This window comes from Lysobacter sp. CA196, assembly GCF_052078695.1.
Taxonomy (GTDB): Bacteria; Pseudomonadota; Gammaproteobacteria; order Xanthomonadales; family Xanthomonadaceae; genus Lysobacter.
In genome coordinates this window covers 1-57,671 of the sequence record NZ_JBQJIN010000033.1, presented here as the reverse complement: position 1 = coordinate 57,671, position 57,671 = coordinate 1, and the positions used below count along the sequence as shown (strand labels likewise).

The 57,671-nt window shown below is 65.5% G+C and carries 38 protein-coding genes and 2 pseudogenes (1 of these 40 running past the window's edge); 23 read left to right on the top strand and 17 right to left on the bottom strand.

Annotation, left to right across the window (positions count from 1 at the left end; translation table 11 throughout):
- Nucleotides 1-962 carry the 5' portion of an NAD-dependent epimerase/dehydratase family protein gene (locus ACTOWK_RS20840; RefSeq protein WP_441332000.1) on the bottom strand. The gene continues 55 nt to the left of window position 1, outside the view, so the window shows 962 of its 1,017 coding nt (coding positions 1-962); it begins with the start codon at nt 960-962; its stop codon lies off the left edge, out of view.
- A gap of 439 nt (nt 963-1,401) precedes the next feature.
- Here ACTOWK_RS20840 and ACTOWK_RS20835 point away from each other — a divergent pair, with 439 nt between their 5' ends.
- From ACTOWK_RS20835 to ACTOWK_RS20790, 10 genes are all read left to right on the top strand, one after another.
- Nucleotides 1,402-2,070, top strand: coding sequence for a phosphatase PAP2 family protein (locus ACTOWK_RS20835; protein WP_441331999.1), 669 nt, complete (start codon nt 1,402-1,404; stop codon nt 2,068-2,070).
- 41 nt (nt 2,071-2,111) lie between these two features.
- Complete coding sequence (locus tag ACTOWK_RS20830) at nt 2,112-2,345, top strand: hypothetical protein (RefSeq protein ID WP_441331998.1); 234 nt, start codon at nt 2,112-2,114, stop codon at nt 2,343-2,345.
- Between the two features lie 239 nt (nt 2,346-2,584).
- Complete coding sequence (locus ACTOWK_RS20825) at nt 2,585-3,571, top strand: PhoH family protein (RefSeq protein WP_441331997.1); 987 nt, start codon at nt 2,585-2,587, stop codon at nt 3,569-3,571.
- A 136-nt stretch (nt 3,572-3,707) separates the two neighbouring features.
- Nucleotides 3,708-4,190: an rRNA maturation RNase YbeY gene (gene ybeY / locus ACTOWK_RS20820; RefSeq protein ID WP_408952982.1), complete on the top strand. Its 483-nt coding sequence runs from the start codon at nt 3,708-3,710 to the stop codon at nt 4,188-4,190.
- 302 nt (nt 4,191-4,492) lie between these two features.
- Nucleotides 4,493-5,026, top strand: coding sequence for a GspH/FimT family pseudopilin (locus tag ACTOWK_RS20815; RefSeq protein ID WP_441331996.1), 534 nt, complete (start codon nt 4,493-4,495; stop codon nt 5,024-5,026).
- 218 nt (nt 5,027-5,244) lie between these two features.
- Nucleotides 5,245-6,114 carry an HlyC/CorC family transporter gene (locus ACTOWK_RS20810; protein WP_441331995.1) on the top strand — a complete coding sequence of 290 codons (870 nt, stop codon included), beginning with the start codon at nt 5,245-5,247 and terminating at the stop codon, nt 6,112-6,114.
- A gap of 230 nt (nt 6,115-6,344) precedes the next feature.
- On the top strand, nt 6,345-7,646 hold the full coding sequence (locus ACTOWK_RS20805) for a lipoprotein N-acyltransferase Lnb domain-containing protein (RefSeq protein WP_441331994.1): 1,302 nt from the start codon (nt 6,345-6,347) through the stop codon (nt 7,644-7,646).
- Nucleotides 7,647-7,686: 40 nt separating this feature from the next.
- Nucleotides 7,687-8,679 carry a magnesium/cobalt transporter CorA gene (gene corA, locus ACTOWK_RS20800; RefSeq protein ID WP_441331993.1) on the top strand — a complete coding sequence of 331 codons (993 nt, stop codon included), beginning with the start codon at nt 7,687-7,689 and terminating at the stop codon, nt 8,677-8,679.
- Between the two features lie 534 nt (nt 8,680-9,213).
- Entirely contained in the window at nt 9,214-11,286 is a 2,073-nt protein-coding gene (locus tag ACTOWK_RS20795) for a carbon starvation CstA family protein (RefSeq protein ID WP_441331992.1), read from the top strand.
- On the top strand, nt 11,286-11,507 hold the full coding sequence (locus ACTOWK_RS20790; RefSeq protein WP_031374011.1) for a YbdD/YjiX family protein: 222 nt from the start codon (nt 11,286-11,288) through the stop codon (nt 11,505-11,507). The genes ACTOWK_RS20795 and ACTOWK_RS20790 overlap by 1 nt, the downstream gene beginning before the upstream one ends.
- A 1,028-nt stretch (nt 11,508-12,535) precedes the next feature.
- Here the strand turns inward: ACTOWK_RS20790 and ACTOWK_RS20785 are convergent.
- From ACTOWK_RS20785 to ACTOWK_RS20775, 3 genes are all read right to left on the bottom strand, one after another.
- On the bottom strand, nt 12,536-13,795 hold the full coding sequence (locus tag ACTOWK_RS20785) for a DUF819 family protein (protein WP_441331991.1): 1,260 nt from the start codon (nt 13,793-13,795) through the stop codon (nt 12,536-12,538).
- 497 nt (nt 13,796-14,292) lie between these two features.
- The gene (locus ACTOWK_RS20780; protein ID WP_441331990.1) at nt 14,293-16,380 is read right to left on the bottom strand and encodes a prolyl oligopeptidase family serine peptidase; all 2,088 of its coding nucleotides are present in this window, start codon (nt 16,378-16,380) and stop codon (nt 14,293-14,295) included.
- A 116-nt stretch (nt 16,381-16,496) separates the two neighbouring features.
- A complete protein-coding gene (locus tag ACTOWK_RS20775) occupies nt 16,497-18,437 on the bottom strand; it encodes an OPT family oligopeptide transporter (protein ID WP_441331989.1) in 1,941 nt (646 codons plus the stop codon).
- 538 nt (nt 18,438-18,975) lie between these two features.
- Here ACTOWK_RS20775 and ACTOWK_RS20770 point away from each other — a divergent pair.
- The gene (locus ACTOWK_RS20770) at nt 18,976-20,751 is read left to right on the top strand and encodes a peptide MFS transporter (protein WP_441331988.1); all 1,776 of its coding nucleotides are present in this window, start codon (nt 18,976-18,978) and stop codon (nt 20,749-20,751) included.
- A gap of 105 nt (nt 20,752-20,856) precedes the next feature.
- Here the strand turns inward: ACTOWK_RS20770 and ACTOWK_RS20765 are convergent, their stop codons facing one another.
- The 5 genes from ACTOWK_RS20765 to rfbB all read right to left on the bottom strand — a co-directional run bounded on the left by ACTOWK_RS20765 (nt 20,857) and on the right by rfbB (nt 26,594).
- Complete coding sequence (locus ACTOWK_RS20765; protein ID WP_441331987.1) at nt 20,857-22,881, bottom strand: alpha/beta hydrolase family protein; 2,025 nt, start codon at nt 22,879-22,881, stop codon at nt 20,857-20,859.
- A 289-nt stretch (nt 22,882-23,170) separates the two neighbouring features.
- Complete coding sequence (gene rfbD / locus ACTOWK_RS20760; RefSeq protein WP_441331986.1) at nt 23,171-24,067, bottom strand: dTDP-4-dehydrorhamnose reductase; 897 nt, start codon at nt 24,065-24,067, stop codon at nt 23,171-23,173.
- Nucleotides 24,064-24,621 (bottom strand): dTDP-4-dehydrorhamnose 3,5-epimerase, encoded by a 558-nt coding sequence (gene rfbC, locus ACTOWK_RS20755; RefSeq protein ID WP_441331985.1) that lies wholly within the window; start codon nt 24,619-24,621, stop codon nt 24,064-24,066. Before rfbC ends, rfbD begins: the two co-directional genes overlap by 4 nt.
- 11 nt (nt 24,622-24,632) lie before the next feature.
- On the bottom strand, nt 24,633-25,517 hold the full coding sequence (rfbA, locus tag ACTOWK_RS20750; RefSeq protein ID WP_441331984.1) for a glucose-1-phosphate thymidylyltransferase RfbA: 885 nt from the start codon (nt 25,515-25,517) through the stop codon (nt 24,633-24,635).
- A gap of 24 nt (nt 25,518-25,541) precedes the next feature.
- Nucleotides 25,542-26,594: a dTDP-glucose 4,6-dehydratase gene (rfbB, locus tag ACTOWK_RS20745; protein ID WP_441331983.1), complete on the bottom strand. Its 1,053-nt coding sequence runs from the start codon at nt 26,592-26,594 to the stop codon at nt 25,542-25,544.
- 900 nt (nt 26,595-27,494) lie between these two features.
- Here rfbB and ACTOWK_RS20740 point away from each other — a divergent pair.
- The 5 genes from ACTOWK_RS20740 (at nt 27,495) to cpaB (ending at nt 36,259) form a co-directional block, all read left to right on the top strand.
- Nucleotides 27,495-27,959 carry a hypothetical protein gene (locus ACTOWK_RS20740; protein ID WP_441331982.1) on the top strand — a complete coding sequence of 155 codons (465 nt, stop codon included), beginning with the start codon at nt 27,495-27,497 and terminating at the stop codon, nt 27,957-27,959.
- A gap of 326 nt (nt 27,960-28,285) precedes the next feature.
- Nucleotides 28,286-31,504 (top strand): TonB-dependent receptor, encoded by a 3,219-nt coding sequence (locus tag ACTOWK_RS20735; RefSeq protein WP_441331981.1) that lies wholly within the window; start codon nt 28,286-28,288, stop codon nt 31,502-31,504.
- A gap of 141 nt (nt 31,505-31,645) precedes the next feature.
- Nucleotides 31,646-33,433, top strand: coding sequence for a metalloendopeptidase CpaA (cpaA, locus tag ACTOWK_RS20730; RefSeq protein ID WP_441331980.1), 1,788 nt, complete (start codon nt 31,646-31,648; stop codon nt 33,431-33,433).
- 266 nt (nt 33,434-33,699) lie between these two features.
- On the top strand, nt 33,700-35,487 hold the full coding sequence (gene cpaA, locus ACTOWK_RS20725) for a metalloendopeptidase CpaA (protein WP_441331979.1): 1,788 nt from the start codon (nt 33,700-33,702) through the stop codon (nt 35,485-35,487).
- On the top strand, nt 35,453-36,259 hold the full coding sequence (gene cpaB, locus ACTOWK_RS20720) for a metalloprotease secretion chaperone CpaB (RefSeq protein WP_441331978.1): 807 nt from the start codon (nt 35,453-35,455) through the stop codon (nt 36,257-36,259). Before cpaA (ACTOWK_RS20725) ends, cpaB begins: the two co-directional genes overlap by 35 nt.
- 100 nt (nt 36,260-36,359) lie before the next feature.
- Here the strand turns inward: cpaB and ACTOWK_RS20715 are convergent, their stop codons facing one another.
- From ACTOWK_RS20715 to galE, 4 genes are all read right to left on the bottom strand, one after another.
- Nucleotides 36,360-37,199 (bottom strand): N-acyl homoserine lactonase family protein, encoded by an 840-nt coding sequence (locus ACTOWK_RS20715; protein ID WP_441331977.1) that lies wholly within the window; start codon nt 37,197-37,199, stop codon nt 36,360-36,362.
- 58 nt (nt 37,200-37,257) lie between these two features.
- Nucleotides 37,258-37,857: a TetR/AcrR family transcriptional regulator gene (locus tag ACTOWK_RS20710; RefSeq protein ID WP_441331976.1), complete on the bottom strand. Its 600-nt coding sequence runs from the start codon at nt 37,855-37,857 to the stop codon at nt 37,258-37,260.
- 105 nt (nt 37,858-37,962) lie between these two features.
- The gene (locus ACTOWK_RS20705; RefSeq protein ID WP_441331975.1) at nt 37,963-39,354 is read right to left on the bottom strand and encodes a GlcNAc-transferase family protein; all 1,392 of its coding nucleotides are present in this window, start codon (nt 39,352-39,354) and stop codon (nt 37,963-37,965) included.
- Nucleotides 39,355-39,455: 101 nt separating this feature from the next.
- The gene (gene galE, locus ACTOWK_RS20700) at nt 39,456-40,520 is read right to left on the bottom strand and encodes a UDP-glucose 4-epimerase GalE (RefSeq protein WP_441332005.1); all 1,065 of its coding nucleotides are present in this window, start codon (nt 40,518-40,520) and stop codon (nt 39,456-39,458) included.
- Between the two features lie 557 nt (nt 40,521-41,077).
- Here galE and ACTOWK_RS20695 point away from each other — a divergent pair.
- A complete protein-coding gene (locus tag ACTOWK_RS20695; RefSeq protein ID WP_441331974.1) occupies nt 41,078-41,731 on the top strand; it encodes a hypothetical protein in 654 nt (217 codons plus the stop codon).
- Nucleotides 41,732-41,858: 127 nt separating this feature from the next.
- Here the strand turns inward: ACTOWK_RS20695 and ACTOWK_RS20690 are convergent, their stop codons facing one another.
- Nucleotides 41,859-44,810 carry a TonB-dependent receptor domain-containing protein gene (locus ACTOWK_RS20690; RefSeq protein ID WP_441332004.1) on the bottom strand — a complete coding sequence of 984 codons (2,952 nt, stop codon included), beginning with the start codon at nt 44,808-44,810 and terminating at the stop codon, nt 41,859-41,861.
- 313 nt (nt 44,811-45,123) lie between these two features.
- Nucleotides 45,124-48,423, bottom strand: a complete 3,300-nt coding sequence (locus ACTOWK_RS20685) for a TIM-barrel domain-containing protein (RefSeq protein ID WP_441332003.1) — start codon at nt 48,421-48,423, stop codon at nt 45,124-45,126.
- 373 nt (nt 48,424-48,796) lie between these two features.
- On the opposite strand from ACTOWK_RS20685, the gene ACTOWK_RS20680 reads away from it, so the two are divergent.
- From ACTOWK_RS20680 to nagA, 5 genes are all read left to right on the top strand, one after another.
- Nucleotides 48,797-49,951 (top strand): SIS domain-containing protein, encoded by a 1,155-nt coding sequence (locus tag ACTOWK_RS20680; RefSeq protein ID WP_441331973.1) that lies wholly within the window; start codon nt 48,797-48,799, stop codon nt 49,949-49,951.
- Nucleotides 49,944-50,885: an ROK family protein gene (locus ACTOWK_RS20675; RefSeq protein ID WP_441331972.1), complete on the top strand. Its 942-nt coding sequence runs from the start codon at nt 49,944-49,946 to the stop codon at nt 50,883-50,885. The genes ACTOWK_RS20680 and ACTOWK_RS20675 overlap by 8 nt, the downstream gene beginning before the upstream one ends.
- A gap of 70 nt (nt 50,886-50,955) precedes the next feature.
- Entirely contained in the window at nt 50,956-52,281 is a 1,326-nt protein-coding gene (locus tag ACTOWK_RS20670) for a D-tagatose-bisphosphate aldolase, class II, non-catalytic subunit (protein WP_441331971.1), read from the top strand.
- A gap of 33 nt (nt 52,282-52,314) precedes the next feature.
- Nucleotides 52,315-53,091 carry a DeoR family transcriptional regulator gene (locus tag ACTOWK_RS20665; RefSeq protein WP_441332002.1) on the top strand — a complete coding sequence of 259 codons (777 nt, stop codon included), beginning with the start codon at nt 52,315-52,317 and terminating at the stop codon, nt 53,089-53,091.
- Nucleotides 53,088-54,203, top strand: a complete 1,116-nt coding sequence (gene nagA, locus ACTOWK_RS20660; RefSeq protein ID WP_441331970.1) for an N-acetylglucosamine-6-phosphate deacetylase — start codon at nt 53,088-53,090, stop codon at nt 54,201-54,203. The genes ACTOWK_RS20665 and nagA overlap by 4 nt, the downstream gene beginning before the upstream one ends.
- Before the next feature lie 39 nt (nt 54,204-54,242).
- Here nagA and ACTOWK_RS20655 read toward each other — a convergent pair.
- A pseudogene (locus tag ACTOWK_RS20655) lies at nt 54,243-54,464 on the bottom strand (isocitrate/isopropylmalate family dehydrogenase); the annotation flags it as partial.
- Between the two features lie 117 nt (nt 54,465-54,581).
- A complete protein-coding gene (locus ACTOWK_RS20650) occupies nt 54,582-56,378 on the bottom strand; it encodes an Ig-like domain-containing protein (RefSeq protein WP_441331969.1) in 1,797 nt (598 codons plus the stop codon).
- A gap of 320 nt (nt 56,379-56,698) precedes the next feature.
- On the opposite strand from ACTOWK_RS20650, the pseudogene ACTOWK_RS20645 reads away from it, so the two are divergent.
- Nucleotides 56,699-57,182: pseudogene (locus ACTOWK_RS20645) on the top strand (N-acetylglucosamine-6-phosphate deacetylase); the annotation flags it as partial.
- Between the last annotated feature and the right edge of the window lie 489 nt (nt 57,183-57,671).

The window sequence follows — 57,671 nt, the reverse complement described above, 5'->3', positions numbered from 1 at the left end:
TCCATCGCCACGCGCGGGCGATAGTCGAGTTCGCTGCGGGCGCGGCCGATGTCGAGGGTCATGTCGACGCTGAGCAATTCGACGCCGTAACGCAGCAGCGGCGGCTCGCGACCAGGGCTGAAACGGCGATACCAGGCCTCGACGCCGCTCGCCAAGGCCAGCGCCAGCGGCTGGGACATGCGCCGGGTGGGCCGCGGCAACGACAAGGCATCGGCCAGTCGATCGATGACGCCCCAGATCGCGACCGGTTCGCCGTTGCTGATGTTGTAGACGCGGCCGCTCAATCGCCATGAAGCGTCGATCGCCAACACGATCGCGTCGACGACGTTGTCGATATAGGTCAGGTCGACTTGGCAATCCTCGCGGCCGATCCGGCGCAGCCGGCCGCTGCGCAGCGCCTGCGCCAGGCGCGGCAGGATCGCGCTGTCGCCATGGCCGAAGATCGCCCGCGGCCGCAGCGCCAGGGCGGACACGCCGCCGGCCGCGCAGCGCTCGAATACGCGCCGCTCGGCGACCAGCTTGGTCGCGACGTAGTCGTTGACCGAACGCACCGGCAGGGGATGGTCTTCGCGGATGCCCAGATGCGGGCGGCCGTCGTGATAGATGCCGGGCGTGGAGATATGCACCAGCCGCCGCACCTGGCGCGCGATGCAGGCAGAGACGACGTGATCGGTGGCGTCGATGTTGGCGGCGACGAAATCGGCGCGCTGCCCCCACGGGCTCGACAAGGCCGCCGAGTGCACGACGATGTCGGCGCCGCGCAAGGCGCGATGCACCGCGGCCTCGTCGGTCAGGTCGACGGCGACGAATTCGATGCCCTGCGCCTGCAGCGCGCGGCCGCGTGCGGGGTCGCGGCCGAGGCCGACGACCTGGGTCCAGGGACGCGTCGCGGCCAGATGGCGCGCAAGTGCGCCACCGACGAAACCGGTCGCGCCGGTGACCACGATGCGTTGTGTCGTCATGCGTCCCTGCCCTTGCGGACCGTCCGCGAGCACGGCGCCTTCGTCATGGCATCCGAACGTGTCGTCGCCATGAACCGACACCGCGTCGACGGACCGACAGCGCAGCGCCCGGCGATGCTTGCGCGCCGATGGAGGCCGGGGCCCGGCCGGTGCCTGAGTTTCGCGAGGGCGGCGCTGCCCGCCGCAAGGGCCGCGATGTCCTTCGATTCGGTATCCATGGTTCGCGATCAGTATGGGCCCTGAGGCCGGTTTTGCCGATACGGCGGACCGGCCGCAGCACGGCGCCGACCCGGCCCTGGCCTCGACCACTGGCCAGGCCGGCCCGGTATCGACGATCCTGCACATCGCAGCCGCATGGACGGATGGCCGCCCTGCCCCGCCCCGCACCGCGACGCACCGACGACTCCAGCCGAGACTCCACACCGATGACTCCGTCCGCATGACCGCCGCCTCCACCGACACGACCGCCGCGACGTCGACCGAAGTGCCCCTGCCGCGGCGCATCGCCATGGTCCTGGCGACCATGACCATCGCGACCGTGTTCTATCTCGCGATCAACACCTATCCGTTGCGCGAGCCGCGGTTGTTGCCGCTGACCTTCGTCGACGACTGGGTCGGTTGGCAGGCGTGGACGATCTGGCCGTACTGGCTGTTGCTGTTCACCGGCCCGGCGCTGCTGCTGTCGATCCGCGAGCGCAGGCTGTTGCATGCGACCCTGCGCGCCTACGCCATCGCGATGTCGCTGAATGCCGCGATCTGGCTGACCTGGCCGACACGCATGCTGCGCGCGGGCCTGCCGGACGGCATGGACCCGCTCACCGCATTCGCCTGGCGCTGCCTGCACACGCTCGACGACGTCAACAACTGTTTCCCGTCCGGGCACATCACCATCCCGGCGGTGGTCGCGGTCGGCGCCGGCCTGCAATACCCGCGCGCGCAACCGTGGATCTGGCTGGCGCTGATCGCGCTCGCGCCGAGCGTGATCAGCACCGGCCAGCATTACGCCTGGGACATCGCCGGCGGCCTCGCCACCGCGACCATCGGTCTCTTGCTCGCCGGCGTGCCCTTGTGGCGTCCTGATGCGGCGCCGCAGCTGCAGCCGCTGTAAAACCCGGACCCGCTTCACTTCCGCACCACCGAGGACACGCCATGCCCGATCCCCACCCCAAACCCGGCCTGATCTCGCGCGGCGCGGTCGGATTCTGGTTCCTCGGCCTCGGCGTGCTCGGCCTGGTGCGCTCGCTGATGCGCGCCTACCGCGGCGGCGTGTTCGACGCCGATGCGATCACCTTGCTGTGGTTGATCGGCTCGATCCTGTTGACCGTGATGGGCGCGATGCGCGTCTGGCGGGCCTGGCGCGAAGGCAGCCTGCCTCGCGACTGAACCGACACCGCCGATCCGCCGCGACTGAGTGCGCATCGCCGCCGAGCCGGCACGAGCGACCCCAAGCGAAGCCAGCGCCCACGGGTCTAGCGGTTCCATGCAAGGCCGCCGGAGCGCCCCCCAGTATTCATCCGCGCGATCCTTCGAACCACTCCCGCGGCTTTGCGAAAACGCCCCGACAGGCGCAAGCTGTAAGGCCCCGACGCGTCATCATCACGCGAACTGCCTACGCTTCCTTTATGTCCGCACGCACCGTTTCCGAATTCACCCTCGACCCCGTCGACAGCGAACGCCTGGCGAACCTGAGCGGGCCCTTCAACGGCCATCTGCGCATGATCGAACTGCGCCTGGGCGTCGAGATCGCCAACCGCGGCAACGTGTTCCGCATCGACGGCCCGTCCGCCGCGGTCGGCCAGACCGAACGCCTGTTGCGCACTCTGTGGAAAGACTCCGCCGAGGAAACCCTGGACGAAGCCGCGATTCACCTGGCCCTGACCGAAACCGGCGCCGAGCAGACCATCGCCGGCGACATCGAGCCGCAGGAAGTCGCGATCCGGGTCAAGCGCGGCACCATCCGCGGCCGCGGCGCCAACCAGGCCAAGTACCTGCACGCGATCGCGACCCACGACATCAATTTCGGCATCGGTCCGGCCGGCACCGGCAAGACCTTCCTCGCCGTCGCCAGCGCGGTCGAAGCGCTCAACGAAACCCGTGTGCAGCGCCTGATCCTGGTGCGCCCGGCGGTCGAGGCCGGCGAAAAGCTCGGCTTCCTGCCCGGCGATCTCACCCAGAAGGTCGATCCGTATCTGCGCCCGCTGTACGACGCGCTGTACGAAATGCTCGGCGTCGAAAAAGTGGTCAAGTTGCTCGAACGCAACGTGATCGAGATCGCGCCGCTGGCCTATATGCGCGGCCGCACGCTCAACGACGCCTATGTGATCCTCGACGAAGCCCAGAACACCACCATCGAACAGATGAAGATGTTTCTGACCCGCATCGGCTACGGCAGCACCGCGGTGGTCACCGGCGACCTGACCCAGATCGATCTGCCCAAGCACCAGAAGTCGGGCCTGCGCGACGCGCTCGACGTGTTGCGCAACGTCAACGGCATCAGCTTCACCTTCTTCGAGGCCAAGGACGTGGTCCGGCACCCGCTGGTCGCGCGTATCGTCAGCGCTTACGACGCGCGCGACGCCAAGGACGTGGAGACCGGGCCGGGCGTCTGACCCAGCGCGGCCGCGGCCGGGCCCACGCGATCGGAGGATCGCGCTATCGCAGGACGGCGCTTCGGCCTGCGGTATCGACCAGCCACCACGAAGCGCAGGCCGCAAACCACGAACCGCCGAACAGTGAACCGCCGCGATGACCAAAGGTCCGATCCGTCTCGATGTCTCGATCAACTACGGCGTGCCGCGCAAGGGCCTGCCGGCGGCGAACAGCTTCCGCAAATGGGTCGCCGCGGCGCTGGAAGGGCGCATCCGCGAGGCCGACCTGGCGATCCGGGTCGTCGACAACAAGGAAGGCCGCTCGCTCAACCGCCATTACCGCGGCCGCGACTACGCCACGAATGTGCTCAGTTTCCCGGCCGACATGCCCGAGGGCCTGCCTGAAGGCGTGCGCCTGCCGCTGCTCGGCGACCTGGTGATCTGCGCGCCGGTGGTCGCACGCGAAGCCCGCGAACAGAAGAAGGCACTCAACGATCACTACGCCCACCTGACCGTGCACGGCACCTTGCACCTGCTGGGTTGGGACCACGAGGACGAACGCGAAGCCGAGTGCATGGAGCAGCTCGAACGCGAGATCCTCGCCAGCCTCGGCATCGCCGACCCGTACACCGAAGACTGACGCGGCCAGCGCGCAACGCAGACGCGGCCATCCAGGATCGGACTGGTACTTCACCAGTGTCGGCATAATCCCCGGACCGCTGTCGGTCGATTCCGACACTGCGCCGGCGACACTCGCATTGCTGCAAAGAAACGCCGTGAAACCGCACTGGTTTCCACCGATTCGCCCTGACGCGGGGCTGCCTGGCCCGATCCCGTCTTAACTTCCTCAGCGACGAATCCCCACTCCAGCGCGGGCGCATTTCCTATGCGCCGGCCTCGCGCCCCGGCCCAGACTGCGCCCATCGCAGGAAGGAGCCTGGTATGCCTCGGATGAAGGGAATCTCGTTGCTGGAAGTGGTGGCCGCCTTGGCCATCGTGTTCTTGTTGATCGGCGTGGCGATGCCGGCCTTGCTCAACGCGGTCGCGCGAGTGCGCATCGGCCACACCCGCATGGCCCTGGTCGACAGTTTCCTCATCGCCAATCGCCTCGCGGTGGCGGCCGGAAGCGCGACCGTGATGTGTCCCGCACCGGCGCAGGGCGGTTGCAGCGGCCGCCCCGATTGGAGCCGCGGCTGGCTGGTGTTCGCCGATGTCGATGGCGACCGCAAATTCACCGCCCGCGACACCCTGATCCAGCGTCGGCCGGCGCTCGGCGGCGATATCCGCCTGCACAGCAGCCTGGGCCGCACCCGCATCGTGTTCCAGCCCGACGGCGACATGGCCGGCACCAATCTGACTTTCACCCTGTGTTCGGAACATGCCGACCCGGCCGGTACGGTCGTGCTGTCGAATGCCGGCCGCTTCCACCTGGGCCAGGCGTCCACCGCCCAGATCCGCGGTTGCCGGGACGGCTGAACGCAGCGCCGGATCCACGCTGCGCCGGGTTTCGGCCTCGAACGGCGACCATCGTGGGTGGGTTCGCGGCGGCGATCGGGCCTGTTGCAGGATGGCTGCAAAGCGCGACCGGCAGCCCGCTCCCAGGGGCCGAACGGTGTCTTGACCGCCCCATGCCGACCTTCCGGGTTAGACTTGCGCCACAGCCCTCCCCCCGAGGGCCACAGTTCAAGAGTCGAATGTCCGAGGACGACAGTAGTAGCATCCACGCGCCGGAAATCCCCGAGAAACGGCGTTCCTGGCTCGACCGCATCAGTTCCGCGCTGTCGGGCGAACCCAGCTCCCGCGAAGATCTGGTCGAGTTGCTGCGCGATGCGCAATCCGACGGCCTGATCGCCGCCGACACCCTGCACATGATGGAAGGCGCCATCGCGGTCTCCGACCTCACCGTCGGCGACGTGATGATCCCGCGCTCGCAGATGATCGCGCTGCCGGCCGAGGCGAAGTTCCTCGACCTGATGAAGATGGTGGTCGAGTCCGGCCATTCGCGCTTCCCGGTGCACGGCGAAGACAAGGACGAGATCCTCGGCATCCTGCTGGCGAAAGACTTGTTGCGCGGCGTGGTCGCCGACAACGGCCCCGGCACCATCCACGAGCTGTTGCGTCCGGCGGTGTTGATTCCGGAATCCAAGCGCCTGGACGTGCTGCTGCGCGAGTTCCGCCAGTCGCGCAACCACATGGCCATCGTGATCGACGAGCACGGCGGCGTCGCCGGCCTGTTGACCATCGAGGACGTGCTGGAACAGATCGTCGGCGAGATCGACGACGAGCACGACGATGCCGAAGACCCGAACGCGCTGATCGCGGCCCAGGCCGACGGCCAGTACGTGGTCGACGCGCTGACCCCGATCGACGATTTCAACGAACGCTTCGGCGCCGATTTCGACGACGACGAATACGACACCATCGGCGGCCTGGTGACCGCGGCGATCGGGCACCTGCCCGAGGCCGGCGAAGAACTCACCCTCGACCGCTTCGTGTTCCGCGTGGCCAGCGCCGATGCACGGCGCGTGCACGCCTTCCACGTCGGCGTGCTCGGCAGCCTGTGATCGCCTGAGCGGCGCACGGCAAGCCCGTGCGGCGACGCCCATCCCGCGAAGAGGCGGCCTGTCCGGGCCGCCACGGCCTCTGAGCCGCCATGCCATCGGCACCGTTCCAGGCGCGGGCACGACCGGCGGGGCGTTCCAGCCATCCGCGGCCCGGCACCGATCAGCGCCCGCGGCCGCGACTTGGCCGCGGTGCGGCCCGCCCGTGAAAACTCGGCGAGAACCCCGCGGCCATGGCTGTTTACAATGGCGGCCATTCGCCTCGCCGGACCCTGTCGCCTGTGACCTCCACTCCCCGATTCGTCCGGTCGTTCGCTCTAGCCTGCCTGCTCCTGCTTCACAGCATCGCCTTCGCCGCTCCGAGCGGCACGCCGGTCGAAGCGGCGAAGCCCGCCGACGCGCCCGCGACCAGCACTGCGACGCCGCGGGTCGGCATGGTCACGATGCAGCCCGGCGAAGAGTTCTGGTCGCGTTTCGGCCACGACGCCCTGGTCGTGCTCGACCCCGCCAGCGGCCGCGCGATCTCATACAACTTCGGTTACTTCGATCCGAGCGAATCGGATTTCGTCCCGCGCTTCATCCGCAACGACATGCGCTATCGCCTGTTGGCCCTGCCGTTCGACGACGACATGGCGCAGTACGCGCAGGAAGGCCGCGGCGTGTCGGTGCAATGGCTGAACCTCACCCCGAAACAGGCGCGTGAGCTGGCCGAGGCGCTGCGCGTCAACGCCCTGCCCGAAAACGCCTACTACCGTTACCAGTACTTCGACGACAACTGCGCCACGCGCGTGCGCGACGCCATCGACAAGGTGCTCGGCGGCGAACTGCGCCGCCAGACCGAAGGCCGCTCGCACGGCAGCAGCTTCCGCAGCGAAGCGCTGCGCCTGTCGGCGCCGGAACCGTGGATGTGGCTGGTGCTCGACGTGATGATGGGCCCGGAAACCGACAAGCCGGTGCCGGTGTGGGCCGAGTCCTACGTCCCGAGCCGGCTCGCGGCGGCCTTGCGCGAGGTCAAGAACCTGCAGGGCGAACCCCTGGTCCAGGAAGAACGCCCGCTGCTGCCGCACAAGATCTCGCCCGAGCCCAAGGAGCGGCCGCTGCCGTGGTGGCCCTGGGCCCTGGCCGGCCTGGCGATCGCCGCGGCGCTGGCCTGGATCGGCGACCGCAGCCCGCGCGTGCTCGCGGTCGCGGCGCTGCCGCTGTGGGCGGTGCTCGGCCTGGTCGGCGCGGTCCTGCTCTACGCCTGGGTCGACACCGGCCACAACTACATCTGGGCCAACCGCAACCTGTTGCTGTTCAACCCGCTGTGCCTGCTGCTGTGGTTCGGCGGCTGGCGTGCGCTGCGCGGCCGCGAGACCGGCCCGGTGTTCGTCTGGTTGACCGGCCTGGTGGCGCTGTGCGCGCTGGCGGCCTTGTTCCTGTACTGGCTGCCGGTCTATCCGCAGCGCAATGCGCACTGGATCGCGCTGTGGCTGCCGATCCAGGTCGGGCTGTGGGCCGGATTCCGCAAAGCCGCCCGATTGCGCCTGGCGTGACGGCTTGCCGCAGCCGCCGCACGCGGGCAGGATTCGGGCCATGAGCGATTCCACCCTGCCCCAATGCGTCATCAACTGCGCGGCCTACAGCCGCGACGGCACCCGTCGCGACATCGGCCTGGATGCGATCAGCGACGTCCTGGCCGTCGACGACGGCAGCTTCGTCTGGGTCGGCCTGTACGAACCCGACGAAGGCATCCTCGACAAACTGCAGGAAGAGTTCTGCCTGCACGACCTCGCCGTCGAGGACGCCCACAACGCGCATCAACGGCCGAAGATCGAGTCCTACGGCAACTCGCTGTTCATCGCCATCCACACCGCGCAGAAGATCGACAACCGCATCCGCTTCGGCGAGACGCACATGTTCGTCGGCCCGCGTTATCTGGTGACGGTACGCCACGGCGCCTCGATCAGCTACAAGAGCGCACGCGCGCGCATCGAACGCGAGCCGGACTTGCTCGAACACGGGCCCGGCGCGGCGTTGTACGCGGTGTTCGACAGCGTGGTCGACAACTTCATGCCGATCGTCGAAGGCTTCACGCAGGAGCTCAACGAGCTCGAGAAGGACATTTTCGCCGAGGATTTCCGCAAGGAAACCGTGCAGGAGCTGTACGACCTCAAGCGCGAACTGACCCGCCTGCGCATGGCGGTGTCGCCCTTGCAGGACATCCTCGGCCAGCTCGCGCGCGCGCGCGGCGGCCTGGTCGACGAAGAAATCCAGTTGTACTTCCGCGACGTGCTCGACCACGCGGTACGCATCAACGAGACCACCGACACCTTGCGCGAAATGCTGACCGCCGCGGTCAGCGTCAACCTGTCGCTGGTGACCGTGCGTCAGGGCGAAGTGGTCAAGCGCCTCGGCGCCTGGGCCGCCCTGCTCGCCGCGCCGACCTTGATCGCGAGCTGGTACGGCATGAACTTCGTGCACATGCCCGAGTTGCCGGGGCAATGGAGCTATGCGGTCTTGATCGGCTCGGTGATCGCGATCTGCCTGGTGCTCTACATCGGCTTCAAGCGCGCTAAGTGGTTGTAGGGGCGTCCAGAGCAAATCCCCCCTGCCCCCCTTTGTCAAAGGGGGGAACAGCGATGACGAGGACAGCTGCGACAACGACGCTAATCGCGGAGTTGATCGCAGCGCTTAGAGAGCCCTGCATTGGTAGCGACGAGCGTATCGGCAGTTGTGCCTGTAGTCGCCTCGTCCGCGGCACCTGCATCTGCAACCTGCACCGCACCGCACCGCACCGCACCGCACCGCACCGACGATGCTGCGCTAACCAGATCACCGCGTCGCCCATCGACAACTCGCCCCCTTTGAAAAAGGGGGCTGGCGCCTGCGCCGCTCGGAAATCCGGTCGGATCGGCTGCGCCGGGGGATTTGCTCCACGCCGCACAGAGGATCGCCGAACTCGCGCCTCCACACCGGCGCTAAGCCAAACGCCCCGAACCGCTTCCCGGCACCCCGATCCTCGGCCCTAAGACCAAAGTATCAGCCGCTATTGCGGCACTGCGCATTGACCCGCGCGGACCCAGGGGCGACGCTGGCTGAGTTCAATCTGGGAGGGTCGTCATGAAAGGTGGTCTAGGCAAACTGGGCTGGGCGGCCCTCGCAGTCCTCGGGGCGTTCTGCCTCGGCACGATCGCGCTGCGGCGCGGCGAACATATCAACGCGTTGTGGATCGTGGTCGCGGCGGTATCGATCTATCTCGTCGCTTATCGCTACTACTCCCTGTTCATCGCCGAGAAGGTGATGCGGCTCGACCCGACCCGGGCCACGCCGGCGATCATCAACAACGACGGGCTCGACTACGTCCCGACCAACAAACACGTCCTGTTCGGCCACCACTTCGCCGCCATCGCCGGCGCCGGACCGCTGGTCGGCCCGGTGCTCGCCGCGCAGATGGGCTATTTGCCCGGGTTGCTGTGGCTGATCGTCGGCGTGGTGCTGGCCGGCGCGGTGCAGGACTTCATGGTCCTGTTCGTCTCCAGCCGCCGCAACGGCCGTTCGCTCGGCGACCTGGTACGCGAGGAGATGGGCCGCATCCCCGGCACCATCGCCCTGTTCGGCGCCTTCCTGATCATGATCATCATCCTCGCGGTGCTGGCGATGATCGTGGTCAAGGCGCTCGCGGAAAGCCCCTGGGGCATGTTCACGGTGATGGCGACCCTGCCGATCGCGGTGATGATGGGCGTATACATGCGCTACATCCGCCCCGGCAAGATCGGCGAAATCTCCGTCGTTGGCTTGATCCTGCTGCTTGCGGCGATCTGGTACGGCGGCAAGGTCGCCGCCGACCCGGTGTGGGGCCCGGCCTTCACCTTCAGCGGCACCCAGATCACCTGGATGCTGATCGGCTACGGCTTCGTCGCCGCGGTGCTGCCGGTGTGGCTGGTGCTGGCGCCGCGCGATTACCTGTCTACCTTCCTCAAGATCGGCACCATCATCGCGCTGGCGATCGGCATCGTCATCGTCATGCCCGACCTGCGCATGCCGGCGCTGACCCAATTCACCGACGGCACCGGCCCGGTCTGGAAAGGCGGCCTGTTCCCGTTCCTGTTCATCACCATCGCCTGCGGCGCGGTGTCGGGCTTCCACGCGCTGATCTCCTCGGGCACCACGCCCAAGCTGCTCGCCAACGAATCGCATATGCGCTACATCGGCTACGGCGGCATGCTGATGGAATCCTTCGTCGCGATCATGGCCCTGGTCGCCGCCTCGGTGATCGAGCCGGGCGTGTACTTCGCCATGAACAGCCCCGCGGCCCTGGTCGGCAGCGACGTGCACGCGGTGTCGGCGACGATCTCGAGCTGGGGCTTCGCCGTCACCCCGGAAATGCTGCAGGCCACCGCCAAGGACATCGGCGAGAACAGCATCCTCGCCCGCGCCGGCGGCGCGCCGACACTCGCGGTCGGCATCGCCCAGATCCTGCACAACGTGTTGCCGGGCGAGAACACGATGGCGTTCTGGTATCACTTCGCGATCCTGTTCGAGGCCTTGTTCATTCTCACCGCGGTCGATGCCGGCACCCGCGCCGGGCGCTTCATGCTGCAGGACCTGCTCGGCAGCTTCGTGCCGGCACTGCGCCGCACCGAAGCCTGGGGCCCTAACCTGCTCGCGACCGGCGGCTGCGTCGCCTTGTGGGGCTACTTCCTCTACCAGGGCGTGGTCGACCCGCTCGGCGGCATCAACACCTTGTGGCCGCTGTTCGGCATCGCCAACCAGATGCTCGCCGGCATCGCGCTGATGCTGTGCACGGTGGTCTTGTTCAAGATGAAACGCGACCGCTACGCCTGGGTGACGATCGTGCCGACGATCTGGCTGTTGATCTGCACCAGCGCGGCCGGTCTGATCAAGATCTTCGACGACAACCCCGCGGTCGGTTTCCTTGCGCAGGCGCACAAGTACCAGGCCGCGATCGCCAAGGGCGAAGTGGTCGCACCGGCGAAGAGCATCGAGCAGATGCAACAGATCATGCTCAACAGCTACGTCAACACGGTGCTGACCGGCTTGTTCCTGTTCGTGGTGTTCAGCGTGCTGGTGTACTCGGTGCGCGCGATCGCCAAGGCGCGTGCCAATCCCGAGCGCAGCGATCGCGAATCCCCGTACGTGGCCTTGAAGCCGCACGAAATGGCGAACGTGTGATGGGCACCGCGCTCGTTCCCGCCAGCCAGTACCAGCTTTACAAACGCACCTGGCATCGCCTGGTGCAGACCGCGCGGCTGTGCTGCGGGGTGCCGGACTACGACAACTATGTACGGCACCTGATGGAGAAACATCCCGAGCGGCCGATTCCGGACTACGCGACGTTCTTCCGCGAGCGCCAGCAGGCGCGCTACGGGGGCGGTCGGTTCGGGTGTTGTTGATCGGGTTCCATTACAACGAGAGGCCGCCTCCGGGCGGCCTTTTTGTTCGGGGTGTCCTCGTATCGCAAGCGGCGCTTTGCGGCCAGGAGTATGAGCAGCGTCGCGCAGGGATTTACTTGGGGTCGCAAGCTACGACCGCGAATCCTGCCAATGCAGATCTTTCGCTGTCTTCGCCAATTTCATGCGCTTCAGCTTCAGCTTTGGCCTTGGCTGTGTTGCTGTTGCTGTTGCTGTTGCTGTTGCTGTGATTTTGATCTGCTTTGTCGCTTTGCCGGTCAATTGAAGACCCGTAGGGCGGCCCGTATGGATGCGGGCCGTGCGCAAGCAGGCCATGGATGGCCTGTCTGGAGCATCCCTGCGTCGGCATCGATCGTGCGGGCCTGTGCCCTTGCAAGGAAGGCCTTTCTTTGGTTAGCTTTGACCGAAGGAACTCCCTGTGGGACTTTTGGGCCAGCAAAAGAAAGTAACCCGGCCGCGTCAGCGGGCGGAAGCTCTGCTCTTGCTTGAAGGATACGCCGGAGGCCGACAGGACGTGGTCGCGACTCGCGTCGCTCCTACCCTAAGAGCCGCGACCGCGTCGCATCAATCTCGCGTCGGCGCGAGCCGCAGCCCGCCAGGGTAGGAGCGACGCAAGTCGCGACCGCGCTGCCGCGGTCTTGCGGCGCATCCTTCGAGAAGGATCTAGATCAAACGCCAAAAGCTTCCGCCACTAAAGCGGCGGGTTACTTTCTTTTGTCTAAAGCAACAAAGTCCCACAGGGAGTTCCTTCGGTCAAAGGTAACCAAAGAAGTTGCTTTGTTTTGAATCACAGGCCCGCACGAGCGAAGCCGACGCAGGGCTCTACATACGGGACATCCCTGTCCCGATGAAAAACGGCCCGCATCCCTGCGGGCCGCCCTCCGGGTCTTCTTTCGCCTTCGCTAGTGCTCGGCTACGCACGGCCACAGCCACAGCCACAGCAAAATCTTCACGGCAACGGCAACGGCAACGGCAACGGTGAATGTTGCCGGCGTTGCAGCCGCCTCGCCTCAGACCGGCGCTGCGCCCGCCAGCGAACGCAGGGTGATGCCGACGATATAGGCCAGCCCCGTACCCGTCGCGTAGCCCAACGTGCCGAGTAAAGCGCCGACCGGCGCCAGCGAAGGATGGAAGGCCGAGGCGACGACCGGTGCCGAGGCCGGGCCGCCGATATTGCTTTGCGAGCCGATCGCGAAATAGAAGAACGGCACCCGCAGCAGGCGCCCTACCATCCACAACAAGGCGATGTGGATCGAGATCCAGATCAGGCCCAGTGCGAACAGCCAGGGCCGGTCGAGCAGCGCCAGGATGTCCATCTGCAGGCCGATGCAGGCGATCAGGAAATACAGCAGCAGGCTACCGATTTTCGAGGCGCCGGCACCTTCGAGCGTGCGCGCGCGGGTGAAGCTCAATGCCAGGCCGGCGAAGGTCGAAATCGCCACGACCCAGAAGAAAGGTTCGTGCAGGCTGACCGTCTTGGCCCAGGACACGTTGGCCGCGAACCAGCCCGACAGCGGCGTCGCGATGGCGTGCGCGAGACCGACCACGCCGAAGGCGATGCCGATGATCATCGCCAGGTCGCTCAGGCTGGTCACGCGTTGGTGCTGGGCCTGGAATTGTTCGATGCGTTGCTTGAGCTCCTCGATGCCGCGGGTGTCGGCGCCGCTGCGCGCATCGATGGCCTGGGCGCGGCTGGCAAGGAAGATCAACACCGCCATCCAGACATAGCCCACGCCGACATCGACCACCGCGAACTGGCCGAAGGTGGTCGCATCGACCTGGAAGATCTCCTTCATCGCCAGCATGTTGGCGCCGCCTCCGATCCAACTGCCGGCCAGCGCGGCCATGCCGCCCCAGGTATCGCCGGCCACGGTTTCCGGATGCACTGCGCCCATCAACATGAAGGCCGCGATCGCGCCGGCCATCACGCTGAGCGACGAGACCGCGTACATCACCAGCAGTTTCGGCCCGAGCTTCAATACGCCCTTGAGGTCGATGGTAAGAGTGAGCAGCACCAGCGCCGCCGGCAATAGCACGCGGCTGGCGACCGGGTTGTACAGCTTGGTGTTCGCACCATCGACCAGACCGATGGTGTTGTAGATGCCGGGGATGAAGTAGCACAGCAGCAAGGCCGGCACGTAGGTGTAGAACTTCTTCCACAACCCGGTCTCGCGCGAGGACGTCCAGAACACCAGCCCGAGCGTTGCCGCGATCAGGCCGAGGACGACGATGTCGTTGCTGATGAGCGCCGTACGGGCGGTTTCTGGCATGCCGGTGTTCCCCAGGAGATAAGCGAGCGCTGATGCGTCCACGTTTTTACTTCGGATGCACGGGGCGGACAAGGGCCGGTAGTGCGGAGCCCGGATTCAGATGGCTGCGTCTGTGGTCCGCTTGTTGCGGTGGGGATACGTAATGAAGCGCTTTTGCGGAGGGGCTACGCGTCGGGAACTGCTTGGCCTGTTGGAAAGGCAAATCCCCCCTGCCCCCCTTTTCCAAAGGGGGGAACAGCACGGGCGGAAGGCAGTTGTTCGTCGCTGGTTACCGAGCCGATACCGGCAGACCTCGGCTGATCGGCGCACAGAACAACGCCCCCTTTGAAAAAGGGGGCTGCGCGCTGCGTTGTTCGAAGTCTGCCGCTGGATTGGCGCGCGGGGGATTTGCTTTACCTGCGAGAAAGGTAACAGCGCCGCCTTCTTCAAAAAGGGGGAACCGATCCACAGGCACTCGGAGCGCGCGGCGATCTTCAAGACCGCCGCGCTGGCGGCTCTCACTCGCCGATGTGCTGCTTCAGCCAGCCGTTGACCGTGTCGTGCCACTGCACGCTGTTCTGCGGCTTGAGCACCCAATGGTTCTCGTTCGGGAAGTACAGGAACTTCGACTCGATGCCCTGGCGCTGCAGCGCGGTGAATACGCCGATGCCCTGCTCCACCGGAATGCGGTAGTCGAGCTGGCCGTGGATCACCAGCATCGGCACCTTCCAGCCCTTGACGTGGTTGACCGGGTTGAACTTCTCGTAGTTCTTCGGCACATCAAAGGGCGTACCGCCCTGCTCCCACTCGGTGAACCACAGCTCTTCGGTGGCGTAACCCATCATGCGCTGGTCGAACACGCCGTCGTGGCTGACCAGGCACTTCCACGGCTGCTGCCAGTTGCCGGCGATCCAGTTGACCATGAAGCCCCCGTACGAGGCGCCGAGCGCGCAAGCCTTGTCGCCGTTGAGGAAGCCGTACTTCTTCTGCGCCGCCGCCCAACCCTTCTGCAGGTCTTCGAGCGGGCGGTCGCCCCAATGCTCGCTGATCGCATCGGTGAAGGCCTGGCCATAACCGGTGGAGCCGTGGAAATCGATCATCACCACCGCATAGCCCTGGCCCGCATAGGTCTGCGGGTTCCAGCGATAGCTCCAGCCGTCGCCGAAGCTGCCCTGCGGGCCGCCGTGGATCAGGAACGCGACCGGGTATTTCTGGCCTTCCTGATAGTTCCACGGCTTGACCACGTAGCCATGCACGGTGTCGCCGTTCCAGCCCTTGAAGTCGAACTGTTCGTATTCACCGAAACGCACGCCCGGAAGGCGTTCGCTGGCGCTCGGGGTGATCGCGCGCTCAGGCGCACCGTCGAGGCCGCCGACGAAGATCTGGTCGCCGCTCTTGAGGCTGTTGCGGGTGAAGGCGAAGGTCTTGCCCGCGAGCTGCGGCGAACCGAGGCTGCCGTCGCCGATCAAACGGGTCGGCTTGCCGCTGGCGATGTCGACACCGAACAAGGGCATCTGGCCGAGGTCCTGGGCCAGGGTGTAGAGGGTCTTGCCGTCGGCCGATAGCACGATGTTCTCGGCCGAGCGGTCCCAGTCCGGCGCGATCTCGCGCGCCTTGCCGCTGGCCAGCTCGAGCGCGAACAGGCCGAAGCGGTCGGCTTCGAAGCCCGGGCGCTTCATCGCCCGGTAGTACAAGGTCTTGCCGTCGGCGGCGAACACCGCGCCGGTGTCCCAGGCTGGGTTGGACGCGGTCAGGTTCTTGGCCGCGCCGCTGCCGTCGGCGGCGACGAGATAAAGATCGAAATTGGTCGACCACGGTTCCTTGGCGTCGGCCTTGCGTGCGCTGAACACCAGCGACTGGCCGTCGGGCGACCAGGTGTATTCGCTGCTATCGCCGAACGGACGCGAAGGCACGTCGCCGATCACGTCGGCGCCGACCAGCTTGGCGGTGGCGACGGTCTTGCCGGCGGCCGGCAGTTCGGTCACGAACAGACGGTTGAGACGGCCGTCGTTCCAGGTGTCCCAGTGGCGGATGAACATGCGGTCGAAGACCATGCCGCTGGCCTTGTTCTTCTCGGCCGCGTCGAGCTTCTTCTTGGTGCAGGCCAGGTCGGCCGCGCACTCGGCATAGGTTTCGGCGTTGAAGGCCACGCGCTTGCCGTCGGGCGAGATCTGGTAACCGCCGACGTCGCCATCGAACGCGGTCACTTGCTTCGGCGCGCCGCGCCCGGCCCAGTCGATCGAATACAGCTGGTTGCTGCCGCTCTTGGCGCTGAGGAAATACACCAGCTTGCCGTCCGGCGAGAACGACGGCGAGTTGACGTTCCAGCCTTCCGGTGTGAGCCGCTTCGGCGGCGCCGCATCGCGCGCGAACAGGTCTTCGATCCACAACGAGGTCGAGGACTTGTTGGCGGCGAAATCGACGCTGCGCTGGGCGAACACCAACACACGTCCGTCGGCCGACAGGGTCGGCGAGGACACCCGGTCCATCGTCGCCAGGTCGCGGACTTCCAGGCCGCGCGGCAGCGGCGGCGTAAGCGAGAAAGCCGGCGCGGATGCGCAGGCCAGCAGCAGGGCCATCGGCAGAAGTGCGTAGCGTGGCGTCATGGCGGAACCTCTAGCGTGGTCGGAGCGGCCGTTCGAGCGCAGGCGCATCGATCGGCACGGGATGGGAGCGGGGATGGAGTGGAACGGCCCGGCGCGACGCCGGGCCGTGGTGCGGATCAGGCTTGCGGTACCGGCGCGTTGCGGCTGCTGCGATAGAACAGCCACACCACCACCGCCAGCACCAGCAGGCCGATGCCGGCGCCGAAATGGAAACTCTCCGGCAAGGCCAGCACGTCGGCGCGCTTGCTGATCACGATCGGGAACGCGATCGCGATACCCATCAGCGCTTCGCCGGTGATCAGGCCGGCGGCGAACAAGGTGCCGGGACGGTGCACGCGATCGACCTCGGCTTCGTCGCTGTTCGCGGTCAAACCGCGGCGACGGCCGACGATGTGCGAGAGCAGACCGCCCAGGAAGATCGGCACCATCAGCTCCAGCGGCAGGTAGATGCCGATCGCGGCAGCGAGCACCGGCACGCGGAACTTGAACTTGCGCGACTTCAGCCATTCGTCGAAAGCGATGATGACCGCGCCGATGCCCATGCCGATGAAGATCATCGTCCACGGCAGTTCGCCGCCGAACATGCCCTTGGCGACCGAAGCCATCAAGGTCGCCTGCGGCGCCGCCAGCGAGTTGGGATGCTCCGCGGTCGGCGCACCGATACCGTAGGCGGCGGCGAGCAGGTTCAGTACCGGCGCCATGATCAACGCGCACGAAAACGTACCGATACCGAGCATCAACTGCTGCTTCCACGGCGTCGCGCCGACGATGTAGCCGGCCTTGAGGTCCTGCAGGTTGTCGCCGCCGACCGCCGCGGCGCAGCACACCACCGCGCCGATCATGATTGCGGCGACGGCGCCGATCGGCGAATCGCGGCCGAGCATGAGCACCAGCACCGCCGAGGCGAACAGGATGGTCGAGATGGTGATGCCCGAGACCGGGTTGTTGGACGAGCCGATCAAGCCGGCCAGGTAGGCCGACACCGACACGAACAAAAATCCGGCGACGATCATGATGATGGTCATCGGCACGCTGACGAACCAGTTGCCGACGATGGCCTGGTACAGCAGCAGCAGCGGCATCACGAACGCGACCAGGGCGATCAGCATCCACTTCATCGGCAGGTCGCGGTCGGTCTCGGCGACCACGCCGCCGCTGCCCTTGCGTGCCGCGGCCAGGCCGCTCTTGATGCCCGAGAGCAGCGACTTGCGCAGCGAGAACAAGGTCCACACGCCGCCGATCAGCATGGTGCCGACGCCGAGGTAGCGCACCTTGGCCGACCAGATGGCGCGGCCGATCTGCTCGGCGCTGCCGTCGGCGATGCGCGCGGCCAGTTCCGGGTCGGAGCCCAGGAAGAACATGTGGTAGATCGGAATCGCGAACTGCCACGACAGGATGCTGCCGGAGACCACCACGATGCCGACGTTGAGGCCGACGATATAGCCCACGCCGAGCAGCGCCGGCGACAGGTTGGTGCCCATGAAGCCCAGGTACTTGCCCATCCAGCCGGAGACGATGGCGTTGTCCGGGATCAGGCGCATGCCGCTTTCGGCGGCGACCTTGACCAGCGCGCCGACGCCGCCGGCCAGGGCCAGGATCTTCAGGCCCGGGCCCGGGTTCTCGCCGGCCTTGAGCACTTCGGCCGCGGCCTTGCCTTCCGGGAACGGCAGCGGGTCTTCGACGATCATCGAACGGCGCAGCGGCACCGAGAACAGCACGCCGAGCAGGCCGCCGAGGCCGGCGATCGCCAGCACCCAGGAGTAACGGAAGTCCTGCCAGTAACCCAGGATCACCAGCGCGGGGATCGTGAAGATCACGCCCGCGGCGATCGAGGAACCGGCCGAGGCGCCGGTCTGGACGATGTTGTTTTCCAGGATCGTGCCGCCGCCGAGCAGGCGCAGCACGCCCATCGAGATGACCGCGGCCGGGATCGCGGTGGCGATGGTGAGGCCAGCGAACAGGCCCAGGTAGGCATTGGCTGCAGCCAGGATCACCGCCAGGAAGACGGATAGCAGGACGGCTCGGAAGGTCAATTGGGGCGTAGCGGACGAGGCCATCGGCGTCTCCATCGCGGGTGATCGTTCAAGTGCGGCAGCGTATGTGCGGAGCCGGCCGGCAAGGACCGGGCGCCACGCAATCCGCCGATGATCGCATCCGCCGCCGGCCGCTGTAAAAGTGCAGTGCGGCAAAAAGCGGGATTGGGCAAAAGCGGTGGCTGGCGCGCTGGCGGCGGGATTTTCCCGGGTTCCGCGGGGAAAGCTTCGTACGGGGCCGGGACGACGGAGGTCTGTCGCGGACCGTGGGCCCCTCACCCCAGCCCTCTCCCGCAAGCGGGAGAGGGAGTACAGAGGGAGAGTTCCGGCCGGACGACGAATCGCAACGTCAGTATCCGCCCTCCACATGTTGCGAGGGCAAACCCCTTCTCCCGTTCACGGGAGAAGGTGGCCCGCAGGGCCGGATGAGGGCAGCGGCCCGTATCCAGTCTCTTACCCTCGCCGCCTCCCCCTTCACATGCCCAGCCCCGGGGCCTCGGCGGGCCGCCCCGTCCTATACTCCCGCCTCCCGGCCCGCTCCTGGACCGTAGGGAATCCGCTCGTGTCCGCAAGCAGCATTTCGAACCCGGCGCCGGTCGCACCGCGCAACGACGACTTCCTCGGCCATCCCAAGGGCCTGTACGTCTGCTTCTTCACCGAAATGTGGGAGCGCTTCTCGTTCTACGGAATGAAGGCGCTGCTGTTGCTGTATCTGCTGAAGTACCACTTGTTCAGCGACGACGCCGGCTACGACCTGATCGGCGCCTACGGCGGCCTGGTGTACGCGGTGCCGGTGATCGGCGGCCTGCTCGCCGATCGCTACCTCGGCATGCGCAAGGCGGTGGTGCTCGGCGGCGTATTGCTGGTGCTCGGCCACCTCGGCATGGCCTACGAAGGCCACGCCGCCAGGATGGTGAACGGCGTGGCGGTGCGCGACGAAACCGCCTTGCAGGTGTTCTATCTGTCGTTGGCCCTGATCATCAGCGGCGTCGGTTTTCTCAAGCCGAACATCTCGACCATCGTCGGCAAACTCTACGAACAGAACGACCCGCGCCGCGATTCCGGCTTCACCCTGTTCTATGCCGGCATCAACGTCGGCGCGCTGTTTTCGGCGCTGATCTGCGCCTTTCTCGGCGAGACCTACGGCTGGAAATACGGCTTCGGCGCCGCCGGCGTCGGCATGGTCGCCGGCTTGTTGATGTTCCTGTGGGGCCAGCGCTATCTGCGCGGTCATGCCGAACCCAGCGACCCCTCGCGCCTGCGCGAACGGGTCGGGATGTTCTCGCGCGAAGTGTGGATCTACCTCGGCACCGCACTCGGCGTGCTGGTGATGTGGGGCACGATCCAGGTCGCCTCCAAGATTACCGTGACCCTCGGCAGCCTCAGCTTCACCGCCGCGCTGGCGATCATGCTGGCGACCTTGCTGGTGTTCCTGATCTGGTTCTTCGGCTTCATCGCCCGCCAGTGCAGCGCGGTCGAACGCCAGCAGATGCTGGCCTTGGTGGTGCTGATCTTCGCGGTGCTGATCTTCTTCACCCTGTACGAGCAGACCTACGGCTCCTGGGTGACCTTCAACGACCGCCTGATGACCAAGGACATGTTCGGCCTCGCCGTCGGCGGCTATGCGCCGACTTTGCCGTGGTCGGCGTTCTCGATGGCGCTGAGCCCGCCGCTGATGGTCGCCGCGCTGGTCGCCAGCGACCGCGGCCGCGACGGACTGGCCAAGCTCCTGGTCGCGCTGCTCGCGCTCGGCCTGGCGCTGGCGACCGCGCACGACGTGGTGCTGGTGCCGCAGACCGCCGGCTCGCTGACTTATCTGGGCGCCTTCTTCATCGTGGTGCTGGCGCCGCTGTTCTCCTGGCTGTGGCCGTGGCTGGCGCGGCGCGGACGCCACCCGAGCAAGCCGGTGACGATGGCGCTCGGCCTGGTCTTCGCCGGCCTCTCGTTCCTGCCGCTGATGGCCGCGGCCAAGGTGTCGGGCAGCGGTCAAATGGCCAGCGTGTGGTATCTGGTCGCGGCGTATTTCATCCTCGAAGTCGGCGAGATGTGTCTGTCGCCGATCGGTCTGTCGGCGGTGACCCAGCTCTCGGTCGCGCGCGTGGTCGGGCTGATGATGGGCGCGTTCTGGCTCGCCACCGCGTTCTCGGAAGTGCTGGCCGCGCAGTTCGCCAAGATCGCTTCGGTCGAGATCCCCGAAGGCGGCACGATCGACATGGCCTCGGCCTCGGCCAACTACGCCGAACTGTTCTCGATGCTGATGTGGCTGGGCATCGGCTCGGGCGTGCTGTTCCTGTTGCTGTCGCCGCTGCTGCGACGCTGGATGAATGGGGTGAAGTGAGGCGGGCGTGGTGAGCAACGAGAAGCGAGGAGTGAGTAGTGAGTAGTGAGCGTCTGCGCATGCCACTCCACTCACTACTCACTCCTCTACACTCATTCCTCGCTCCTACTTGGCCGCGGCAGGCACCGCCGCCTTCGGCGCCGCGGCGACGCGCCCGCCGAGCGACTTCGACAGGAACGCCAGCAGCCGCGTGTAGTACTCGCGTTGGTGTTCTTCGCGATAGAAGCCGTGGCCTTCGGTCTTGTAGTACAGCGTCTCGACCGGCACGCCGGCCTGGCGCAACGCCTTCTCCATTTTTTCGCTGTGCACGATCGGCGCGCGCTGGTCTTCGCCGCCGGCGGCCAGGAACACCGGCACCTTGATGCGGTGGGCCAAACGCGTCGGCGACACCTTGTCGAGTGCTTCCGGGGAGCCCAGCCAGCTGCGCAGATAGGCCTCGCCGGAACCGCGGCGCTGGATGTCGCCGGTGGTATGCATCATCGGCAAGTCGTACACGCCGACGTAGCCGGCGGCGCAGCGATACAGAGCCGGCTCCTTGGCCACGCCCATCAACGAGGCGTAGGCGCCGTAACTCGCGCCGTACAGGCAGATGCGCGAGGGATCGGCGATGCCCTGCTCGATCGCCCAACGCGTCGCGTCGGTGACGTCGTCCTGCATCTTGCCGCCCCACTCGCGCATGCCGGCCTCGAGGAAGGCGCGGCCGTAACCGCCGGAGCCGCGATAGTTCAGCTGCAGCACCGCGTAGCCGGCGTCGGCGAGCAACTGCGCGTCGTCGTCGAAACGCCAGGTGTCCTGGATGCCGAACGGGCCGCCGTGCGGCATGACCACCAACGGCAAGGACTTGCCGCTGCTGTCCTTCGGCGTGGTCAACAGGCCCGACAAGGGCAGGCCGTCGCGCGCGCGCAGGTCGACCGCGCGCATCGGCGCACGCTTGGCCGGGTCGAACCAGGAACGGCGACTCAGCACGTGCGCGGCGTGCTTGTTGGCCTTGTCGAACAAAAACAGGTCGCCGGGACTGCGTTCGTTCCAGACCTGCACCAGAGCCAGTTGGCCGTCGGCGCTCTGCGAAGTGATGCGCACCGCATCGCCCGGGAACGCCGCCTCCAGGCTGCGGTACTGGCGCGCTTCCGGCGAGGCGTTGTCGAAGAATACCGTGCGCGGCTTGCCGTCGGCGAAGAACACGCCGACCGGGATGCGGGTGTTGTTGCGATAGATGATGCGATCCGGATCGGCGGTCTTGTCGCGCAAGACCTCCTTGCGGGTCCGGGTGGCGAGGTCGAAGGCGACGATCGCATCCGGCCCCTGCGTTTGTTCGCTCTGGAAATAGGCCACGGCGTCGTCGGCGGAGAAGCCGATGGGACGGTCCATGACCTCGTCTTGCGCATCCGAACCGAGCAAGGTCCATTCGCCCTTTTCGTCGGCCCGGTAGAACAGCTTGCGCCGCAGGTCGGTGCCGTAGCCGAGCGCGAAGCGGACCACGCCGGCGTTGTCGGTCATGTAGCGGGCGTTGCGCACCGGCGCGATCGCGAGCCGGCTGCGCTGGCCGGTGATCGTGTCCAGCCGTTCGGCGCGGGTATAGGCATCGGCGCTGAACTGCTGCACCGAAATCACCACGCTCTTGTCGTCGGCCGGCAGATCGTCGACCAGGAAGCCGGCGACGTCCTCGACTTTCTTCGGCTGGATGCGCGTGCCGGCGCCGCGGCTTTGCACGCGGTAGCCGATCAGCACATCGGCGCCGGTGCCGTTGGCGTTGATCGCGAACAGCTCGCCGGTCGAGATCGGTTCGTCGCGCGAGCCGAGCTTCTGGGCCATGCCGATCAGCACGCGGGTCGGGCTGACCCACCAGAAATCGTCGACGTGATTGTTCTTGCCGACCCGGAATACGCCGGTGCGTTTCATGTCGGCGCGGCTGAAGATCACCAGCGCGGTCTCGTCTTCCATCGGCACCGAGGCGGCATAGAACTCGCCGGTCGGCGACAGCTTGACGTCGGTGAAAGTGTCCGGTTTGACGAAGGCCTCGACGTCCACCGCCTGCGCCGCGGCGTTTGCGCTCACCACATTTTCCGCGGCGCCCGCGATCGGCGCAGCCGCCAGCCCCGCCAGCAACAGCGCGCTTGTCCAATGCTTCATTGCGATCCCCTGTAGTCCATGAATGGTTCCGTCAAGAACCGACAACATCCGCCGCCGGTCGGCGCGGACTGCCGTCATGGAGGAACGCTCGCAAGCTGCGCACTCCCTACGTCTTCAAAGCCGGCTTCGGCCGGCCTGCCGGTTCGCCCTCGCCCATCCCCGCGGCGCTGCGACGACCCGTCGCGTCCGCGACGCGCCGATCATAGAAGGCCGACGACGCTCACACAATTGGGTCGCCGTAGTGTGCTGCGCGGCCCATGGAGGCGGGCGATACCGCGGATGTGCGGGCTCAGGCGGTGGCGTCGAGCGTGGTCTTGAGCGCGTCGCGCCAGTGCGGAATCGACAGGCCGTACTCGGCCTGCAGACGCCGGGTGTCGAGCACCGAATAGTTCGGCCGCCGCGCCGGCGTCGGGTAGTCGGCGGTGGTGATCGGCAGCACCTGCGGGCGGCGTTCGATCAGGCCGCGGGCTTGGGCTTGCTCGAAGATCGCCTCGGCGAAACCGTGCCAGCTGGTCTGTCCGCCGGCCACGATGTGGCGCACGCCGGACTCGACGATGCCCTGGCGCAACACCGCGGCCGCAGCATCGGCGAGCAACCAGGCCGGGGTCGGCGAACCGTGCTGGTCGGCGACCACGCGCAGTTCGTCGCGCTCGGCGCCGAGGCGCAGCATGGTGCGCAGGAAGTTGTGCCCGTGGGTCGCATAGACCCAGGCCGTGCGCAGGATCAGATGCGTGGCGCCGCTGGCGCGGATCGCTTCTTCGCCGGCCAGCTTGCTCTCACCGTAGACGCTGAGCGGACCGGTCGGGTCGCTCTCGAGATAAGGACGCGTGCCGTTACCGTCGAAGACGTAGTCGGTCGAGTAATGGATCAGGCCGATGCCGTCGGCCGCGCAGAGCTCGGCCAGCCGCGCCGGCGCCTGCGCATTGATCGCGAACGCCAGCTCGCGCTCGCTTTCGGCGCGGTCCACCGCGGTGTAGGCGGTGGCGTTGACGACCCGGTCGGGGCGCACACGACGCAGCAAGGGCTCGATCGCATCGGCCTGGGCCAGGTCGAGCGTTTCGCAGGCGCTGCCGTCGGCGGCGAGCCGGCCGCTGCGCGTCGTGACGATCACCTCGCCGAGCGGGGCGAGACTGCGGCGCAGCTCATGGCCGACCTGACCGTCGCCGCCGAGCAACAACAGCCTCATGGCGTATAGACCGGCAGGCGGTCTTCGGCGACGTCCTTCAGCAAGGGCGCAACGGCGTCCTTGGCAGACAGGGAGGGGTCGCTGACCGGCCAATCGATCGCCAAGTCCGGGTCGTCCCAACGCACGCCGGCATCGGCCTTGGCGTCGTAGGTGTTGGTGCACAGATAACTGAACACCGCGCGTTCGCTGAGCACGGCGAAGCCGTGCGCGAACCCTTCCGGAATCCAGAAATGGCGCTTGTTTTCGGCGTTCAGCACGACTGCGGTCCAGCGCCCGAAATGCGGCGAGCCGCGACGGATGTCCACCGCCACGTCCCAGACCTCGCCTTCGATCACCGAGACGTACTTGCCTTGCGGGTTCGGCCATTGGTAATGCAGACCGCGCAGCACACCGCGTGCGGACGACGACACGTTGCCCTGGACGAAGCGCGGGTTGAGACCGGCCTCCGCGAGCTTGTCCTGGTTGAACGACTCGTAGAAAAACCCGCGGGCATCGCCGAACACTTGCGGTTCGATGACGACGCAGCCGGGCAGATCGGTTTCGATAATCTTCAAGAGCGATTCCTTTACGGCACGAAGCCGCGCTCGGCCAGACCGAGCAGATATTGACCATAGCCGTTCTTCGCCAGGGGACGAGCGAGCTCGGCCAGCTGATCGTTGTCGATCCAGCCGTTGTTCCAGGCGATTTCCTCAGGGCAGCAGATGCGCAGCCCCTGGCGGGCTTCGATGGTTTCGATGAAATTGGAGGCTTCGAGCAGCGACTGGTGGGTGCCCGTGTCGAGCCAGGCATAACCTCGGCCCAGCTGTTCCAGGTGCAAGGCCCCTTCTTCGAGGTAAAGCCGATTGAGATCGGTGATCTCGAGTTCGCCGCGCGCCGAAGGCTTCAGGCTCGCGGCGAGATCGCTGGCTCGGCCGTCGTAGAAATACAGACCCGTCACCGCATAGTGCGAGCGCGGCTTGAGCGGCTTTTCTTCCAGGCCGATCACCTTGCCTTCGCCATTGAATTCGGCGACGCCGTAACGTTCCGGGTCGCTGACCCAATAACCGAACACGGTCGCGCCTTCCTGGCGCTGATCGGCGCGCTTGAGAATCGAGGTCAGGCCCGGACCGTGGAAGATGTTGTCGCCGAGCACCAGGCAGCTCGGCTGACCGTCGACGAAGTCGCGACCGATCAGATAGGCCTGCGCCAGTCCGTCCGGACTCGGCTGTTGCGCATACTCGATACGCATGCCCCATCGCGAACCGTCGCCGAGCAGGGTCTTGAACAGAGCCTGCTCGTGCGGCGTGTTGATGATCAGCACTTCGCGAATCCCCGCCAGCATCAGCACGCTGAGCGGGTAGTAGATCATCGGCTTGTCGTACACCGGCAACAGCTGCTTGCTGATGCCCTGAGTGATCGGATACAACCGCGTGCCGGAGCCGCCGGCGAGGATGATGCCCTTACGGTTCATGCGTGCTTCCTCTTGAGCGGCCGCTCAGGCCTGGCCGATGCGTTCGAGTCGATAGCTGCCGTCGAGCACACGCTGCACCCAGGCCTGGTTGTCCAGATACCAGTCGACCGTACGGGCGATGCCTTCTTCGAAGGTGACCGTGGGCGCCCAGCCGAGCTCGCCCTTGAGCTTGTCGGCGTCGATCGCGTAGCGGCGATCGTGACCCGGACGGTCCGCGACATAGGCGATCAAGGATTCGCGGGCGCGGCCGTCGGCGAGCGGACGACGCTCGTCGAGTAGTGCGCAGATCGTCTTGACCACGACGATGTTCGCGCGCTCGGCATCGCCGCCGACGTTGTAGGTCTCGCCGATGCGCCCTGCTTCCAGCACACGCGAAATCGCCGAGCAGTGATCGCCGACGAACAGCCAGTCGCGGACGTTGAGGCCGTCGCCGTAGACCGGCAGCGGCTCGCCGGCCAGCGCCTTGGCGATGATCAGCGGGATGAGCTTCTCGGGGAACTGGAACGGCCCGTAGTTGTTCGAGCAGTTCGTGGTCAGCACCGGCAGACCGTAGGTGTGATGGAACGCTCGCACCAGGTGGTCGGAAGCGGCCTTGGAGGCCGAGTACGGCGAGTTCGGCGCGTATGGGGTGGTCTCGGTGAACTTGCCGGTCTCGCCGAGGCTGCCGTAGACCTCGTCGGTCGACACGTGCAGGAAACGAAACGCGTCGCGCGCCGGCGCATCGAGCTGCTTCCAATAGTCGCGCACCTGTTCGAGCAGGCTCAGCGTGCCGACGACATTGGTCTGCACGAACGCCGCCGGGCCTTCGATCGAGCGGTCCACATGGCTTTCGGCGGCGAAATTGATCACCGCTTCCGGACGGTGCTCGGCGAGCAGATGCTTGAGCAGTGCGGCATCGCCGATGTCGCCCTGGACGAACACGTGGTTCGGGTTGCCGTCCAGACTGCTGAGGGTGTCCAGATTGCCCGCATAGGTCAGCACGTCGAGATTGACGATCTTGACCCCTTTGCGAACCGCATCGAGAACGAAGTTACCGCCAATGAATCCGGCGCCGCCGGTCACAAGCCAAGTAGGCACTCAGGACACTCCTTTATTGATCGACTGAGATCGAACCGGCAGAGGCCGCTTGTGCCCCGCAACATCGCAACAGCGGCCTCGGCGCACCGTTCGACGAGCGTACGCGGCCGGCTCGACAAGAGCGCGATTGTAATGCCTATCCGGTTTAGGCCAGCAATCGACGCGATCGGCGCTTAAGACAGCTGACAGCTTCCCACCACGTCCGACAGGCCCGCTGAACGACTGGCCAGGCCTCGGATCGCCAACACCGGCAAGGTCCGTCTGTGATCGAAGGCGAATCACAGTGCCTGGCGCGCGGGCGGCTGCAGGACCCGCAGTTCCATGGCATCGCCGAATCGCTTGCCGGCCACTGCCCTTACCGCACCAAAGCAGGCAGGCAGATACCGCCTCCGCCCTGCAATCGATCGATCGATCGGCTACCGGTGCCGGAGGCCATCCTTCTCACCCATCGCCCGAGGCCCAATGCCCGCTCCGCCCGGGCCGGACATCACCCAAGTCGGGGCATGCCTACAAGGGCAGCCTCCAATCCATGTTCTTTTCCTACATGGAATTTTTTATCCACTGACAAATATGAAACATATCCACTGACTATCTTTAATTACAAGAGAAACCAATACCCGGACGAAATTCCACCGAAAAAAATAAATTCCTTATTATTCATATAGATAATTCATCATCACGACCAAAATAAGACCTGATTACCATTACAGAACTCGTAAGTGTTAATCAAAACATATATCAAAATATTCTAATAAATTTCGAAGAAATTTAGCTACATTCCACCTCAACGACACGAATGTTCGTACACGCAGTCGCATCGCTGCATCGACATCAGCGATGAACGATTCGAGATCAGGGAGATCGCCGCGCGGACTAGGTCGCATCACGAGGGGCATGGGGATGCAGGCTTTCCTGGACCACACCGAAACACCGCGATGCCTGCGCTTTGCGCAGCCACCGGGTTGCGACCCGATCGCGGTTCGCTCTGTCAGGGCTGAGGCACTGACCGCCGCGCTGGCCGCACCCATCGCGCGCCCGACCAGCACGGTCTCCGCCCGCCCCGGTGGCGGCCACGCCCCCCAGACTTCCAGCCAAACCCACTCCTGTTTTCGCGGGCTCGATTGGCATCGCTTCTCTCTCCGGATGCCAATCGATAGCCCGCGCTTCGACACCCGCCACACCCGCTTGCGCTATAGCGATGCGGCCGCGTCTAGCGACGGCCGAGCGAGGCGCATCGCGGCGGCGAGCATCTCGCCGCAGCACGCAGCGCATTTCCCGCACAACCAGCGGCGAATCCGCCCGACACGGCGCTGCCTGCTCCCGACGTTCTACGAAACCGAAACCGCCGGCACGCGAAAACGCTAGGCGCCGGACGACCGCCCTCCCCCACGGCGGTCCGCGGTGCAGTCCTTGTTCGACCCGCCTCGGCGCCGCGCACACCTCGCCGGCCACCCGAGCGCAAGAGCAAGTGTTCGATGGACTCGCTCAAGCAGTACGCGTCGCGAGTCTTCCACCAGGTGAAAGGGGCAGCCATGACCGACCGCGCGACCTGAGCTCCACGACGCCTCATCCATCGCACTTCGCGCGGGCGCGCGGCCAGTGCGCTCCACCGCCGCCCGGAACCGCCGCGACGGATTCCATACGAACAAGAGAGAAACCCGATGCCTGCAAGAACATCCCATACGCGACTGATGCGCTCCGTACTCAGTCTTGCCCTTAGCGCCAGCCTGTTCTCCGGCGCCGTCATGGCCCAGAGCGCGATCGGCTCGATCTTCGGCCGCGCCGCTCCCGATGCCGCCATCAGCATCGAGAACATGGGCACCGGCGCCAAACGCACGGCCAAGGCCGGCGGCGACGGCCGTTTCACCTTCAATCAGCTGCCGCCCGGCGACTATCGCGTCACCGCCGGCGCCGACAAGCGCGACGTGCATGTGCCGGTAGGCACCGGCGTCAACGTAAGCTTCACCGCCAAATCGACGACAAGTCCCGGCCAGGCGACCGATCTCGCCGAGGTCGTAGTCCACGGCTCGAAGCTCAATCCGATCGACGTCTCGTCGGTCGAATCGACCACGGTCATCAGCGCCAAGGAACTGCTGAGGCTGCCGGTCGCGCGCGAACTGAGCTCGGTCGCGTTGCTGGCGCCGAGCGTGGTCAAGGGCGATGCCGGCTACGGCAACCTGGTCTCGATCGGCGGCTCCTCGGTGGCCGAGAACGGCTACTACATCAACGGCTTCGACATCACCAACATGCGCGACATGTTGTCGTACTTCGACATGCCCTTCGAGGCAGTGAGCGAAGTGCAGGTCAAGACCGGCGGCTACGGCGCCGAGTTCGGCCGCTCGCTCGGCGGCGTGCTCAGCGTGGTGACCAAGCGCGGCACCAACGAGTGGAAAGGCGGCGCCAGCGTGTACTGGGAGCCGAATTGGCTGCGCGAACGCAGCCCCAACGTTCGCCAGCGCGATCCGCACTTGGCCGCGGCCGGCGACGGCAACCAGGAAACCATCCCCTGGTTCCGCTACACCAGCCCGGACAACGCCTTCGACAGTGCGAAGTTCAACCTTTATCAGGGCGGACCGATCGTCCGCGACAAGCTGTTCTTCTTCGCCCTGCTTCAAGGCCGCTACGACGAGAGCCAAGACTACTACTACCGGAGCGCATTCAAGACGCGCAACAGCAGTCCGCAAGGCGTGATCAAGCTGGACTGGAACATCACCGACGACCACAGCCTGGAGTTCACCGGCGTCTACGCGCCGAGGGACGTCTCCACGCGGGAGTACCGCGGTGTCGATGCCAATGAGGACGGCTATCCGGACCGGCCCTACGGCAACGGCGACGCCCTGGACTTCTTTCAGGCGCGAGACACCGGCGGCGGCGGTCACCTCGGACTACTGAAGTACACCGGCCGCTTCGGCGACGACTTCATACTGTCGGCGCAAGGCGGGCGCATGGAATCGGTTCGCGACTACGACAAGCAGTTGCCCCGCGGCGTCGACTGTCCCGCCGTGTACGACTCCCGCGGCGCCGTCCAGGGTATAGCCAGACACATGGGCTGCTGGAACATCGACCGACTGCAATACGTCGACACCACGATCAAGCAAAAGGACATCCGCGACGGCTACCGCATCGACGGCGAGTGGCGCACCGACGCTCACACGATCCGCTTCGGCGTCGATTACGAAAAGAACCGTTCCAACACCCTGAGCGAGAAGCAGAGCGGCGACAACGAGTACTTCCGCTACTTCAACGCCGACCCGAACGGCAAGATCCTCGGCGTTTCCGGCTTCACTCCCGGCGCCGAATACGTGCGCCTGCGCAGGCTGTTCACCGGCAGCGGCGTGTTCTCGGCGATCAATACCGCGGTCTACCTGGAGGACAACTGGCAGGCGACGGACAACCTGCTCCTGTACGGCGGACTGCGTCGGGAAACCTTCGACAACAAGAACATGCTGGGCAAGACGTTCATCAAGATCGACAACCAATGGTCGCCGCGCCTCGGTTTCACCTGGGATGTCAACGGCGACTCGAGTTTCAAGATCTACGGAACCGCGGGGCGCTACTTCATCCCGGTACCCAACATGCTCGCGATCACCCTGTCGAACTACTACGACTATGTTCTGAGCTATCACACCTTCCAAGGCATGGACCCGGCCACGTCGGCGCCGTCGAATCTATCCCAGCCGCTGACCGTCAACACCAATGGCGTGGTCGCCAACGAATTTCACAGCCACAACGGCCCCCGCCCGCCCGACCCGCGCACCATCGCCAGCACCGGCCTGGAGCCGATGAGCCAGGACGAGTTCATTCTCGGCGCGCAATGGAGCATGTTCGACGACTGGACCTTCGGCGCTCGCGGCATCCGGCGCAACGTAAACAACGGCTTCGATAACTATTGCACCTACACGCCGTACGTCGCTTGGGCGGAGGAGAACGGCTCGGCGTTGACGCGAAACGACTTCCGCCGCCTGCAGTCCAGTTGCATCTTCATCAATCCGAATCAGGACGCCACCATCGGCATGCACCTGGACGGAGACATCAACGGCCCGTTGACCAACGTCACCCTGCCCGCGCGCTATTTCAATCTTCCCAGCTACAAGCGCAAATACAACGCAATCGAGCTGACGGCCGAGAAGAAGACGCCGACCTGGTCGCTGCGCGGCTCCTACACCTGGGCTCATAGCTACGGCAATGTCGAAGGCTACGCCAACTCGACCGAAGTCGACGGCGCAATCGCCCACAGCATCGACTTCAACAACCGCACGCTGCAAGAGGGCTCCTACGGCGATCTCGCCAACGATCGCAAGCATACGTTGAAGGTCTTCGGCAGCTATAACCTGACCGAAGAGTGGCGCTTCGGCGGCAACCTGACCGTACAGTCGGGCCTGCCCCGCAGCTGTCGCGGCCGTCTACCGACCTGGGATCAGGACAAGCACAATGGCGAGATCCCTGCCTACTACTCGGCCGAAGACGTTATCGCCTCCCAGGATGGCGGCTGGACCGGGCCCAATACCAACTGGTGCCACGACAGGCCATTCCAGGACAGTTGGACCGATACCTCGGGCAATGTCCATCAGTACACCAACTACGGCGTACGACTGAGCCAGCGCGGCGAAATGGGGCGTACCCCGTGGTGGTGGAACTTCGACTTCCAGGTCGCCTACACCCCGAACTGGGCGGACAAGAAACTTACTTTGCAGATGGACGTGTTCAATCTGTTCAACCGCCATAAGGCGCTGAAGCAGAACGAAGCCTACGATCGCCGCATCAACGTCGAGGACGATCCGAACATTCCCGGTCCGTCCGCAGCGCCCGGCGAATACTTCGAACTGTGGGGGCCGAATCCGAACTGGGGCCAGACGACCACGTTCCAGACGCCTCGCTACGTTCAGTTGTCGGCACGCTACGAATGGTGATTTGAACCGAACCGCTGCGGGCTGCCGGCAATGCCGGTGGCTCGCGGCATTTCATGTGGCCTACGCGACGCGGCAAGCATGAACCATCCCTTCGGACGCGATGACCGGACGGACAATCCCACAGCAACGGAGAATGATGCGATGAAAAAGCAATCCATCGGCCTGTTGGCGATGCTGCTCTGTATGAACGCGGCCGCGACCGACCTCAGCCCGAATACGATCGGCGGCGGCGATATCCCCGGCAACTACGCCGCGATCGACTTCTACATGAAGAATCGCGACTGGGCGCCGACGCTGACCCTGTCCAACGACGCGGCCGATCAATCGATCGTCGCCATCCACACCACCGCCTCGATGAAGAGCAACCTGATCGCCGGCAATACCGACTACCCCTTGAGTTCGTTGACCTTGAATACCGGCGACGAAGTGTCCTTCGTCTACCAAGCCTCCAAGCAACAGTGGAGCATGAACGCCCCCAGCCTCAGCCCGAACAGCAACGGCGGCAGCGGCGACATTCCCGCCTATACCACCGGCAAACTGCTCCGCTTCGACCTCGCCGACCGCGACTGGGCGCAAACGGTCACTCTGCCGGCAAGCGCTCCCGACGGGAGCGTCGTCGCGATCGCGTCGACCGCCACCTGGACCTCTCGCATCAGCGCCCAGAACGTGATGTTCGCCGGCACCTTCAATCTACGAACAGGCGACCGGTACGCGTTCGTCTATCGCGCCAGCCTGCAACGCTGGGTCAGCGTCAAGACCCCGGAGCAGGCCTTGAACGCCGCCGCCGTCGGAGCGCAAATGGCCGCACCGGTGGTTCCGTACACGAAGGTCAGCTTCAGCAACGGCAACTGGCTGCCGGAGATCAGTCTGCCCGCCACCGCGGGCGATCGCGACCGCATCAGTCTGAGCTCCGATGCGACCTGGACGGCGAACATCTCGAATCAGAATCTGGAAGCCGCCGGTTCGTTGAAGCTGTATACGGGTGCGCGCTACGACTTCATCTTCATCAAGGAGAAGAACCGCTGGGTGCTGCAGTCGAGTCCGGAAACGGCCTATACCGCCAATAGCCTCGGCGGCTCGCAACTGCCCGACATGAAGTCGCCGACGGCGCGTTACACCGCATCGGACGGTAATTGGACGGCGTCGCTGCGCCTGCCCGTAACCGCCTCGCCCGGCGACCGCCTGGTGGTCAAGAGCGACGCCAGCTGGGACTTCAACGTCAGCGGCCAGAACACCACCTTCGGCACCGTGCCGGTGCGCAAAGGCGAGACCCTGCGCTTCGTCCGCAATGCTGCCGGGGCGTGGGCCCTCGATACCCGCATCATCACCATGCTGCTGATCTATAGCGAAGAAGCCGCTGCGCAGCTCGGCGAGATCGCGGCGCAGATGCGCTTGCTGGAAGGCTTGCGGCTGACCAACGATGCGCTGGAAAACTCCAAGGTCAACTTCTACGTCAAGACAGTCGGTCTGCTCAAGCGTCAGTTCCAGGCCGAGACCCTGGGCGACATCCTCAATGTCGTGCTCAAAGACTCGGTAGTGGCGTCGACCCGCACCCAACTGGCGGCGGACGCGGTCTATTACGAGGGCACCGAAGAGGGCTGCGGTCTGGCCGGGGTAAACGCGCCCAAGGAATACATGCTGGGCTCGGGATCCTTGAACTGCGGCATCACCGTGATGCGCCATGAGTTCGGCCACAACATGGGACTCAACCACGGCGACGATTCGACCGGAGGCTCGGCGCCCTACGCCAAGGGCTACAGCCTGATCGAGGACATCATGGGCGGCAACGCCATCGCGTACTACTCGAACCCGAACCTGTGCACCTCCGATGACAACGTCGCGATGGGGCTGCCGATGGGCATCGCCAACGTGACCGACTCGGCACGCGCCTTGAACGAACGTTCGCTGGCGGTCTCGCAGTACTACTGATGGCCGGCACGATCCGCCTGGCGGTTCACCGCCAGGCGGGAGGATCTGGCTTGGCTGCGAAACGTCCGCATGCCCCATTGGATGCAATCGCTTGCCGGGCAAGGGTCCAGTCGCATACCCAATGCGCCCGGAACTCGCACGCAGCGGTCGTCGAAAGAACGGACACATGCACGGCAGGGACGTCGGATGCACCAGAACCAGGAACACACGCAGCACGGCTCAACGCCAGCTCAGGCCCTGGAATTCCCGCAGTGGAGAATCATGAAATGAAGAGATTGTGTATCGGCTTGCTCGCGACGCTGTTCGCCATCAACGCCGCCGCCACCGACCTCAGCCCCAGCGCCGTCGGCGGCGGGGACATCCCGGGCGACTATCCCTCCATCGATTTCTATATCTCGAAGGACGATTGGGCATCCACGCTGACGCTGTCGAACAGCGCCGCCGATCAATCCACCGTCACCATTCATTCGAGCACCACCAAGACCAGCAACCTGGTCGCCGGCAATACCGATTACCCGCTCGACTCGATGACGATCTACAAGAACGACCAGGTCACCTTCGTCTATCAGGCCGCCAAGCAACGCTGGATCGTAACCGCGCCGAACTACACCCCCAACTCCAACGGCGGCAGCGGCAGCATGCCCTCGCCCGCTGTCGGCAAGTACACGCGCTTCGATATCGCCGACGGCGATTGGGCACAGACCGTCACCCTGCCCGCCAGCGCACCGGACAACAGCATGCTGGCGGTAAACTCCACCGCCACCTGGGACAGCAAGATCAACCCGCAGAACCTGCAGTTCGCGAGCACGTTCAACCTGCGCGCAGGCGACCAATACGTATTCGTCTACCAGACCAAGTTCCAGCGCTGGTTCAGCGTCAAGACGCCGGTCACGAGCTTGAACGCCGGCAGCATCGGCGCACAAATGCCTGTTCCGGTCGTGCCCAACACCCAGGTCACGTTCGCCAACGGCAACTGGTCGCCGAACCTCATCCTGCCGGCAACTGCTGGCGATCGCGACCGCATCGGCGTCACCTCCGATGCCACCTGGTCGACCACCATCAGCAACCAGAATCTGGGTACGACCGGCACCTTGAAGCTGTTTCCGGGTGCGCGCTACGACTTCGTTTTCATCAAGGAAAAGAACCACTGGGCGCTGCAATCGAGCCCGAATGTCGTACATACGCCCAATAGCCTGGGCAGCGACCAATTGCCGGACATGCGCACTCCGAGCGTGCGTTTCAACGCGCTCAATGGCAACTGGTCGAAGAAGCTCTTGCTGCCGGTCAATGCGCAACCGGGCGATGAAGTGATCGTCAAGAGCGACGCGACGTTCGGCTTCGAAGTCACCGGGCAAAGCACCGCCTTCGGCACGCTGCCGATCAGCACCGGCGACATCGTGCGATTCGTCCGCGACGGCGCCGGGCGTTGGACGCAGGACACGCGCATCATCACCATGCTGATGGCCTACACCGACCGGGCCGTGGCCCGGGTCGGCGAGTCGGGAGAAAAGATGCGTCTGCTCGAAGGTCTGCGACTGACCAACGAGGCGCTGGAGAACTCCAAGGTCAACTTCTACGTCAAGTCGGTCGGCTACCTTAAACACCAACTGGCGGAAACCAGCTTGGCGGACGCTCTCAACGCCGCACAAACGGACCAGACGGTTCTGGCGACCCGCCAACAACTTTCCGCGGACGCCTTCTACTACGAGGACTACTACAACGCCACCGCGGCTTCGTGCGGCCTCGGCACCCTCCCGGCTGGGAACCGTGAAGCCATGGTCGGCATCGGCGCCCTGGAATGCGGCACCACGATCCTGCGCCATGAGCTGGCCCACAACATGGGCGTCGCCCATGCGAACGAGAACAACGGCGCCACGCCGTATGCCAAGGGCTATCACATGACCAAGGAAATCATGAACGACAACGTGATTCCGTATTACTCGAACCCGCGCATCTACACACCCGACCACGCTGTCGCGATGGGTATCGAGAATGAAATCGATGCGGTGCGCGCCATGAATGAGCGTTCCAAGTTCGTTTCGGAATTCTACTGACCGTTCCGTTCATTACCTCTCCGGCAGGCCGACGAGGCCTGCCGGACAGATCCGCCAGTCAATCGCGAGGGCAACCATGCGCGTTCAACGAAACCAGGCCCTGATCATGGGGCTCGTCCTGACCGGTGCGGCGACGGTCGGTTTGCTGCTGCACTTTCGGATGGACCCGTCGAGCGCGAACGGCAGCCTGCAGGATGCGAGTTATGCCCCGTCAGGCGCTGCATCCGAACAGAGCGGCGCGTCCGCCTCGCATCGCGATGACGATATCCAACGACTCGTTTCCAGGCGCAGTACCTTCTCCCTGGACAGGACGCAATTGCAGGCCGCACTCAGCAAGAAGGCCATCCTGCAACTGGCCGATCCGGACAAAGTGATCGCAGGCAGCCTTCGCCCGTCAGCCAAACAGATCTCCGATGGCCGCCAGTTCATCGCCTACGACCCCTATGCCATCGAATCCAAGAGCGTCGGCGACGACATCGAGGTCTATCTGCCGAACATCGGCCTGACCGCACATGGCGTCATCGACAACGTCGAGGTCAACGGCGACATCATCCGTTGGTCGGGCCGCTTCGAGGACTTCAATTCGACCCAAAGCAGCTTTTCCATCAGCCAGACCATGATCGACGAGTACGCGCTCGGCGTGTTCGAGACGCCGATGGGCACCTTCAACCTTGAAGCCAAGAACGGCCTGGGCTGGATCGTCGATCAAGGCACGGATTTCCATCTGCCGGCCGACGGCAAGGACTACGTCGATTCGAAGGGCAAGCGCTGAGTCCGCCCTACCCTGCGGCAAGACTCAAAACAAAGGCAGGAAGCGCGCTTCCTGCCTTTGCTCTTTGCAATGCGCGCGAACCGCGCCGATCGCGCCGCAGCTAGTCCAGGTAAGCCGGAAACATAGGCAATGCCTTGAAGTCTTCCATCGAATGCTGGATCACCACGCGGGCGCGCTGGTTCTTCACGATCCGCTCGATCCGGTCCATCGACGCCAGGGTCTCGCTGCGGCTGACGTTGAACACCGGCATGCGCTTCTCGGTGCGGTTCTCGTGCGAGTGATACAGGTCGCCCGACAGCAGGACCTGCCCTGACCGCGGCAAGCGGAGCAGCAATACCTGGTGCCCCGGCGTGTGGCCCGGCGCCTTCAGCAAGCGCACGCTGCCGTCGCCGAACACGTCATGGTCGCCGTCTATGAGCATCGTGGTCGCCTGTGCCTGGGTTTCGATCAACTTGAGGTTGGTGCGCGGCGGTGCCGGAACGGACTGGATCCACTCCAGCTCTTTGCGGTTCACGATCCAGGTCGCCTTCTTCAATGCATTCGCATTGCCGAGATGGTCGCCGTGGCCGTGCGAGAAAGCGAAGTAGTCGACGTCGCCGAAACTCAGCCCCAGCCGTCCGAGCTGGGAGGCGACGGTCGTATCGGCGATGGCGCGGTAGAGGGGCAGCTGGGTACCGCCCGCAGGCTCGGCATAGCGGTCGCCCAAACCCGCTTCCCACAGCAGATCGCCTTTCGGGTGACGGATCAGGAAGCACGGCGTCATCAAGGTGCCGGGGTGGCCGTCGTACTCGCCGGTGTCGGCGAACGGCGCGAGATCCTCGAACTGGGCGCGGCCGCAATCCATGGCGTAAAGCCTGATGCCCGGCTCGGCCGCCGGGGCCTGCGAGAACAAGCCGGACAATACGACCGGCAACACGAAGTGCTTCAACAACGATCTCATGACGTTGATCCGAATGCGGAGACGAGTTGGGGTATGCGGCGAAACGGGTGTTGGCGCGTCAGCCGCGTTGGCGCCGTTTGGCCAGCCGTTGTCGTATGAGCAGGTCGGCGATCTCTTTCGCGGATGCGGCCGCCGCCGCGGAACCGGTGCGCAACGCCGTGACGATCGCACCGTCGACCAGCATCATCAGTTGATCTGCCAGATCCGCGGCCGGGCGCACTTGCGCCTCGACCAACAGGCGTTCGAGATAGGCGGTGACCTGCTGCTTGTGATCGTTGGCGACCGCATGCCCGGCGTGGTCGCGATCGGCCAACTCGACGATAGAATTGATGAAGATGCAGCCGCGAAAACCGCTGCTGTTCAAGCGCTCGCCCAGCGCATCGAACACCGCCAAGTGGCGGATATTCGGGTCGTCGGACAAACGATCGACCGCATCGGCTAACCATTGCCGCCAGGCGACGCCGAGCTGGGTCAGGACTTCGGCGACCAGATCGTTCTTGGACGGGAAGTGTTTGTAGAAACTGGCCTTGGCGACGCCGGACTGATCGATGATCGTGTCGATCCCCACCGCACGGATGCCGTGCGTATAGAACAGCTGCGAGGCGATCGCCAGGATGCGTTCGCGCGGGGGAGCCGATGTCGGTGCGCTCGAGGCCATAGGCGCAGCATACAGACAGGTCTGTCTATGTCAATCCCAGGAGCGCGCCCACGCGCGGCAAGCTTCGAACGCCCCTCCCGGCGCGGTTCCGTTACCGGCCCGCGCTCAGGGATAGGCAGACACGAAGTCGTTGCTCAGCTCACCCACCGCTATCGAGAAGGCGCCACTGAGTTCAGGCGACTGGCTCGTGGCCTGGATATCGTATTGAGCGGGGAGTCTTGAAGGACAAGCGTCGAACTGATCGACGTACTCGAAAGCATCCTCTTCAAGCAGAACCTTCAAATCGTCCGCCGACAAACTGCGCCTGACGAGTTCCGTCCCGTCCGCCGCATAGGCGAACACGACCACCGAGTCCAGGCCGGAAGAACTGCGAAGCGCCCGGTCGCTGCCGATGCGCACCTGAAACGCTCGCTTGCATATCAGTCCGTCTTCCCATTCGCTGTCGGGCAGGTCGTAATGAGACTCGTCGGGTTCGGTCGGCGTCGACGCCTCCCGCCGGATGCCCCGGTGCCGGAAACTCAGGCCCGCGTAGCGTTCGAACTGTCGGATCGAGCGATCTTGTCCGAGGCCGTATCGTCCAAAATCGACCGCCTCATGCTCCGATGAAACACCGAGCAGCAGCAGAGAGCGTTGCAACGCCAGGATCGATCGATCCATCGCGCTGCCTTCAATTTCACCGCTCGACTTTCGCTCGTCGGTGTGGTCCTCCCACACCTTCCTGGCTTCCGAGTTGTACTGATGCCAGAGCAGGACGCGATGCGGATGGAAGAAATCGTAGCCGTGGCTGAAAGCCCTGACGGCCATGACGATTTCCTCGGTCGAGAAGAAATGATCCGCATCGTTCATGACTTCCTCGACGAACGCCCCGTCGGAAAACACGAACCCGCCGCTCATGAAGCGAGCCCTCATCGGCTCGGTGCGCTCTTCCCAGCCAGGCATCCTGGCCGCCCGATAGCTCACGACCCCCACCGTGGTGAACTTCCGGACCAGCATCTGCCCGACATGATTCTGGCGGTCTTGCGGGAACAGCGCCGGGTTGAACGAAGGGGGATAGCCGGTCAGCAAGGGTTTCCGGTATTTGCCGCGCAAGGATTCGAGCATGTCGATCATGGCCGCATCCCAGTTCTCGATGAACCGGTGATGCGCATCGATCTGCAAGTTATACCTTTCGCCGTCGTAGTGCCCCTGGATGGCATTGCGCGCCCAACCGCAACCCTTGGTGTCGAGGAAGTGAATATCGATCACTTCGACAATGGCGCCGTCCTTGCCCAGCACATGCACGGCATGCCCATTCCTGCGGGTGCTGCCGGAATGCAAAAATCCGGCATCGACGAAGTCGCCCAGGGCTTCGTCGGTGTCGTGCTGCCAGCAGACCACGACCCTGAGCTCGCCCGGGTTCGACGCATTCGCCACGAGATCGGTCAAGGTGGGAATGAGCTGCCTGTCGCGATAGCTCGGCACTTGCACGAATATTTTTCTTTGGATTTCCATCGTCATCTCTGCATATTCGAATCGGCGGCCCACCGAGAGGCAGGCACCGGACAGGCGCCCTGCCACCCGGATCGGCTGTTGCTGGTCGTCCGATGCCGCGTTATCGCCTAGGCCACGGCCGGAACGCGCATGGCGTCGGTCCGCGGCACCGCTTCCCCTTCAGAACGCGGCCCGATAGCGAGCGCCCCGGCCCTGGCGTCGAGGCGAAGCTCCCAGGCGAGCGCACTGCCGATGATCGTATCGATATCGTCGTACCTCGGAACCCAGCCGAGCACCCGACGGATCTTCGTCGCATCCGCGATCAGCAGCGGCACATCCCCTGCCCGCCGCAGCGCGTCGACCACCGGGATCGGGCCGCCATTGGCTCGCTCGACGGCGCGCACCACCTCGCGAACCGAATAGCCGCGCCCGTAGCCGCAATTCAGCACGACCGACTCGCCCCCGGCCCTCAGATATGTCAGCGCATCGAAATGCGCACGTGCGAGATCGTCGACGTGAACGTAGTCCCTCACACCGGTGCCGTCGGGCGTAGCGAAATCGGTCCCGTAGATCGCCAAGTGCCGACGCTTTCCGGCGGCGACTTCACAGGCGACTTTAGTCAGCAACGTGGCATTGCGGGTGGCGGGGCCGATACGCCCCCGCACATCGCTTCCGGCGACATTGAAATAACGCAGCACCGCAAACCGCAGTCCACTGGCGGCCGCAAGGTCGCGCAGCATCCATTCGCCCATCAACTTCGATGCGCCATAGGGGTTGAGCGGTACCGTCGGCGCCTGTTCGTCGGCGACGCCGGAGGCCGGCACTCCATACACCGCCGCGGAAGAAGAGAACACGAAATTCGCCACCCCGGCTTGCGCGCAACACCACAACAGGCTGCGCGTGGCGCAGGTATTGTCGGCGTAATAGCGCAAAGGGTCGCTGACCGATTCCGACACGACGGTCCGGGCGGCCAGATGGAGAACGGTATCGACCTGGCGCTCGCGCAACAGGCGCAGGACGCTGCCCGTATCGCCGACATCGCCGACCACCAGTTCGGCCCCGATGACGGACTCGGCGAAGCCGGTGCTCAGGTCGTCCAGAACGACGACTCGCTCGCCTCTTTCCACGAGCTGGAGAACTACGTGGCTTCCGATGTACCCGGCGCCGCCGGTCACGAGTATGCAGCTCTTCATGAGCAAGAACGAATTCCCTGTTGACGCCCGCGCCGATGGGCACGTAGCGCCCGCGCCTATCATGTGTGCGAAGCAAACGCAGTTCAACCAAATTCTTCTTTCGTTTAAGGCGGAAATTCAGAAGCGAAGTTTCGTTTCCATCCGCATAAGCAGAAACGCATATTTGAATTGACGCTCCAAATCGCCCCTTGCTAGTGTTCCGCGGCTGGCAAGAAGCCAGCCCATCAAACCAGTATCAAGGAGCGCACAGTGAAGTCGAAGATGATCGTCGGTCCTATGTTAGTAGGCGGACTTATTGCCGCGGCCGCAACGGCCGCAATCGCGGGGGATTCGGTAATCCTCAATGGACGTAAGTACACCTGCACGAACACCTGCAGCGTGACCACGACTTCCACTGGCTTTCGCGTCACCGATTGTTGCGGTGGCCGGGTATCGATGACCATCGAACCCACCTACCCGCCGGAGTGAGCCGTAACTTCACTGGGGTGTTCGACACCCTGACGTGAAGCATCCCGCCGGGCTCCCTTCGGAGTCCGGCACTCATCCAGAGGTCGACCGTGAAACTTCATCCGGCATTCGTCGTCTTGGCGGCAACTTTCCTGGTCGGCTGCTCCGACAAGGAAGGCCAGTCCCCAGCCCCCTCCACTCAAGTCCCGGCAGCGCAGGTCGCGCCCGACTCGAACGGCCCGACCCAGGCGACCAGCGCGCCGGTCTTGACCGATAACACCGGCGGCGCGAACAGCGCGGTCGCAAGCCCATCGCCATCGGCTGCGCCGCCTTCGGCCTACCTACCTGCCGAAAGCAAGCTGTTGGCCGAGGGTGGGCTGGCCACCGAAAGAGCCGTCGCGCTGCTTCAGTCCGACAAGCAATTTCAACAAGCGGCCCGCGCTTTCGATCAAGGCGCCGCGAACAGCCTCGAGGCCCAGGATCTGGCGGCGCACTACAAGGCCGCCGTCGCGCGGGGCCTCAGCAACAAGGAAGTGCTGCGGGATTTCTCCTGCGGCCTGAGCTTGTGCATCGGCTCGATCCGTACGAAATCCGCCGACGACTACACCGCATGGTCCGAACGCTTCGCCAAGGACACCGGTGCGCCGACCTACAGCTTCATGGAAACCACCAAGAAGCTGAGCGAGGGCGAGTACGAAAGCCGGTTCGTGTTCTCGACCGACCCTGGCGCCAACTCCATGACCGCCCCCGGCAAGTCGCGCTAAGCCCCGGCAGCGACGCCGCGCTGACGCAACAGCCCGACGCGAACTGCTTCAGGGCGGCGACGCTTCCGGGATCGGACAAAAAAAACGCGCCGGCAATGCCGGCGCGTTTTTTTCGGCGCTTGTTTCGTCAGAACTTGTAGCCGACCGTGACGCTGTAGCTGCGGCCGAGGATGCTGGCGTAGTCGCTGGAATCGCCAAGGAAGCTGTTCGGGTCGTAGAACGGCTGACGATCGAACAAGTTCTTGACCGTGAAGCCGACGTTGAGCTTGTCGGTCGGACGCCAGGCCAGGCTCAGGTTGGCCGTCCACCACGACGGCACGCCGTCGCACTGCGCTTCCGGCACCGCCAGGAACCCGGCAGTGCAGGTTTCCGGGTTGTTGTCCTCCGCATCGACGCGGTCCCAAGCCCACTTGGTGTGGCCGACGTAATTGACGAAGAAGCTGGTGGTGAACTGGCGGTAGGTCCAGTCGGCGTTGATCGTGGCACGCAGGCGTGGATTGCTGTGATAGCCCACGGTGTTGCCGTAGTACCAGCCGCTCTCATCGTCGAGGTAGGCTTCCTTGCGGCGCGCGATGGTGGCGGCCACGCCGACGTTCAAACTGCCCCACTCGCCCAGCGAGAAGCGGGTGCGGGCGTCGATGTCGAAGCCGTCGACCAGGGTACGGCCGCGGTTCTTGTACTGGCCGACCACGCTGGCCACGTTGCCGACGCTGTAGCCCGGCAAGGTGCCCGGGCAGGCCACGCCGCTGGCCGGGTCGGCGCACATCGCCGCCAACGCCGCCTGCGCGGCGCGGTCGGAGTCGGTGATCGGCGAACGGGCCATCGACACGATGTCCTGCTCCTTGCTGAAGTCCGGTGCGGCGATTTCGTTGCGGCGATAGATGAACCAGTAGTCGGCCGACACCGACAGCCAGTCGAGCGGCTCGAACACGAAGCCCAGGGTGGCGATTTTGGCCTTCTCCGGCTCCAGGTCCTGGTTGGGCTGGGTCATGCGCGCCACGGTGCGGCTGCAATCGGTATTGAGCAGCGAGTTGCCGAGGTCGACGTCGCCGCCGCGGCGGGATTGACGCAACAGGTTGGCGATGGCGTTGGTCTCGGCGCAGCGCAGCTCATCGCGGAAGCCACCGAGTTGGGCGAACACGCCGCCGGTGCCGGACTCGGCCAGACTGGGGGCGCGGAAGCCTTCCGAATAGGTGCCGCGCAACAGCAACTGCGGCAACACCTGGTACTTCAGGCCGATCTTCGGCGCTAGGTTGGCGCTGAAGTTCGGGTACTTGTCCACGCGCAGCGCGGCGTCGAGTTCGAGCTTGTCGGTGAGCGGCGCGACCGCCTCGGCGAACAACGCGTAGGTGTTGCGCTTGCCGTCGAACCACGAACCGCCCTGCTGGGTGATCAGGCCGTTGGCGGCGTCTTCGTTGCCCGGGGTGTAGAAGGTCTCGCGGCTGACGTTGAAGCCGAACGCCGCTCGCACTTCACCGGCCGGCAGGTTGAACAGCGGGCCCTCGATCTTGCCGTCCAGGGTATGCAGGCGGGTCCAGGACTGGATGTCGAAGGTCGGATAAGCCTCGCGCAACAAAGCCGCATTGGCTTCGCTGATCTCGCCGAACTTGTACGCCGGATGATCGGAGATGATCACGCGGCCGGTGCCCGGGTCGACGGTGAACGGGCCGAACGCCTTACGGAAGCCGTCCAGGTTGACGTTGATGGTCTGATACGTGACCGAGTGCGTGCCGGCGGTGGCGAACGCGGTTTCCCAGTTCCAGTCGCCGATGCTGCCGCGCAGGCCGAACAGCCCGCGGTAGCTCTTGTCGGTATTGCGCTGGCCGAAGTAGTTGTCGCCGACATCCTGCAACAGGTACTGCAGGCCCACCACCCCGCCATTGATCGCCCTGAGCTCGGGGCTCGCGTGGTTGTACTCGTTGTTCGGGCCCAGGAAGGGATAGCGGAACTGGTTGACCGCATTACCGGTGTTGCGCGAGAACCAACTGGTCGGGTTGCCGGTGGTGCTGCCGAACGAACGCGGCGTGCCGCCGTTGGCGCGCAAGTCGATGTCGGTATAGGTCAACTCGGCGAAGGCCTCGGTGTTCTCGCCCACCAGGAAATGCCCGTTGACGTAGCCGGTGAAACGTTCGGTCTCGGCGCCGGCATCGATCTCGTTGTTCATCCAGGACTGCCAGATGCAACGCGGGCCGGCGGCTTCGCCGGTGAGCACGTTGTTGCAGCCCGGCGCGGCTTCCTGCACGCGCGCGCCGGTCCTTGGATTGATGGCGAAGTAGGTGCCGGGGTTGAACACGCCCGGCTTACTGCCGGTGCCCAGGCGCAGGTTCTTGAGGTAGTTGGGGTTGTTGACGTAGTACTGGTCGGGACGCTTGTCGTAGAAGTCGCTCAGCGGGATCGCATCGCGGCGGTACATGTTGACCGAGGCGTAGACGTTGTAGCGGTCCTCGTCGAGGTCGCCGAAGCCGGCGGTGATGCTGGCCTGGTGCTCGCCATAGGAATCGATGCGCGAGGACTTGTCGGTGCTCACGCTGACTTCCGCGCCCTGGTAGTTGCGCTTGGTGATCACGTTGATCACGCCGGCCACTGCGTCGGTGCCGTACACCGCCGAGGCGCCGTCGGTCAGCACTTCCATGCGCTCGATCGCCGCGGCGGGAATCGCGTCGATGTTGACGAACTGGGTCTGGAAGCCGGCCGGCGCGCCGTAGTACGACAGGCGGCGACCGTTCAACAACACCAGGGTGCCCTGCGCGCCGAGGCCGCGCAGATTGGCCTGCGAAGCGCCGTCCGAGCCGGTGAACAGCGAACGTGAATCCTGCTGCGCCGGACGCGCGGCCGGCAGGTTGTCGAGCACCTGCAACAGGGTGCGAGCACCCATATTCTCGATGTCCTGCTTGCTGATCACCTGCACCGGCGAGGCGGTCTCCACATCCAGACGGCGGATGTTGGAACCGGTCACTTCGATGCGCGACAGTTCGGTGGTCTTCTCGGCGCCGTCCGTGCTGGTCGTGCTGCTCGGGCCATCCTGTGCGGCAGCGAAAGAAACGTGACCCAGCAGCGCGGCGGCGAGGGCCAACGACAACGGGGTGGCGGTGATGCGGGATGGGCGATTGGCGCGTTGACGGCGCGGGCGGCGGCTTGCGGGCAACATCGGAACTCTCCTGGCGGATCTGCGGCGCGGATGGCGGACGAAAGGCAACAGCGATCCCGGGCCGCGGCCGTACGGCCGCAGTCGGTTTGAGCGGGGGGAGGAGCGGTGTTACGTGTTCGGTGTTCGGTGTTCGGTGTTAGGTGTTAGGTGTTAGGTGTCGCGTGTTCGGCGTTAGCGGTTCGCTGTCGTGTATTCGATGGCGTGTGTCGGGTCTTGGCGGTTCGGTGTCACGAGTTGGATCGGTTCATGGCGGGAGGATGCTGACGCTGTCGCCCTCCTCGCCGACCAGCGCGGCATTGGCCCAGTTCGCACAGACCTGGGTGGGTTGGCTGCCCTGCGCGCCGAGCGTGCGCAGGCTCAGGGAAGACAGACCACGGATGTCGAGCTCCGGTTTGACCACGCCGGGCGCTTTCACCAAACCGCTGTCGTAGAGCAGGCGGTCGTCGCCCCAGACCTGGAATTGCAGGCCACCGGCGGCGCGGCAGGCGTCGTCGATGCCGAGGTCGGCGCGCAGCAACCGCCACTGGCCCTGCAGGCGCAGGTCGATCCGGCTGCTCGGGCCGACGCCCAGGCCACGGCGGAACAACAGGCCGTTCATGCGCAGCGCAGCGTCGCCACGGAAGGCATGGTCGGCGCGCACTTGCCCGGCCAGCGCGGCCGGCAACGGCAGCTCGGAGAGATAGCGCTGCTGTGCCGGCCGCTCCGGTTGCTGGTGTTCGAGGATGTGGAAACTCGACAGCGCGATCGGGCCGACATCGCGCGGTTGCAAGGCATCGACCGCGCGCGCCGCACCGTTCTGGGCGGCCGTGACCATCGGGTCGGTGCTGGATGCGCCATCGCCCTCGGGGTTCTGCACGCTGAGCACGCGGAAGCGCAGCAGTCGGCCGGCGCGAGCCGGGAAGTCGATGCGCTGCAGTTCCTGCTTGAGCTGCAGGCGGCCGCGCGCGATGGGTTCGCCCCATTCGCCGTTGCTGTCGCCCAGGTACACCTCGTAGTCGCGTACTTGGCCGTGCTTCCAGTTTTTGTCGTTGCGCGGTGCGAGCTCGATGCCGTCGATCAACTTGCGCTCGCCGAAACCGATGGTCCACTCGTGCGCGCCGGTGCGGACGGCTTGATTACGCACACTGCGGAACCAGGTCTTGGCATCGTCGTCGAAAGCGTTCTCGAGCGCATGGCCGGGTTCTTCGGCGGGACGATTGACCACCAGCAGGCTGTCGGCCGGCAAAGCGCGGCCCTGGGCCGGCGCCGCCGGGAACGCGTCGTCGGCCGCAGCCGCGGCGACGGCGATATCCAGCGCCAACTCCAACGGCTTGCGGATGTCGGTGGCGGCGGTACGCACGTGCACGCTGCCCTTGCGCTCGGCGGCATCGAAATACCAACCTTCGCTTGCCGCCTGCAGCGCAGCGGCATCGGCGAGTTTCGGCAAGGCGCGGCCGTCCAGCGAAACCGCACGTGGCGCTTGCCGGCTGAGCACGCGCAAGGCATAGCGGCGCTGCGGCAATTGAGCTTGATACTGCCCCTGCACGGCGTCGATCCGCACCGTCACCGGGCCGCTGCCCTGCGCCGGCGCGCTCATGCGCACTTGTTGAGTGCTCGACTCGCCTTGCTCATGCCGACGGGTATTGCCGTCGTCCTCGTACAGCGCGTACTGCGAATCGCCCTGCGGGTACAGGTCGAAGGTGATTTCGTCGAGCGGCTTTTCGCCATCGAACAGCATGGCCGGGTACATCGGCAGGATCGCGCCGGAACGCACGAACAGCGGCAGCGTTGCGAGATCGACCTGACGATCGAGCTCGCGGCCGGCGGCGCCGGCCTGCACGCTGCGCCCGTCCCAATAGTCGATCCATCTGCCGGCCGGCAGATGGATGCCGCGCCGCCAGCCGCGGCTCGCGGCCTGGCTGCGATAGACCGGAGCGACCAACAAGTCGCGGCCGAGCAGGAACTGATACTTGTAAGCCTCGTCCTGCGCGTGCGGGTCTTGCGGGTAGTCCCACATCAGCCCGCGCACCGGCGGCGCGCCGGTCTGCGCGGCCTGCTGCGCCAGCCCGTACATGTACGGCGTCAGGCGCATCTTCAGTTTCAGATAATCGCGATTGATGCTGCGGTAAGGCTCGTCGAACCACCACGGATGCTTGCGCGCATTCGACGACCAGCCCGACATCCCCATCAGCACCGGAGTGAAGGCCTTCCACTGCAGGTCGCGGGTATAGGTCTCGGCGCTGCCGCCGAAGATCGCGTCGACGTCGCCGGTGGCGTAGGCCATGCCCGACAGCCCCGAGCCGATCAGGGTCGGAACGTGCCAGCGGATGTAGTCCCAACTCGCGCTCTGGTCGCCGGTCCAGGCCACCGCATAACGCTGGATGCCGGCCCAGCCCATCACCGTCCACAGGAACGGGCGCGAATCGGAGTTGTGCAGGATGCCGTTGAACGCCGATTGGTTGGCGTCCATCGCGAACTGATAGCCCTTGCCGGTCCAGGCCACATCGAGCTTCTGCACCCGGCTGCCGGCGGTGCCGACCTCCCAGGCGATCTTGTCGACGCCGTTCTCGGTCCACAGGCCGGTGCGGAAACCGTACTTGGCCAGGCCCTTCACCGTTTCGGGCAGTTGCTTGTAGCCGCAGCCGTAACCGTCGTTCGGCAGGATCCAACCGCCCGGCATGTCGTGTTCGCGGTACTGGCGTGCCACGCTCTCGACCACGTCCGGCGTGGTGCCGGTGGGGCCGTCGTGCCAGCCTTCCGGCACGGTGCCGGGCTTCTTGCCGTTGTCGCCGTCGTTGTAGCAATCGGCATCGCCATACGACAACGCCCAACGCGCGAGCAGGCCGGGACGGCCGGTCAAACGGGTATAGCGTTCGAGCAGGCGCGGCAGCTCGCCGACGAAGTAATACGCGTCGAAGCGATCCTCGCGGTGCAGCAAGGTGGCCTGGTCGGACTGGCGCAAGTCGTAGCTGCCATCGCTCCAGGTGTTGCGCAACATGCCCCAGCCGCGGGAGCTCAGCAGCATCGGCGCCGGGCTCGGGCGGTCGCCCTCTTCCCAACCGCCGGAATAGGACACTTCCAGTTCGCGGCCCTTGAACTGGTAACGGCCATTCTGCTGACCGCCGCCGTAGAAGGCCTCGTCGGCTTGCGAAGACAGCACTTGCACGCTCTGCGCCGCATCGAGGTCCAGCGGCTGCAGTTCCTGCCACAGCGGCGTGCGGCGCTCGCCGTCGATCCGTTCCAACCGCAGCTTCAGCGGTTGCCGTTGTATATGCAGCACCAGCGCACCGGTGCGCACGCGCACTTCGGCATCGTCCTCTTCCAGGGTGGCGGCGACCTGGGTGGCCGGCTGCGGCAACACGATCGGCGCGGCCTTGTCGCCGGCCGGCGCCAGCTTGCCGCGGCGCCCCGCCTGCACGCGCACGATGTCGTCGGCCAGAACCTCGATGCGCAGCAGGCTGCCGCTGTCGGTGCTCAACTCCCAGCTCGGCGTCGCGCCGGCAGCGGCGCGGATCGCGCGCAGGTTGCCGACCGGTTCGGCGGCGGCCGGCAACGCCGAGGCCATCAGCGCAGCCAGGATCGCAATCGACAGTCGCGGACGACACACGCGGAATTCCACCTTACCCCCAGGCCCGCTCGGCGGGCTTCGAAATGTGCTGCGGCCGACTCTAGGGCAGGCTTTCGAAAGCTGTCAATGAATTGAAAGAAAAAAGGAAGAATTTATTCGGTAAAACGAAAGTTTGTGCAATGCAATACTTTCCAAACAAGTCAAAAACCCCTGTTAATACCGCAACGAAAGCCAATTCGATCGAATCTTTCGTTTTAATTCAGCGGCACCGGTCACGACACAAATATGGCCGATTTCTTTTGTTTTACTTTCGATAATTGACTTTCCGAAAGAAAACACAGATCGTGCCCTCGCTCAACAGGAATCCTCCATGGACCTAACCCCACTTTCCGACTCCTCCGCCTGGCAACGCCTGGGCGGAGCCGACACCGCCGCCGAGATCGCCCAGCAACCGGCCTTGTGGGATCGCCTGGCACAGGACTTGGCGCAGGCACGCGAACGCGTGCAGGCCTTCCTCGGCGACTGCCTCGACGACCCGCGCCAGCGCGTGCTGTTCACCGGTGCCGGCAGCTCGGGCTTCATCGCCGACATGGTCGCCGACCGCATCAATGCGCAATGGCCGGCCGAAGTGCGCGCCGTGCACACCACCAGCCTGCTGACCCATCCGGCGCTGTACCTGCAGCGCGACCGCCCGACCCTGCTGGTGTCGTTCGCCCGCAGCGGCTCCAGCCCGGAAAGCGTGGCCGCGGTCGAGGTGGTGCGCGCCGAAGTCGAACACGCGCGTTTCCTCGACATCACCTGCAATCCCGAAGGCGAGCTGGCCCGCCGCGGCGCCGGCCGCGACGACACCTGCACCCTGCAGATGCCGCCGGCCAGTTGCGACCGCGCCTTCGCCATGACCAGCAGCCTGAGCTGCATGCTGCTGACCGCGCTGAGCGTGTTCGACACCGCGCCATGGCCGCAGCGCATCGAGCGGCTGCCGCAGCTGGCCTCATCGGTGCGCGAGGGTCTGGCGCAGTGGGACGCGCCGGCCGCGGCGCTCGCGCAGCGGCCGTTCAACCGCGTCATCTATCTGGCCAGCGGCCCGCTCGAAGCGTTGGCGCGCGAAGCCGCGCTGAAGCTGCTCGAACTCACCGCCGGCCGGGTGCTGGCCTTGGCCAACACGCCGCTGGGCTTCCGCCATGGCCCCAAGTCCACGCTCGACGGCGACACCCTCGTCGTGGTGGTGCGCAGCGCCCACGCGCTGGCGCGCCGTTACGAACAAGACCTGCTGGACGAACTACGCCGCGACGGCGTGGCCGGACAAGTGCTGGCGATCGGCCCGCACGCCGACATCGGCGCCGACGACGACCACAGCTTGCGCGTGCCGCCGCTGGACGACACCTGGCTGGCGCCGGTGTGGCTGGGCTTCGCGCAGATGTACGCACTGCAGCGCTCGGCCGCGCTCGGCCTGACCCCGGACAATCCCTTCCCGGACGGCACCGTCAACCGGGTGGTCAAGGGCGTCACCATCCACCATGGCTGAAGCGCTGCCCTCCGCGATTTGCTACGGCATCGACATCGGCGGCACCAAGATCGAGCTGGTCGCCTGCGATGCCGCATTGGAAGTGCGCCACCGCCTGCGCATCGCCACCCCGCAAGGCGACTACCCCGGCTTCCTGGCTGCGCTGGAAGAGTTGGTAGCCGCAGCCGATGCCGAACTCGGACTCGTCGATACCGCGATCGGCATCGCCCTGCCCGGCGTGCGCGATCGCCGCAGCGGCCGCCAACTCAGCGCCAACGTACCGGCGCTGACCGGCGAAAGCGTCGCCGCCGACCTGCAAACGCGGCTGCGCCGTCCGCTGCACTTCGGCAACGATCTGCAATGCTTCGCTTTATCCGAAGCCCATGGCGGCGCCGCCGAGGGTTACCCGAGCATGTTCGGCGCGATCCTCGGCACCGGCGCCGGCGGTGGTTATTGCCTGCACGGCCGGCTGGTGGTCGGCTTCAACGGCCTGGCCGGCGAATGGGGCCACTGGAGCGTGCCCGCGCATCTGCTGCAGCGCCACGGCCTGCCCGTGCTCGACTGCGCCTGCGGCCTGCGCGGCTGTATCGAACGCTATGTCTCCGGCAGCGGCCTGGTCGCGCTGCATCACTACTTCGGCGGTGCCGCCGTCGATGCCGGCGCGGTGATCGCCCTGGCCGAAACCGGCGATGCACGTGCACGCGACGTCCTGGCCATCCATCTCGACCTGCTCGGCCACAGCCTGGCGGCCTTGGTGTTGGCGCTGGATCCGCACGTGATCGTGCTCGGCGGCGGCTTGTCGCAACACGCACCGCTGTACGACGCGCTGCCGTCCGCAGTCGCCACGCATTTGTTCATTGGCGTGCAGGTGCCACCGATCGTGCCGCCGCGCTTCGGCGGCGCCGGCGGCGCCCGCGGCGCCGCGCTGCTGGCCTGGCGGCCGGCGCTGTCCTGAGTTTCTCCGCTCCTCACGAGCAGCACTCGTCCTGAGCACCGTTCGTCTTGAACCGCGTTGGAGTTCCGCCATGTCGCCCGTGCAATCGCTGATCGCCTCCCATCGCCAGGGCCGCAATGTCGGTCTGTACAGCGTGTGCTGCAGCAACGAGTTGGTGCTGCGCGCCGCGATGGACGTGGCCCGCCGTCATGGCACCTTGCTGCTGATCGAGGCGACCTCCAACCAGGTCGACCAGTTCGGCGGTTACACCGGCATGACCCCGCCGCAGTACCGCGACTACGTGCTGGCGCTGGCGCACGATGAAGGCTTCCCCGCGGAACGCCTGGTGCTCGGCGGCGATCATCTCGGCCCCAACGCCTGGCAAAAGCGCCCGGCAGAGGAAGCGATGGCGCATGCGCGCGTGTTGATCGAAGCCTATGTCGCCGCCGGCTTCCACAAGATCCACCTGGACTGCAGCATGTCCTGCGCCGACGATCCGACGCCGCTGGCGGACGCCACCGTCGCCGCGCGCTCGGCCGAACTGGCGCGCATCGCCGAACGCACCGCCGCCGCGCACGGCCTGTCGCCGCCGGTGTACGTGATCGGCACCGAAGTGCCGGTGCCCGGCGGCGAAGCCTCGTTGGCCGCCGGCCTGGCCGTGACCACCCCGCAAGCGGCCGAACAGACCCTGGCCATTCACCGCGACGCCTTCGCCGCACCGGACTTGGCCGCCGCCTGGGAGCGAGTGATCGCGATGGTGGTGCAGCCCGGCGTCGATTTCGACCACAGCAGCGTGCACGACTACGACGCTGTCGCAGCCGCGGCCCTGGCCGATTTCCTCGAACGCCAGCCGCGCATCGTGTTCGAAGCGCACTCCACCGACTACCAGCGCGAAGACGGCCTGCACGCGCTGGTGCGCGACCACTTCGCCATCCTCAAGGTCGGCCCGGCCGCCACCTTCGCCTACCGCGAGGCGCTGTTCGCGCTGGCCGCGATCGAAGCCGAACTGCTGCCGCCGGCGCAATGCTCGAACGTGCCGCAGGTGCTGGAGCGCTGCATGCTCGACAACCCGAAGCACTGGCAGCAGCACTACCACGGCGACGAGCGCGAGCTGCACCTGCTGCGCCTGTACGCACTCAGCGACCGCTGCCGCTACTACTGGGGCGAACCGGTGCTGGTCGCCACCGTGCAACGCTTGTTCGACAACCTGCGCGCGCATGCGCCGCCGGCGTTCCTGCTCAGCCAATACCTGCCCGAACAATACCGCGCAGTGCGCGCCGGCACCTTGGCCAACACGCCCGAGGCCCTGGTCCGCCACCGCATCGGCCTGTGCCTGGACGAATACGCCCGCGCCTGCGCTGCGAACACTGCCGGCGAGCGCGCGCCTGCCACGGCCGACGCTGTGGCGAACGGCTAATCTTCGGCTTTTCCTGCGGATCCAGAGATGGCCATACGCAATACCCGCTCACGCCGGCAGCAGATCCTGCAATGCCTGATCGAGCAGAACTCGGTGCAGGTAGCCGAGCTGGTCGAGCGCTTCGACGTGTCGGCCGTGACCATCCGCGCCGACCTCAGCCATATCGAATCGCAGGGCCTGGCCACCCGCACCCACGGCGGCGCCACCCTGGTGCGCACGCCGCCGCTGGAACAGGACATCCACGAGAAGGATGCGCTGAACCTGCCGCTGAAGGAATGCATCGGCGCGCGCGCCGCGCAACTGGTGCAGGCCGGCGACAACATCATCATCGACTCCGGCTCCACCACCATGACCCTGGCCCGCCACCTGCGCGGCCATCGCGACGTCACGGTGATGACCAACGGCCTCAACATCGCCTGGGAACTCGCCAACGCCCCCGGCGTGGACGTGCTGCTCACCGGCGGATCGCTGCGCAAGCAGTCCTTGTCGCTGCAAGGCAGCCAGGCCGAAGCCAGCCTCAACGCCTACAGCTTCGACACCTTGTTTCTCGGCGTCGACGGCCTGGACCTGCAGTTCGGCCTGACCACTCACGATGAAGCCGAAGCGCGCCTCAACCACCGCATGGTCGAGCGCGCCCGCCGCATCGTGGTACTGACCGACGCCTCCAAGTTCGGCCGGGTCAGCCTGCACCGCATCGCCCGCCTCGACCAGACCCACGCCGTCATCACCGACGCCGGCATCGACGACCGCTACCGCGACGGTCTGCAACAACGAGGCATCGAATTGATCATCGCCGAGCCACTGCCGTGACCGAACTGCAGCACCTGCAAGGCCGCATCCTGACCGCCGAGGGTTGGCGCCGCGGGCGCATCCGCTTCGATCACAAGATTCGTGCGATCGAAGAGGGTCCGGTCGAAACAGACGTCGACGGCGACGAACTGATCGTCCTGCCCGGCTTCATCGACCTGCACGTGCACGGCGCCGCCGGCGTCGACCTGATGCAAGGCGGCGACGCCGCACGCACCATCGCGCGCACCCACGTACGCCACGGCACCACCGCGTTGCTGGGCACCACCATGACCGCCGCCGAGGCCGACATCGTCCACGCCCTGCGCGGCCTGGCCACCGCCATCGCCGAACCCGACCCGGACGCGGCGCAGATCCTCGGCGTACACCTGGAAGGCCCCTTCATCAGCCCGCAACGCCTCGGCGCGCAGCCGCCGCTGACCGTCGAAGCCACCTTCGAATCCGTGCAACGCCTGCACGCCCTGGCGCCGATCCGGGTACTCACCTTGGCGCCGGAAATCGGCCGCCACACCGAACTGATCCCGTTGTTGAACACCCTCGGCATCCGCGTCCAGATCGGCCACAGCGCCGGCACTTACGAAGAAGGCCTGGCCGCACTGCGCGCCGGCGCCGCCGGTTTTACTCACCTGTTCAACGGCATGACCGGCGTCGACCACTACCAACCCGGCATCGCCGCGGCCGCCCTCGCCCACGCCGAATACGCCGAACTCATCCCCGACCTGCAGCATGTGCATCCAGGCGCGATCCGCCTAGCACTACGCGCCATCCCGCGCCTGTACGCCGTCACCGACGCGACCGCCGCCACCGGCATGCCCGACGGCGAATACGCCCTCGGCTCCCAACGCGTGCACAAATGCCTCGGCTGCGTGCGCCTCGCCAGCGGCTCGCTCGCCGGCAGCGCACTGACCATGGACCAGGCACTACGCAACCTGGTCGAAGTGGGCCTGGACCTCGCCGACGCCGCGCATCGCGTCTCTACTTTCCCCGCTGACTATCTGGGCCTGAGCGACCGCGGCCGGCTGGAACCCGGCGCATGCGCCGATATGGTCGTGTTGGATTCGCAGTTGCGGGTCGTGCGGGTGGTGGTTGCGGGGCGGGCTGTCGCACTGGCCTGATTCGATCTATTGCTGCACAACTGCTTCGCCTGTCAGGCAGCACGGGTCGGAGATGATGTCGCCGAACAGGCTGGTGGTGACAATGATCTCGAACTGCTCCGGACGCGTCACCAACTGCATGCAGGTGTTGTCGACGCTCATCTCGTTGCACTGGAGGTCTGGATACTGCTGCGCCACCTCGCGCGCGGTCCTCAGGAACAGGCCCGAGGTCGACTTCAGGATGTTGGCCTTGTGCACGACCACGACCTTCTTGCGACCGGTCTTGGAATGAGTTTACGGGGAGGCGACACAAAAAATCGGCGCCCACCAAGGGCGCCGAGTAGAGAGAAGTTGGAGGGCGGGCGAAGCCTTGCCCGCCCCCGACTTTTTCGCTGCCGGTCAGGGCAAGGTGTTCAACGTCGCCCGCACCGGCCTTGAGAAGTTGAAACCATCGTGCCGGTCCCAATTGACCGACCAGGTCATGACGCCGCGGAAGGTGGGATAGGCCTGCTGCGGCCGGATGGTTCCGCAACTCTGCAGCCGCGTCAGGCAGTTCAGGGCATTGGCGATCGTGGTGGACGACGCCTGTCCGCTGTTGGCCGAGGAAGGTCCCGAGGGCAGTCCGAACGCCACTTGGTCCGGCCGCAGGCCGTTGAAGACGACGCCGGTGTTGTTGTTGCTCCTGAACCCCTCGATCAGCATCAGGCTGGCACCGACCAGCATGTCGACCGAACCCTCGGGCAAGCCGTTCTGGCTGTACGGCGAATACAGCGCGCCGTTGTTGTAGTACTGCACGTGGATCAGGTCCAGCTCCTGGCGCAGTCCGTCGATGATCGGCAGATAGGCGCCCCAGATTCCGCTGTACGCGACAAAGCCGCCCTGGACATACGGGTGCTCGGGCGCCATCGACAGGTAGAACGACGGACCGATGCGCGTATTGAGCTGCTTGACGGCCGTGACCAGGTTGGTCTGCACGGCCGCGCCGTGGTAGACGCCCGCACCGCTTTCCAGGTCGATGTCCACGCCGTCGAAACCGTAGTAGCGGATCAGGTCCTCCATGCTGTTGACGAAGTTGGCGACCTGCGTCGCATTGTTCAGAGTCACCGTGCCGTTCTGGCCGCCCAGCGACAGCACGACCTTCTTGCCACGCGCGCGCGCCGCGGCCACGTCGGCCCTGAACTGCGCTTCGGTTCCGGCGCCCGGATCGACCGTGAAGCTGACGGCGCCGTTGCCTGCATCGTCGCCGAAGGCGACCACGATGACGTCGAAGTCGTTGGAGACTTGGCTGATCGGGAAGGTGGGACCGGATGGATTGGTGAAGTTGTGCCAGTACCCCACCAGCGCATGGCGCGGCAGGGCGCCACCGTCACCACCGGCGCTGGTGGTCGCGCTGATCTGCGTGCCTTGCGCCGAGGCGTTGCCGGCGTTGTCGCGGGCGCGCACGCGGAAGGTGTAGGCCGTGGACGCGGCCAAGCCGGTGTTGCTGAAGGACGTACCGGCAGGCGAGCCCACCAGCGTGCCATTGCGGTAGACATCGTAGCCGGCGATGCCGCTGCCGCCCGCGTTGTCGGTGGAGGCGTTCCAGCTCAGGTTGACGGTGGACGACGTCACCGACGTCGCGACCAGTCCGGCCGGCACGCTGGGTGCGGTGGTGTCGGGCGTGGTCGTATTAACGGTGATGTTCGCCGCTGCCGACGTAGTGGTGGCGCCCGCATTGTCGGTGGCGACCGCAGTGATCGCGTAGCTGCCCGCGGCCGCATTGGTCCAGGTCGCGCTGTAGGGGGACGTGGTGTCGATGCCCAGCGAAGTGCTGCCACGGAAGAACTGCACCTGGGCGACGGTGCCGTTGGCATCGGCGGCATTCGCCGTAGCGGTGATGGTGGCGCCAACAGTGAAGGTCGCGCCGTTCGCCGGTGCGGTCAGCGCGACCGTTGGCGGCGAGTTGCCGCCAGCGCTGCAGGCGCCCAGATCCTGGTAGTAGCCGCAGCTGGGACAGTGCGTGGGCGGTGTATTCCAGATCGACATAGTCGCCTGGTACAGCCGCCCCTGATAGACGAGCTTGCTGCCCGCGTTATAGATGGTGGCCGCGTTCCATTCGGCGATCCCCGTGCAGCTGACGTTCTGCGCGTGCGCGGGCGACAGCCAGGCCGCCAGCAAAAAGCCGGACAGCAAAATTCCTGTCAATCGGATGCTCATTAGGTGTGTTCTCCAGATACCTGGTGGATAGGGAAGGAGGCCGGCGCGGATGCGCCAACCTTTTCGAGCCGCGCGGCAAACCTGCTGCGGCGCGGCCGTTCCCCCCAGAGAACAATGACGATCGTTACGCGGCCAGTTGCTGATCCGCGCAGTGCGCTGCATGCATGTGCAGCGCTATAGGACGCTGCCGACTGTGGTGCGCGACGACCCGCCTGTCAAGTTGGCGATTTCCGATTAATGCGGCGCTCGTCACGGTGATGACAACGGCTTGAACATCGCCTGGGAACTGGCCAATGCCCCCCGTGGACGTGCTGCCCACCGGCGGAACCGGCGTCTACCACTACAAACCCGGCATCGCCGCGGCCGCCCCCACCCACGCCGAATACGCCGAACTGATCCCCGACTTGCAACACGTGTACCCCGGCGCCATCCGCCTCGCCGTGCGCGCCATCCCGCGCCTGTACGCCGTCACCGACGCCGCCAGCATGCCCGACGACGAATACGCACTGGGCTCGCAGTGCGTGCACAAATACCTCGGCTGCGTGCGCCTGGCCCGCGGCTCGCTCGCCGACAGCGCACTGACCATGGACCAAGCCTTGCGCAACCTGATCGAAGTGGCCTGGACCTCGCCGACGCCGCGCATCGCGTCTCGCGTCTCGCGTCTCGGCCTTCCCCGCCGACTACTTGGGCTTGACCGATCGCGGTCGGCTGGAGTCTGGGGCCTGCGCGGATTTGCTGGTGCTGGATGCGCAGTTGCCGGTTGTTCGGGTGGTAGTTGCGGGGCGGGCTGTCGGGCTGGCTTGATTCGCTCCCTTGCTGCCCAACTGCTTCGCCTTTCAAGCGAGCGTCTCCAGCGGCATCGCGAGGTTGATTACTAGGTGACCGATTACTGTTCGCGAGCGAGCGGAATTGGGGACGGCCGCGCAGACGACCCGACATCGGAGCACCGCTGTAAAAGGCAGAGCATCGGGCGAATCCCGTAATTTGACAAAACATCGGGTGATTAAAACGCGTCGTTCAATGCCATTCGAGCTGCTGGGTCAGCGCAGGAGAGCGCAACTCCGCGAGTGCGAATAGGGTCGCCAGAGGAAGTTTGATACCTAGCTGGCTAGAACCGAGTCTAGACGGCTGTAACCCTCTTGATAGGCTCTCCTGGGCTAGTGCCAGTGTCGCCTCCCCGTAAACTCACTCCAACCCTAACCAGAGGTCTCCAGGCAAACTAGCCCCAAGGAGACCCAGATGCGCAAGAGCAAATTCACCGAGAGCCAAATCGTCACGACGCTGAAGCAAGTC

Coding starts and splice junctions, on each gene's coding strand:
- ACTOWK_RS20835 (WP_441331999.1), top strand. CDS start 1,402: ATGACCGCCGCCTCCACCGACACGACCGCCGCGACGTCGACCGAAGTG.
- ACTOWK_RS20830 (WP_441331998.1), top strand. CDS start 2,112: ATGCCCGATCCCCACCCCAAACCCGGCCTGATCTCGCGCGGCGCGGTC.
- ACTOWK_RS20825 (WP_441331997.1), top strand. CDS start 2,585: ATGTCCGCACGCACCGTTTCCGAATTCACCCTCGACCCCGTCGACAGC.
- ybeY (WP_408952982.1), top strand. CDS start 3,708: ATGACCAAAGGTCCGATCCGTCTCGATGTCTCGATCAACTACGGCGTG.
- ACTOWK_RS20815 (WP_441331996.1), top strand. CDS start 4,493: ATGCCTCGGATGAAGGGAATCTCGTTGCTGGAAGTGGTGGCCGCCTTG.
- ACTOWK_RS20810 (WP_441331995.1), top strand. CDS start 5,245: ATGTCCGAGGACGACAGTAGTAGCATCCACGCGCCGGAAATCCCCGAG.
- ACTOWK_RS20805 (WP_441331994.1), top strand. CDS start 6,345: ATGGCTGTTTACAATGGCGGCCATTCGCCTCGCCGGACCCTGTCGCCT.
- corA (WP_441331993.1), top strand. CDS start 7,687: ATGAGCGATTCCACCCTGCCCCAATGCGTCATCAACTGCGCGGCCTAC.
- ACTOWK_RS20795 (WP_441331992.1), top strand. CDS start 9,214: ATGAAAGGTGGTCTAGGCAAACTGGGCTGGGCGGCCCTCGCAGTCCTC.
- ACTOWK_RS20790 (WP_031374011.1), top strand. CDS start 11,286: ATGGGCACCGCGCTCGTTCCCGCCAGCCAGTACCAGCTTTACAAACGC.
- ACTOWK_RS20785 (WP_441331991.1), bottom strand. CDS start 13,795: ATGCCAGAAACCGCCCGTACGGCGCTCATCAGCAACGACATCGTCGTC.
- ACTOWK_RS20780 (WP_441331990.1), bottom strand. CDS start 16,380: ATGACGCCACGCTACGCACTTCTGCCGATGGCCCTGCTGCTGGCCTGC.
- ACTOWK_RS20775 (WP_441331989.1), bottom strand. CDS start 18,437: ATGGCCTCGTCCGCTACGCCCCAATTGACCTTCCGAGCCGTCCTGCTA.
- ACTOWK_RS20765 (WP_441331987.1), bottom strand. CDS start 22,881: ATGAAGCATTGGACAAGCGCGCTGTTGCTGGCGGGGCTGGCGGCTGCG.
- rfbD (WP_441331986.1), bottom strand. CDS start 24,067: ATGAGGCTGTTGTTGCTCGGCGGCGACGGTCAGGTCGGCCATGAGCTG.
- rfbA (WP_441331984.1), bottom strand. CDS start 25,517: ATGAACCGTAAGGGCATCATCCTCGCCGGCGGCTCCGGCACGCGGTTG.
- ACTOWK_RS20740 (WP_441331982.1), top strand. CDS start 27,495: ATGCAGGCTTTCCTGGACCACACCGAAACACCGCGATGCCTGCGCTTT.
- ACTOWK_RS20735 (WP_441331981.1), top strand. CDS start 28,286: ATGCGCTCCGTACTCAGTCTTGCCCTTAGCGCCAGCCTGTTCTCCGGC.
- cpaA (WP_441331980.1), top strand. CDS start 31,646: ATGAAAAAGCAATCCATCGGCCTGTTGGCGATGCTGCTCTGTATGAAC.
- cpaA (WP_441331979.1), top strand. CDS start 33,700: ATGAAGAGATTGTGTATCGGCTTGCTCGCGACGCTGTTCGCCATCAAC.
- cpaB (WP_441331978.1), top strand. CDS start 35,453: ATGAGCGTTCCAAGTTCGTTTCGGAATTCTACTGACCGTTCCGTTCAT.
- ACTOWK_RS20715 (WP_441331977.1), bottom strand. CDS start 37,199: ATGAGATCGTTGTTGAAGCACTTCGTGTTGCCGGTCGTATTGTCCGGC.
- ACTOWK_RS20710 (WP_441331976.1), bottom strand. CDS start 37,857: ATGGCCTCGAGCGCACCGACATCGGCTCCCCCGCGCGAACGCATCCTG.
- ACTOWK_RS20705 (WP_441331975.1), bottom strand. CDS start 39,354: ATGACGATGGAAATCCAAAGAAAAATATTCGTGCAAGTGCCGAGCTAT.
- galE (WP_441332005.1), bottom strand. CDS start 40,520: ATGAAGAGCTGCATACTCGTGACCGGCGGCGCCGGGTACATCGGAAGC.
- ACTOWK_RS20685 (WP_441332003.1), bottom strand. CDS start 48,423: ATGGCCTCGGCGTTGCCGGCCGCCGCCGAACCGGTCGGCAACCTGCGC.
- ACTOWK_RS20680 (WP_441331973.1), top strand. CDS start 48,797: ATGGACCTAACCCCACTTTCCGACTCCTCCGCCTGGCAACGCCTGGGC.
- ACTOWK_RS20675 (WP_441331972.1), top strand. CDS start 49,944: ATGGCTGAAGCGCTGCCCTCCGCGATTTGCTACGGCATCGACATCGGC.
- ACTOWK_RS20670 (WP_441331971.1), top strand. CDS start 50,956: ATGTCGCCCGTGCAATCGCTGATCGCCTCCCATCGCCAGGGCCGCAAT.
- ACTOWK_RS20650 (WP_441331969.1), bottom strand. CDS start 56,378: ATGAGCATCCGATTGACAGGAATTTTGCTGTCCGGCTTTTTGCTGGCG.